The sequence below is a fragment of the Devosia sp. P3_B2 genome (assembly GCF_056402875.1).
On the sequence record NZ_JBFUGO010000002.1, the window covers coordinates 383,512 to 438,105 of the forward strand.

Sequence of the window (54,594 nt, forward strand, 5' to 3'; positions counted from 1 at the left end):
TTGGCTCCTCCTGGGTTCAGGAGGAGGAACAACGCGCGGCTGCTTACGCCGTTGCGAGAAGACGCTGTCGGGCTAGCGTCGCCAGAAGACCGCGCAGCGGCCGTTTTGCGCGGGCCACGAGAAGGATCGTCCGTTGCGGTTAGCGGATGCTTGCCGCGATGCCGGCGCTTTGCGCAGATCGACAGTCCTGACGGATCAGCCCTTCTTGAAGCTGATGGCCGAGGCGGTCGTTTGGCCCTTCTTGTCGACCAGCGTGAAGGCCAGCTTGATGCTGCTGCCGCTCAGCGTCATCACCGAGGAAGCAGTGCCGTAGCTGGTCTTGATGCCGGCGGAGGCGAAGACGATGGTGCTGCCGACCTTCTTGCCGACGGTCGTGGTCGAGGCGCCCTGGGCTGACGACGAGGCCTCGTAGCGCTTCTTGGCGTCGTTGTAGACCATGGTGCCGCGGAAGCTGGCAGCGCCGGAGCCGCCGAACGAGCAGCGGCCAGAATAGGTGAGCTTGCCGGCGGTCGACGCCTTGAAGGTCAGCCGACAGACAACGGTGCCGGGATCGGGGCCTACGACCTTGCCGGTGCCGCGCCAGTTGCCGTCATATTTGGCAAGCAGCGCGCTCTCGGCCGGGCCGGCGACGGCGGGCATCGCCACGGGAAGGGCGAGGACGGTTGCTAGAGCCAGGACCTTGAGGCTCGACGGCAAGCGCAACATGGGCATCTCCGGAATCGGGCGGGTTGGGTGGAGCAACGGTAGCGCGAGGGCCTTGGTTGCGGGAAGGGCTATAAGAGTTTCGCGAGAACTGGATGAAGGGGGGATGAACGGAGCGAAACGCCAGTATTCACGGCCGGTTCACAGCGGAAGTGGTTGTCTGCGTATCGTATGCGGGGAAATGCATTCCCTGCAGAGGAGAGGGATGAGGGAAATGAGCATCAATCGGCTCGTCATGACCGCCGCGCTGGTCGCGGCCGGCATGCTGATAAGTACCGCCGCCGCGTTTGCGGTGGAAGCCGCAGCCAAATCGGCAGTGAATGTGCGCACCGGACCCGGAAAGACATTCGGTATCGTCGACCAACTGACGGCCGGCGAGGTGGTGAACGTCACCGAGTGTGCGCCATCGAATTTCTGTTTCGTCGAGCATTCCGGCCCGGACGGTTGGGTGAGCGCCAACTACCTGACCACGGCCGGCGACGACGACGAGGAGGCAATCGAAGAAGGCTCCGGTTCCAATCCGGACTGCAGCTTCGGTTTCAGCATGACGCCGAGCGGCCCGACCATGTCGATCAACTGCGGCGACGGGCCGGCGCCCGGGCCCGGACCAGCGCCTGAGCCGGAAGAAGAGCCGAGCGCCTGCTTCTATGTCGGCAGCAATTTCAACGGCGACGACCTTTGCGTCGGGTTGGGGACGCGCAATGCGCTGAACGCCACGTTCAACAACAAGATCTCGTCGGTGCAGCTGTTCGGCGGTGCCAAGGCCAAGCTCTGCGAGGACACCAACCTTGGTGGCGTCTGCAAGATCGTGACCACCGACACCGGGCCGCTGGTGCCGCAGATCAACAACAAGGCGTCGTCGCTGACGGTCTATGTCGGTGCACCGCCGATGCCGGAACCGCCCGAGCCGCCGGAAGTGCCGGATACGTTCTCGACCGGTCCGATCGATCTGCAGCAGACCTACACGGCCAACCTCGACAACGGCAACGTGGGCGGTGGCGGGACCGACATCTGGTACCAGGCGGTGACCGCGGTGGAGAAGTACATCACGCCGCAGGCCGGTGCCGGCCTCGCACTCGGCGACGGCTCGAACCGTGGCTATGAAGGGTGCTCGGAAGAGAGCTTCTCGTCCGACAGCATCCCGCTCGCCGATGTCCCGCCGGGCACCTATGTGTGCGCCAAGACCAACCAGGGCCGCATCTCGCAGTTCCGCGTCAACGGCTTTGTCGGGACGACGATGAAGCTCGGGTACACCACCTGGGCGAACTGAGCGCCTGACCAGCTAATGCAAGGGGCCCGGAGCATTCTCCGGGCCCTTCGTTTTTTCCGAGATTTTTTCGGTGGAGCTGTCGATTCCAGCGCGCGTGCTTCGTCGTGAAGTCGAACAGGCAGTTCAAAGCAGAGGAAACCGACATGACAACGAAGCTCGATATCGCCCCCGAGAACGACAACCAGCTGGTGCTGGCCCGGATCATCGATGCGCCGGTGGAGCAGGTGTACCGCGGCTGGACCGACCCCAAACTGATGAAGCGGTGGTTCGCGCCGCGGCCGTGGACGACATCGGAGGCGAGCCTCGACCTGCGGCCCGGAGGCGGGAACGTCGTCACGATGGTCGATGAGAATGGCACCGAGTACCCCAATGCCGGCCAGTACCTGGAAGTGGTGCCGAACCGGAAGCTGGTGTTCACGGATGCCTATACCGGCGACTGGCAGGCGAGCGAGAAGCCGTTCATGACGGTGACGCTGACGTTCGAGGATATCGGCGGCAAGACGCGCTACATCGCGCGCTGCCAGCACTGGAACGCCGAGGACAAGGCGGCGCACGAGCAGATGGGCTTCCACGAAGGCTGGGGCATGGTCACCGACCAGCTCGAGGAAGTGCTGAAGGCCAACTGACCGCAGCTCGCCAGATCGAAAGCAAGGCCGGTGGCGACTGCCGCCGGCCTTGTTGGTTCAGCCCGCCTTGCCGTCGGTGGGCGGCTGTCGGTCAACCGGCGCTATTCTTCGGGTTCGGTGGTGAAAAGCAGTGGGTAGCCCTCGTTGCGCGCCATTTCGGTGGCGCGGTTCGCCTTGGTCTCGGCGATCTCCTGGGTGAACACCGCGACGACGCAGGACCCCTTGGTGTGAGCGGTGATCATGATGCGGTGGGCCTGGTCTTCAGTGATGCGGAACTCGGCCTTCAGCACGCGCACGACGAAGTCGCGCGGGGTGAAGTCGTCGTTGAGCAGGATCACCTTGTAGAGCGGCGGACGCGCCACTTTGGGCACGGTCTTGGTGCGCGGCTTGGTGTCGGTGTCGTTGGCCATGGTCGGGGTAATATAGTGCACGTTCGGGGGCGCCGCATCCCGTCGATGCGAGACGTATGCGTGGACTGGGGCCGCCGGCGATGCCATGAATGGCGCGCTTTTCATCAGGATCTACTGCATGCGCCTTATTGGTTCGCTACTCGTTGTTGTCGGTTTCGTGCTGGCCGGGACTGCAGCTTCGACTGCCGAGGATCAGCCGCCGGTGGTGCAGTACCGGCTCGACAACGGGCTGGAAGTCCTGCTGGCACCGGACCATAAGGTGCCCAAGGTGGGGCTGGCGCTGGTCTACGGGGTCGGCGGCATGAACGAGCCGACGGGCCGCTCGGGCTTCGCGCATCTGTTCGAGCACCTGATGTTCAGCGGCACCGAGGAGTACCCGCGGATCGACGACACCTACTCGGCACTCGGGGTGCAGAACAACGCCTTCACCGAGGAAGACCGGACGATCTATGTCGATGATGCGCTGGCCTCGACATTGCCGGTGCTGCTGTCGGTGGAAGCCGACCGGATGGCCAATCTCGGGCGCGCAGTCGATCAGCGAGAGCTCGACCTGCAGCGCGACGTGGTGAAGAACGAGATGCGGCAGACCGTGCTCGACAGCGCCGGCCAGCCGGGAATGGAAGCGCTGCGGGCGGCGCTGTTCCCCAAGCCGCACCCCTACGCGGAATCTGTGATTGGCTCGATCGCCGACGTCGATGCGGCCAAGCTCGAGGACGTGAAGGCATTCTTCGATGCGTATTACGTGCCCAACAATGCGGTGCTGTCGCTGGCTGGAGATTTCGACGTCGAGGCTGTGAAGGCGATGATCGCCGAGACGTTCGGGCTGGTGCCGCGAGGCGCCGACGTGGCGGTACCGACGGCGAGCGCGCCGAAGCCAGTGGCGTTGCGGCTGGATTTCACCGACAGGCTGCCATCGCCGATCGTCGTGCTGGCGGTAGCGGGGCCGGGGGTGGATGCACCGCAGAGCGTGGCGCTGACCGTAGCGACGGACCTGTTGGGCAATTACGAGTACGGCGTGCTGCGGCGCGAACTGGTGAACACTGGGATCGCGATTAATGCGAGTGCCGGCTGGGATCCCGGGCGCCTCGGCGGGCGGCTGCTGATTTCGGCAACGGCGGCGCCGGGCGTCGCGCCGGATGTGCTGGAGGCGGCGCTGCGCAAGTCCGTGGCCGGGTTTGCAGCCTCGACACTCGATGCGGCGGATATCGAGCGGGCGCGGCGGTCGCTGCGGCTTGGCCGGCAGCTCAGCGCAGAGTCGATGCTGGATCGGGCGCGGGCGCTGGCCACGCGCTTCGACCTTTATGGCGCGGATTCGCCTGGGCTGGGCGATGATCCGAAGCTGCTGACGCTGACGGCGGCGGAGGTGGAAGCAGCGTTTCGGGCGCTGGTGGTGCCGGAGGCGCTGAGCGTCTTGACCATCACGCCAGGTGCACGCAGCGATTATCCGGCAGTGCTGAAGGCGAGTTCGGGCACCGCTGAGCCGATTGCCGCGGCGCCGCGGCCCGTGGTCAATGTGCCGATGCTGGCGGCGGGTAAGCCTGGGCGGGCCGAACTGCCGCCGATCGAGACGGCGACGCTGTCGAACGGCATCCGGCTGGTGCACTACAAGACTGCCGGCTCGCCGCGCGTATTGGTCGCGGCATCGGTGACTGGCGGCAGCGGCAGCGACGAGCCGGGCACGGAAGGGCTGGTCGAACTGACTGCGATGATGATGTCGCGTGGGGCGGGCGAGCGCGGCTTCGAGGCGTTCAGCAAGGCGGCCAAGGATATCGGCGCTGACCTGTCGGGCCAGGCAGACATGCAGCAGACCGCGGTGGTGCTGGCGGTGCCGCCGGAGGATTTCGGGGCGGGCGTCGACCTGTTGGCAGATGCGGTGTTGCGGCCGCGGTTCGAGCCGAGCGAGTGGGGGGCGCTGCGCGCCGAGGTGCAGCAAGGGCTGGCCTATCGCAAGATGGATCCGGGCAGCCTTGCCTATTACGCGATGGAGGAACTGGCGTTCCCGATCCCGGAAGGGCGGGCGGCGCTGGAGACCACGCCGGCGACGGTGGATGCGCTTACGGTCGACGAAGCCCTGGCGATGCACCTCAGGCTCTTCACGCCCAAGACGATGACGATCTACAGCGTCGGCGCGATCGGGCTCGATGCGGTGAAGCCAGAGCTCGAGCGGGCGTTCGGCGCGTGGAGCAATGACAGTGCCGGGCTGAAGCCAGTGCCGCATCCGTCGGCGGCGTTCGCTGAGGGGCTCAAGGTCTATATCGCGCCGAGCGTCGGCGACAGCCAGGCGATCATCTACCTGGCGCGGCCGGCGCCAGCGTTCAACGATCCGGGACTGGTGGAGACCATTGCGGTGGCGCGGTTGCTGGGTGGGGATTTCACCAGCCGGCTGAACCAGGTGCTGCGCGAGACGCATGGCTATTCGTACGGCGTCGATGCGTCGGTGTGGTCGAACATCCCGACGGGCGGCATGCTGACGGTCTCGTCGGCGGTGCAGGCGGACAAGGTGGGGCCGGCGCTGGCTGATATCATCGCGGGATTCGGCAGCCTGGCGTCGGTGCCGGTGGCCGATGCGGAGTTGGCGCGGACGGTGATGGCGACGGCGGCAGGCACAGCCGGTTCGGTTGAGACGTCGGGCGGGCTGTTCGGGCTCGTGATGAGTGCCGCCGGCATGGGGCTGACGGCGGAGGAACTGAACGGCAAGCTCGATGAGATCGTGGCGCTGAAGCTGCCGGCGGTGCAGGCGGCAGCGCAGTCGATGGCGTCGCTGGAGCGTGCGGTGGTGGTCATCGCGGGCGATCCGCAGTCCATCCTGCCGCAGTTGGAGACGATCGGCATTACCGACGTGACGGTGATCCCGCCGGACGAGTGATCTGACGCTTGGCGCTCACGAGCTAGCTCTTCGGACCGATAGCTGAGGGGCGGGCTGAGACCCCACCGATTACGGCTCGCAGTCCTGCAAATGATATGCACTTGCAGCGCTCTGGCGTTCTGTTAGCATCGCAAATGCGAACCATTCGCAATTGGAGGCTGGCTTGGCGTCGGAATCATCCCTGCGGCGCAGAGATTTGTTGTGGGCAAGCCTTGCGGCGGCCGGCGGTACGGCTGTCGCGCTGAAGGGAGCGCTCGGGCAGGAGAGCCATACGGGGCACGCCGGCATGGCGACCCCCGATGTGGCGCCCGAGCCTAGCGACGCCGCCTATGGCGGGGCGCACTCGGCGCATGGCGACATGATGACGGTGGGCGACGTCGATGAAGCCGCCAATGGCTTTACCGCGACGCAACTGCTGACCGAGTGGGACACGGGCACGGTTTCGAGTCTCTCCGACGGGCGGACGCTGCGCAGCTTCGTGATCGAGGCGATCGACAGGGAGATCGAGATTGCGCCGGGCGTGAAGTTCCCGGCCTGGACCTATAACGGCCGTGTGCCGGGGCCGGCGATCCGGGCCAAGGAGGGGGATCGGCTTCAGATCACCTTCAAGAATTTCGGCTCGCACCCGCACTCGATGCATTTCCACGGCATCCATTCGGCGAGGATGGACGGGGTGCCCGGGGCTGGGCTGATCAATCCCGGCGAGACGTTCGTCTACGAGTTCGACGCCTTTCCATTTGGCTGCCACCTCTATCACTGTCACGCCTTGCCGCTGCGGCGGCACATGCACAAGGGCATGTACGGCGCGTTCGTCATCGACCCCGATCCGGCGGTGCATCCGGAGGCGGCCGAGGTGGCGAAGTCGCGTCTGCTGGGGACGCCGGAGAACGCACGCTGGCAGGAACTGGTGATGGTGATGAACGCCTTCGACACCAATTTCGATAGCGAGAACGAGTTCTACGCCGTCAACTCGATCGCCCATGCCTACGCCAAGGTGCCGATCCGGATCGAGAAGAGCCGGCCGGTGCGGATCTATCTGGTCAACGTGACCGAGTTCGACCCGATCAATTCGTTCCACCTGCACGCGAACTTCTTCGACTACTACGATACGGGCACGAACCTTTCGCCGACGCTCAGGACCGTGGACCTGATCACGCAGTGCCAGGCGCAGCGCGGCATTCTGGAGTTCAGCTATGCCAGGCACGAGCCCGGCCAATACATGTTCCACGCGCACCAGACCGAGTTCACGGAGCTCGGCTGGATGGGCATGTTCGACGTGGTGGAGGCCTGAGATGAGCGATGCTGCCCAGACCGTCGATGTTGTGCCGAAGCCGTCCGGCTGGACGCGGCTGCTGTGGGTGTTGCTGCCAATGCTGGCGCTGACGGCAGCGCTGGCCTGGGTGTTCGTTGCCGACCCACTGAGGAGCTTCGACAACGGCGCGCCGCCGGTCGAGGGGCTGACCGTGGAGCGGACGGTGCTGGACAGCAGCGGGGTCAAGCTGCAGGTGCGGGCCGGCGGCTCGACTGACATGCGGATCGCGCAGGTGCAGGTGGACGACGCCTATTGGGTATTCGCGCAGGACCCGCCCGGACCGCTGCCGCGCGGCACCACCGCCTGGGTATCGCTCGCCTATCCGTGGGTGCTGGGCGAGGCGCACGCAGTGCGGTTCGTCACCGATACCGGGGCGACGTTCGATCATGAGATCGCGGTGGCGGTGCCGACGCCGCAGCCTACTGCTACGGCACTGGGCGCACAGGCGATCATCGGTCTCATCGTCGGGCTGCTGCCGGTAAGTGTGGGGCTGATGTTCTATCCCGCCCTGCGCGGCATCGGCCGTGAGGGCATGAACTTCCTCCTGGCGCTGACGGTTGGGTTGCTGGGGTTCCTGCTGGTCGACATGAGCAGTGAGGCGCTCGAGGTGGCCGGCGAGGCCGCCGCGATGTTCCAGGGGCCGGCGCTGGTGGTGCTGGCCGGAGCAGCGAGCTTCCTGGTGCTGATGGCCGCAGGGCGCTGGCGCGGGGCACCGAGCGGGGTGCAACTGGCGTTCTTCATCGCGCTCGGCATCGGGCTGCACAACTTTGGCGAAGGCCTTGCAATCGGGGCGGCATTCGCGTCCGGCGCGGCCGGGCTGGGCCTGTTCCTGATCGCCGGGTTCACCTTGCACAACGTCACAGAAGGCATCGGCATCGCAGCGCCGATCCTGAAGGAGAAGGTGCCGCTGTGGTCGTTCGCGGCGCTGGCGGTGCTGGCGGGCGGGCCTGCGGTGGTCGGCCTCTGGATCGGCAGCCTGGCCACGGCGCCGCAATGGACGGCACTGGCGCTTGGTGTGGGAGCGGGCGCGATCCTGCAGGTGATCATCGAGGTCGGCGCATACCTGGTGCGCAGCAATGCGGGCAAGGCGGGGACCTGGTTCACCCCGGCGGTGATTGGCGGCCTGATCGCCGGCGGCGCCGTGATGTATGTCACCGGGGCGTTGGTGAAGATCTAGGGGAGCGGCAGGCCAAGGCGGGCGAGCAGGGCGGCAAAACGTGGCTCGTTGCGCAGGCTGCGGAATTCCGGCTCGACCAGCAGGCCAATAGTTTCGCCGCGCTCGACAGAGGTCTCGAGGTAGCTGAGTGCCTCGTCCTTGTCGCCGAGCAGCGCGGCTGTGGCGGCGACCTTGTAGGCCTGCTCGCGCTCGGCCTGGAACTGGCGCTTCTGCTCGACGAGCATCGCGGTGAGCATGGCTTCGCGGCCGGACGGCAGGGCCTGGCGCGCGGTTTTGGCGATCAACTGCCGGGCGGCACTGCCTTCGACCTGGGCAGCGATCTCGTAGTTGTCGAGGAACTCCGCGTAGCGATGCTGGTCGAGATAGATGGTCGCGAGATAGGCGGGCACTGCGAGGTAGTCGGGATTGGCCTGGCGCAGTTGCTCGAGCATGGCGATCGCCGCCTGGGTGTCGCCGGCGTAGTAGTGGATCAGCGCGGCATTGGCGCGGACGGAGCGCGAGTCCGGCTGCAGGGCAAGGGCGCGGTCGATCAGTTCGCGCGGGCGCTCGAACTTGCCCATGTGCATCGAGGTCAGCGCGTACCAGTGCAGCGCCTGGGCGTTGTCCGGCATGAGCGCAAGCGACTTTTCGAACAGTTCGGCAGAACGGGCGAATTGGTGCTCACCGTAAAAGGCGTTGAAGCCGAGGGCGGCATAGGCCTCGGCCAAAGCGGGATCGAGCGCGATGGCACGCTCGGCGGCGGCCTTGGCCTTGGCGTAGGCCTCCGGCGCGGGCGCCGAGGTGTACTGACTGATGAGGTTGTAAACGTTGGCGAGGCCGACCTCGGCGCGGGCATAGCCGGGTGCGATCGCCAACGCTGCATCGAACTTCTCAATGGCGATGGCAAAGCCGGAAGCGGTGCGGCTGGTCCAGGCGATGACGCCCTCGTCATAGAGGGCGCGAGCCTCGGCCGGGATGGGCGGCGCTGCATCAGGCCGGGATGGGGTGGTGGCGACCAAGCCGATAATGATGAGGCCGAGGATCGCCATCACTGCGGCGATGGGCAGGAACAACCGCCGGCGGGTTGGCGCCGACGTCGCCTCGATGGGACCTGCCACGATGGCCATCGGACGCGGGGCGCTCAGCCAGGCCTCGAGTTCGTTCACATAGGCAAAGACCGAGGTTCTGGTGCCGCCAGGCACTCGGCGCACCGGCAGGCCGCGGATGGTTTCCCAGCGCTTCACCGTGCGCTCGTCCTTGCCGAAGAAGGCGGCGATCTCCTTCCAGCTGTTCAGGCGCTGGCCTAACCCCTCCGAGCCGGGTTGGTCAGACGTGTGCAAGCTCCGAATTCCGTCGTCCATCACGGTTGCCCTCGTGAGCAATTAACCGTTGAAGGCGGGCGGGGAGTCAACTGCGATACAGCGCATTTGATCGAACGGGCGAAACGACCCGTTCTTAGCTTTCCGGAAGCACCGGCAGATGACGCTGGAGGCGATATCGTCTATGAACGATGAAGGCGTCTGCTCGGGCTTGGATCCGCGGCGCCTGAACCTTTCCCCACCGGCGGCATTGTACCGCCGCACACCAGACATCGCCGTCCGCCCTAAGCGTCACGTCCTGCGGCCGGCTTGTCTCATCGATAATACTCGGAGGCAGTAAATGGCATCGGTTCCATCCATCAAACTTCGCGACGGCAATTCCATCCCGCAACTGGGGCTGGGTGTGTGGCAGGTCGATCCGGCGATCACCGCGCGCGTCGTCACGGACGCTATCGATGCCGGCTACCGGTCCATCGACACGGCCGAGGGCTACAACAACGAAGAGGGCGTGGGCGAGGCGATCAAGCGCTCCAGCGTGCCTCGCGATCAGCTGTTCATCACCTCGAAGCTCCGCAATGGCGGGCATGCGCGCGACCTGGCGCTGAAGAGCTTCGATGCCACCATGAAGGCGCTGGGGATCGACCAGCTCGACCTGTTCCTGATCCACTGGCCGGTGCCCAGCCAGGACAAGTATGTCGAGGCGTGGAAGACGCTGGTGGAGCTGAAGACGCAGGGGCGGATCCGCTCGATCGGCGTGTCGAACTTCAACCAGGATCACCTCGAGCGCATCATCGCCGAAACCGGCGAGACCCCTGTGGTCAACCAGATTGAGCTGCATCCGCGGTTCCAGCAGCGCGACAAGCGCGACTTTCACAAGGCCAACAACATCATCATCGAGAGCTGGAGCCCGCTGGGCTCGGGCCGCATGCTCGACGATGCGACGGTGGGCACGATCGCCAAGAAGCACGGCAAGTCGATCGCGCAGACGATCATCCGCTGGCACCTGCAGGAGGGGCTGATCGTCATCCCGAAGTCGACGCACAAGGAGCGCATCGCCGAGAATTTCGACGTGTTCGGCTTCGAGCTCGATGCCGACGACATGGCGAAGATCAATGGCCTGAACAAGGGCAGCGGCCGCGTCGGGTCGGACCCGGCGACGGCGGCGTTCCTGTTCTGAAGTCTGCGCTGGTGTGAAGCATGAAGGCCGGGAGCGATCCCGGCCTTTTCTATTCGGCAACCGCGATGCGGCGGCGGAACAGCAGGTCCTTGGCGGCGAGGACGGCGCCAGCGGTGATCAGCAAGCAGGCGATCAGGATCATGTGGCTGTAGGTCGCGTAGCCAGTGAGGATCAGGATCAGGGTGGAGAGCAGGGGCGCGGAGTAGGAGGCGGCGCCGAGCACCTGGATGTCGCCGCGCTTCACCCCGATGTCCCAGACATAGAAGGCGAGCCCGACCGGGCCGAGGCCGAGCCCGATCAGCGCAGCCCATTGCCAGAGGTCGGTGGGCCAGATGGTCTGCTCGAGGAGCAGGTGGCAGACGGCGGCGAGGACGGCAGTGACGAGGCAGAAGCCGGCGATGGCATCGCTGCTGACGGCGGCGAAGCGGCGCGACAGCACCGAATAGGCCGACCAGATGAGGGCGGCGCAGAGCGCAGCGGCATAGCCGACGGCATATTGCGGATCGAAGCCAAAGCCCTGGCCGCGGGTGACGACGAGGACCGCGCCGCTGAGCGCCAGGGCGCAGCCGGCGACGTGCTGCCACTTCAGCCGTTCACCGGGGAGGAGGGCGGAGAACACCACGATCAGCAGCGGCCAGAGGTAGTTGATCAGCCCGGCCTCGACCGGCGGCGCGTTCCTGAGCGCGAAGAAATAGCAGAAGTGGTAGCCGAAGAGGCCGACCACCCCGAGCAGCCAGACCGGCAGCGGCTGGCGCATCGCTTTGATGGCGCCGGGGCGCAGCACCAGCAGCGACAGCCCGCCGATAGCGAAGGTGACCGCAGTGAGTTGGAAGGCCGGCATGGCGCCGCTGGCGGCGGTGAAAAAGGCCAGCAGCGACCAGAGCATGACGGCGGCGAAGCCGATGAAGGTGGCGGTGGAGCGCGAGAGATGGCTGGTCATCCGTTGCTTCTAGCGTGGCCGAACGGGTTTGGGGAAGGGCGGGGGTTGCAGCCGCCGGTCGCGTTTCCTAGCTTTGCGGGATGAGCCTCAGCGCAGCCGATCTTCTTGAACTCCGCCAACGCCTTACCAGCGGATTTGGTCCAATCGAGAGCGAGGTGTTGGCCGAGAAGGCATCGTCGCTGGGCCACTATGGGCGGCAGGTGGAGAAGGCCATGGCGGCGCTGAGGGCGTTCGACGCCGCTCCCGGCACTGCGGATGAGCGCATGGTTCTGGTCAAGGCCGCGGCGCGAGACGTGTGGAAGTTCTTCGTGCAGCGCGAAGCCTGCGGCATGCGCGACCAAAGGGACGCCATCCGTCACTACGGCATCCCGCAAGAGGTGCTGGTTCGGCTCGGCGCGGTGGAGAAATGAACCGGATTGATCCGGCACTTCGATCTCACTAGAATCTATGAGATCGATTACATGCCAAGCCGGCGCGGGACGTTAAGTACGGATTGGATCACGTGGATCGAGTTGTCTTGATACGGCCCGGGAACGCCGATGCTCGGCGATAAGGTACGCAAGTCCCTCAGGGACATGGATACGCCATCCGCAGCCTTGCGTCCGGCTGCCGACATCGTCCCGCCCTTCCACAAGCTTGCCGTCGACGTGATCTGGGCGGGGTTCCGGATCGATCCGGAGGCGCTGCGGCCGTTCCTGCCCGAAGGGCTGGTGCTATCGCCGGCCAGTATCGGCGTGCTCGGCATCTACCAGGCGCCGTCCGGCTATGGCATCGCGCCGTACACGCGCGGGCTGGTGGGCGTGTCGGTCGAGGGGCTGGCCGGCTCCGACGTGGGCGAGGGCATGTTCGTGATGGGCAACATCATGGATGAGCCGGGCGCCGCGACGATGCGGCGGTTCTATTCGGGCGCGACGGTGGAGGGCACTGCGCACACCTGGCGGGAGGGTGACCTGCTGCACGGCGTCGCCTCGGTCGGCGGTGTCGACTGGCTGCGGGCGACGATCCGGCCAGGTGAGATTCGCGCGGGGCTGTCGGGTGTCGACAACTTCCTAGGCATCACGCAGGCCGGCTTGATCAAGCATGCCGACTCGACCGTGGCGGATCTGGCGGATGCCGAGATCGTGACACTGGAGATCACCGATGCGGCGCCCGACTACATGCGGGCGCTGCGGCCGGTTGAGTACGTGTTCGCGCTGGATGCATCGCGGGTGAACTCGATCTGGAGCGAGCCGCGGGTGGTGGGGCTCACGACCTCGGGCAACGCGGCATCGGTGTTCCTGGGGTTGATCGAGGATACCGGCCGCGCCGCCGCAGTGGTGCGGCAGGATGGGACGCTGATCGAGGCCAATGCCAGCGGACGGGCCCTGCTCGGACCGGATGGTTCGCGGCCGGGTGAGCCGCTGCTCAGTGGTCTGGCAGCGGAGCGGCAGGCACTGGGCCATGCGTTGAAGATGAGCTGTGCGCGCAAAGGGCCGCGGGTGTCGGAGCCGATCGCGCTGACGAGGGCTGGGGGCGGACGCCTGCTGGCCTATGTGTTGCCGCTCGAGCATGGTGAGCACGGCAAGGATTGTGCGCTGGTGCTATTGGCCGACACGCGTGAACCGGAGCGGCGCGATGCGGTGCAGATGCTGCAATTGTTTGGCCTGACCGGCGCCGAGGCCAAGCTTGCCGCTTTGGTAGGCGTCGGCCACCCGCCGCGTGGCGCTGCCGCTGAACTGAGCATCTCCGAGCACACGGCGCGGTCGACACTCAAAACCGTCTACGACAAGCTCGGAATCAGGAAGCAGTCGGAGCTCGGCCACCTCGTGGCGCGCCTGCAGTATCTGTAGAAGCAATGCTGTCCATAGATGGCTGCCCCCCGCATTTGTGGGGTGCGGCGGGTCGCGCGTGATGTGCATCCTTTGCCTGGATGCTGCGAAATGGATGGTTGCCGTGCTCGACCTGTTGGAAAAACGCGCCAAACCCAAAGCGCCGCAGCTCACGGGACTGACTGTCGGCGACGTCATCGCCATGCTGGAGACGTTCGACCCTTCGGCGCCGGTGATGGTACATGGCGAGAGCGGTGGCTTTGAGGAAGTACTGGGCTTCCGCACCACCGGCGTGGCGCTGAACGTCAATTCGGCCGAGGGCTTCGGACCGCACGACGTGCCTGATGACGGGGCGCAGCCCGACCTCGTCGCCGTTGTGCTGCGGTCGACCGAGCGCTAAAGCGCTAGCTTGAAACCTTCGTGGCTCTTGGAAAAACCCAGCCGCTCGTAGAAGCGGTGGGCATCGAGCCGCTTCTTGTTCGAGGTGAGCTGGACGAGACCGCAACCGCGAGCCCGCGCCTGTTCGATGGCCCAACCGATCATCTCGCCACCCAGCCCCAGGTTGCGATGTGTCGGGGCGATGTGCACGGCCTCGATGAGGCTGCGGAGCTCGCCGAGGCGGTTGATGCCAGGGATGTAGGTCAGCTGCATGGTGCCGACTACTTGTCCCTCGAACTCGGCGATCACCAACTGCTGGTTGGGGTCGGTTGCGATGGCATCGAACGCGGCGATGTAGCGTGGGTGGTGTGGCTGGTCGGGTAGGTCAGCACTGGGCGCGACATTGTCGTCGACAATCAGCCGGACGATGAAGCCGAGATCGTCAGGGGTCGCGTCGCGAAAGCTCAGCCGGCTCATTCGGTTCGTCCTCGAATCCATCGATGTGCAGATCACGGGTACTGGTGATGATCGAGTCGAGGAAGCCGGGGAAGCGCGCGTCGAGATCAGTGCGGCGCAGGGTGACGCGGCGGCGCGTACCCTCGGGGGTGACATTGACCACTCCGGCCTCGCGCAGCTTGCCTACGTGGTAGGTAATCGACGTCTTGCTGGCGAGATCGGTAAACTGACCGCAGGTCATGCCGATGCCTTCGCAGCGCGACAAATGGCCGATGATGGCGAGCCGCGTCTCATCGCCCAGTGCGGTGAGCACGTTGGGAAGGGTGATCTGATCGGCATCGGGATGCGGCAAAGTCGGCTGTGTGCTCATGCCGTTTAACTATGCCATTTCCTGTCAAAGTTCAATGATCGTTGAACTAGGGGTTGACGTGGGGCCGGCCGAGGTTCATTTGTTCAACAATCATTGAACTAAGGGAAGTCACATGGACACGCGGCTTATCTGGCTCGCGCTCGGCACCTTTGCCGTCGGCGTCGAGGGTTTCGTCATCGCTACGCTCCTGCCGGCCATCGCAGCCGATAGCGGCGTGACGATCACGCAAGCGGGTTATCTGGTCTTCGCCTATGCCATTGCCTACGCGGTGGGAGCGCCGGTGCTTTCGGCGTTCACCGGCAAGTTCGACCGGCGGCCGCTGCTCGCTGTGGTGGCGCTGGTGTTCGCGACAGGCGCGCTGCTGGCGGCGATCTCGCAGGGCTATGCGATGCTGTTGATCGCGCGATTGATCATCGCGGCATCGGCCGGCCTTTATGCCGCTACGGCTCAAGCAGCGGCGGTGACACTGGCTCCGCCCGAGCGGCGGGCGCGGGCGGTGGCGACGGTGGTTGCGGGCACGACGATGGCGGTGGCGCTGGGCGCGCCGATCGGAGCGTTCCTCTCAGGCTTTGCCGGCTGGCGCGGCACCTATTTCGCCATTGCCGGTGTGGGTGTGCTGACTGCGGCAGCGATCTGGATGATGTTGCCCAAGGGCATACAGGGCGACCGGCGCGGGCTTGGCGAGCGGCTGGGGGTGCTCAGCGTGCCCGGCCTGCTGCCTGCGCTGCTGACGATCCTGCTCTACATGGCCGGCCCGTTTGCCGCATTCATCTACCTCGGGCCGGTGACCACCAAGCTGATGGGGCTCGACGCCGGGCTGCTGCCCTTCGTGATGCTGGCCTATGGCCTCGGCGCGGCGCTCGGCAACCCACTGGGCGGGCAGTTGTCTGACCGGATCGGGGCGCAGGCGACGGTGACCATCGCCGCGGTGCTGAACATCGTGTTCCTGGTGCTGCTCGGCGCCATTCCGCTGTTGCCGCAGCCGGTGGTCATGCCGGCCTACTTCGCCTTCATGGTGGCCTGGGGCATCGCTGGCTGGATGTTCGTTCCGGGACAGGTGAGCCGAGTGGTTGCCCTGTCGCCGACATCGGCGCCGCTGGCGCTGTCGCTCAATGCATCGTTCCTCTATCTCGGGACCGCGCTGGGTGCGCTGGTTGGCGGCGTGGTGCTCGAGCACCTGCCGATCGGCGACCTGGGGTTGGTAGCGGCGATCTTCCCGGCCCTTGCGTTGGGCATCCTGGTCGCGAGCCGTCCACGCGTCGTACCGATGCCCCGGCTCGGCTGAAGCCGATGGCCCGGCTCGGCTGAAAGGCTTAGCCCCCGCGCCTTGACCGGTGCCGGGGGCTCTCCTAACCATCGTCGGGCGAGGGGCTTCGGCGATGGACGTGCGACTGCTGTGGTTGGCGCTGGGCGCATTCGCCGGCAGCGTCGAGAGTTCGCTCATCGTCAGCGTGTTGCCGGCCATCGCGTCCGAGACGGGCGTCAGCCTCTCGCAAGCCGGCTATCTAATCTTCGGCTATTCCATCGCCTACGGCATCGGCACGCCGGTGCTCTCGACAGTGTTCGGGCATGTCGACCGGCGGTCGGTGGTGGCCGGCGCGGAGTTGCTGTTCGGGCTGATGGCGCTGTTGCTCGGGGTACTGCCGGGGTTCCTGCTGCTGGTGCTGGCGCGTACGCTCCTGGCGCTCGGGGCGGGGCTGTTCACTTCCACGGCGCAAGCTACGGCCGTGGCGCTGGCAGCGCCGGGCAAGCGTGGCACGGCGATATCCACGGTGGTGATGGGCGGCTCGATCGCGGTGGCAATCGGCGCTCCGGCCTCGGCGCTGGTGGCGCAGTTCCTGGGCTGGCGAGCTGCCTATATCGGGCTCGGGATGCTCGCGATCATCGCCTCGGCGACGATGTGGCTGAAGCTGCCGGACGACATTCACGGTGACCGGCGGACCATCCGCGAGCGGCTGAGCGTGCTGAAGGTGCCGGGGGTGCCGCTGACGCTGCTCACCTCAGGCGTAACGGTGCTGGCGAGCTTCACCTTCTTCAACTACCTGGCGCCGGTGACCACCGACTTGCTTGGCCTCGACCGGGTGCTGCTGCCCTTGGTGATGTTCGCGTTCGGGATCGGCGCGATGCTCGGCAACTACTTCGGCGGGCGCATGGCTGACCGGATCGGCGGCAAGCAGACGACGCTGGTGATCCTCGGCCTGATGATCGTGCTGTTGGCTGCGCTTCCGGTGCTGGCAACGCTGCCACGGGCGATGGTGTTGCCGGCGTTCTTCGCCCACATGGTGCTCTATGGCGTCGTCTCGTGGGGGTTCTTCCCGCCGCAGCTGCACCGGCTCGCCACTCTGGCACCGGCGGCGGTGCCGCTTTCGGCGTCGCTGAACCTCACGGCAATGAATGTCGGCGGGGCGCTGTCGGCACTTGTCGGCGGGCTGGTGCTCGAGGGCTTCGGCATCGCCTATCTCGGGCCGATCGGTGCTGTCGCCGCGGTGGTGGCGCTGGTGATTGCCTACCTGGCGCCGGACCATCGCGAAGCGATCTAGACCACCCGCTTACCCTTGGGGCTGAGGCCCCAGGCGGCGAACAGCACGATGACGGCAAGCCCGGCCGGCAGAATAGCCAGCAGCTGGTTGCCCGCCGCGAGGACGGCGGCGCCGGCCCACATGATTGAGCTCAATGCCTCGGAGATGGTGGCGGTGCGCGAGGCGACCTGGCGCCGGCGGAACATGGCGCGGCGCATCGGCACGCGGAACCACAGCTGGATGGCGGTGGCGGAACCGGCCGAGATGGCAACGAAGATCGCAGTGATCCAGGCGAGCTCCAGCGAGGCGATGCAGACCAGCAGCAGGATGGGCGCAAAGACCACGGCGATGGAGCAGAGCACCGCCTCGATCTTGGCGACGAGCACGGCGCGCGGATGGATCGGTGCCGTGACGACGAGGTCGTGCGCGTCCTCGCCGGAGATGGCGAGCCAGGAGAGGCCGCCCGCGAGCTGGCCGGCGGCCATCACGATCACCGGGATGACGACGACATAGGTGCCGGCGCTCTGGCCGTAGGAGACCCAGAGGAACAGTGCCGGCGGGAACAGATAGAGGATCTGCATCAGCGTCTGGCTGAGCAGCCACGGATCGCGCAGCAGCAGGCGCCACTCCTTGACACGCAGGGCGTGGCGTTGCGAGGCCTTGCGGAATGGTCGCGTGGAGGCGGTCTGCTGCACGCGGGTAGCGGAGACACCAGCGGCGGCGATGGCGTGCTGGGCGAAGCCACCGGAGGTCATGCGGATGACCAGGGCGAGGACGCCTAGGCCGAGCAGCAACACCAGCAGCATGGCGCCGAGATCGCCCATCGCCGCTTTGGCGGGGAGCCAGACGAGGTTGGACGGCTCCGGCGTGCCGGCGACGAACTCGGGCGATTGCAGCACCGAGAAGCGGTTCATGTTGCCGAAGCTGAGGATGGCGACCGCCTGGATGCCGATGACGAAGCCGGCGCCGACGATACCGGCAATGATCTGCGCGATCAGCCGGGTGCGGGCGGGGCCGATGCTGCGGAACAGGCCCACGGTGACCAGCACCGAGATGGCGGCCGAGATCGCGCCGAAGCCGGCCAGTACGCCATAGGCGGCGAGCCACTTCGGACCGCCGTAGATGACCAGCACGTTGATGATCGGGCTGGCGAGCAGGCACGCCAGCAGCACGGTGCCGAAGGCGGTGGCGCCGGTGCGGACGGCGAAGACGCGGGCCGAGGATGCGGGGGAGCTGAGGATCAGGTCGAGATCGGAGCGCGAGTAATAGGCGCGGGTCACCGATTCCAGCGCCTGGCTCAGCATCACGGTCCAGAACAGGAAGCCGCTGCCGGTGACCAGCACCAGCGTCGATTTGTCGACGACGATGCCCTTGGCGATCCAGGGGGCGAGCAGCGCATAGGCGAGCCAGTGCAGGCCGAGGTAGAACATGGCGAGCGTGACGAACAGCACGACGCCGCGGACTTTGCGGCCTCCGGTGGTCATGGCGAGCCAGTCGCGCCAGGCGAGGCGGAACTCGTGGGCGGCGAACCAGGAAAGCGTGGCCGGTGTGCTCATCAGGCGGCGACATCCGCCATGTCGGCTTCCTTCTGGGCGACCAGATCGAGGAAGATTTCTTCGAGCGTGGTCTCACGGCCGATGCGGGCGCGCAGTTCTGCGAGCGTGCCTTCGGCGACGAGGCGGCCGTGATTGATGACGCCGATCCGCTCGGCCATGCGCTCGGCGACTTCGAGGATGTGAGTGGTCATGATGACGGTTACGCCGGACGCCACCTTCTGCTTCAGCACGTCCTTGACCTGCCGGGCGGAGCCGGCGTCGAGGCCGGTGAGCGGCTCGTCGAGGATGATCAGGCGCGGGTCGTGGACCAGTGCGCCGGCGAGGGCGACCTTCTGCAGCATGCCCTTGCTGAAGCCGCCGCAGCGCTCATTGGCGTGCGGGCGAAGGCCGAGCCAGTCGATCAACGCGTTGGAATGACGCTCGGCCTCGCGGGCATCGATGCGCCAGAGGCCAGCGACGAACTCGAGATATTCGAGCGGGGTGAGGCGGTCGTACACCATCGGCTCGTCGGAGACCCAGGCGACGATCGATTTGGCGGCGATCGGGTCCTTGGCAGCGTCGATGCCATAGACCGAGATGGAGCCTGCTTCCGGCTTCAGTAGCCCGGCGACCATGCGGAGGATGGTGGTCTTGCCGGCACCGTTGGGGCCGAGCAGGGCGTAGAACTCGCCGGCCTTCACCTTGAGCTCCAGGTCGATGACGACCGGCCGGTCAAAGCTCTTCTTGAGCCCGGAAATGTCGAGGGCAAGGTCGGCTGGCATGCGTGAGGCTCCGGTCGTGATGCCGGAACCTTAGTGCGGCCGCCTTGCGGCGAGGTGAACTGATTCGGTTAAGAACAATTGATCGGAGCGCGGAAGATATGGCGGTCCCACGAAGAGGATGGGCAGCGCTGAGGCCGCCCACCTCCGTCAGAGTCCGGCGCGATCGATGATGACGCCGGGGCAGTTGCCGGCGCCTTGCGACGCACCGTCGTGAATGAGGCTCCCGAGGTCGCTGTCGGGAGTGATCACGCCGGCAAGTGAGATCTGCAGTTCGGTGAGCACCATGCGGTTGCCCGCCTGCTCCTTCTTGCAGTTGATCTCGACACGGTCGCCAGCACCGGGCCCGAAGGCGGCATCCACCGCAGCCCGGATCTGCGCCGGGGTAACCGAATTGTCGATGTTGTCGACCATGAAGCCGACGAGCGAAGATGCGTTGAGATCTTCCATCAGCGCCAGGGTTTCGGCGAAATAGCTCTCCATCGGCTCCTTGTAGCAGGTGCCGTGGACCAGCCACTCGTGGCGTTCGAGGAAGGACGCCGTGCCCGGCATGACGACCTTCAGCCGATCCATCAGTTCGGCCGGGATCACCACGGCCGGCAGGAGGCGCCAGGTTGCCGGCTTGTCGTTGGCCTTCATCTCCGGGGTGACACCGACGCAATATTCGCGGCCTTGCGGCTGCGGCCAGAGGCCGTGCAGCGCGAAATGGCTCGCGTCGAACCGATCCTCACCCTGGTTGAGGCATTCGACCTTGTCGGGCTGCGTCTCGCAGAAGCCCGGCTGCCAGCTGGCGGCCAGCATGTAGATGTCCGAACCGGCCGGCAGACCGGCGTCGCCGACGTCGACATTGCCGTCATCGTCTGGGGTCGGGGTCGGTTGGTCCGGCGCTTCGACGGTCCTGACGCCACAGCCAACGGCAACCCAGCGTTCCTGCGGCGCGACGCCCGGAATGATCATTCGATAGTGGGACGGACCATCCGGCCGGTTGATCTCGATGAGTTCATAGGCACGGCCCGGTTCGACGAGAATGCCGCCAGGATTGGTCTGGTTGCGGAATGACTGAAAGGCCGGGCAGGCCTGTTGTGCGATAAAAAAACCATCGATCGGTACTGCCACGGCCGGAGATGAAACCGCCGCGACAGCCAAGGCGGAAAGTATCGATACGAACTTCATCTTCACCCTCCCAGCGAAATATGAAGCCGGGAGAGTAACGATTGAGTAAGTCACGTCAATGACAGTGTGTCAGCGCTGCGTCACATAGCCGTCCGGAACACCGCGCGTCGACAATACGAACTGCCAGACCTGCAGCACCTTGGCGCGGAAGCCGCCGGCGCAGCAGAGCAGGTAGTACTTCCACAAGCGGTAGAAGCGTTCCTCCTCGGGGTTACGGTCCTTCTTCCAGTTGCGGTCGAAGTTCTCGTACCAGGCGACCAGCGTCTTGTCGTAGTGCGGGCCGATATTGTGGAGATCGATGACGCTGAACAGCCCGTCAATGGCCTTGCCGATTTGGGCCATCGAGGGGATGACGCCGCCGGGGAAGATGTACTTCTCGAGCCACGCCTCGATGGTTTCGGTCGACCATTGCGAGCCGATAGTGTGCATCATGAACAGGCCATCGTCCTTGATGACGCTGTGCGCCTTCTCGAAGTAGGTCCGGTAGTTCTTGTGCCCCACATGCTCGAACATGCCCATCGAGACGACATGGTCGGTCTTGCCCTCGAACAGCCGGTAATCCTTGACCTGGAACTCGACGGGGAGGTGCTTGTAGCGCTCGCGGCCATAGGCGGCTTGATCGGGGGAAACGGTGACGCCGACGCAGTTGGCGCCGTATTTCTCGGCGGCAAAGCCCATGAAGGCGCCCCAGCCGCAGCCGATGTCCCAGACGGTCTGGCCCGGTTGCAAGCCAATCTTGCGGCAGACCATGTCGAGCTTGGCTTCCTGCGCCTGATCCACATTGGTGACGCCTTCCGGCCAGTAACCGCAGGAGCCGGTCATGCGCTTGTCGAGCGAGGCTTTGTACGCCTCGGTTTCGCTGTAGTGCATCGCGGCAACGCGCTTCGAGCGCGCGACGTTCTGCATGTTCATGATGCGCGCCTGCACCACCTGCCAGACGAGGTTGGTGGTGACGCGCACGCCGTCGGGGACTCGCGAGCGGAGCACGCGGTTGAAGAACTCCGCCATGTCGGCGACGTCCCAGATGCCGTCCATGTAGGCCTCGCCGAGGCCGAGGGTGCCCTGGCCGTAAAGTCGTCTCCAGAATTCGTCTGAGTGGATCTGAGGGTCCCACGGATTGGGCCCGTTCAGGGTGATATCTGCCTCCTTGAGGAGGACTTCCATTTGTGGGGTGGCTCCCATCGAATCCCTGCTCGTTCAAATAGACAAAACGCGGGAAGCCAATGCCCGTCGGACGGGCGAGTCAAGGGCGGCAGCCTAGCTGCCGCCCTTGGGTCGATCAGAGCGTGATGCGGTAGATGCCGAAGCCGGCATCGCTGGTCTTGCCCGTCGCCTCGATCTTCACCGCGGTGACGTCGGCGAGGTGTTCGGCTGCCTTTGGCCCGGTTTCGAACAGCACGGTGCCGCCGATCGGGGCGAGGGCCCAGTTGCTGTCGGCCTTGGGCTCGATGGTCTTCTGCTCGATGATGTAGCGCACGATGATGTCGCGGTTGGTGTCGGGACCCTTGAAAACGATCTTGTCGGGCCCGATGCCCGGGAAGGTGCCGCCGCCGCCGGCGCGGTAGTTATTGGTGGCGACGACGAACCTCTGCGCCGGATCGATCGGCTTGCCGTCGAATTGCAGGTCGACGATACGGCTCTCGGTATTGCCGAGGTCCTCGCCCTTGGGACCGTATTTCGAGGGCTTGGTGACGTCGATCTTGTAGGTGACGCCGTCGATCACGTCGAAGTTGTAGGCCGGGAAATCGAGGTTGATCAGCGGCTGGTCGGCGCCGCCGGCAGCGACCTGGTTGAAGATGCCGGCCGAGCGGTCGAGCCAGTTCTGCACGTCCTGGCCGGTGATCACCACTGCCTGGATGGTGTTGGGGTAGAGGTAGAGATCGGCGACGTTCTTGATCGCCACCGGACCCACCGGCACGTCCGTGTAGTAGTCCGGGCCGCCGCGGCCACCAGCCTTGAACGGTGCGGCGGCGGAGAGGATCGGCAGGGCCTCGTTCTCGGTGCCCTTCATCATCTGCTCGAGGTACCACTTCTGGGCAATGTTGACGATCTGGACGGACGGATCGTCGGCAACGAGAGCGAAGTAGGAGTGGAGCGGTGCAGCGGTCTCGCCGACCGGGCGGCGGATGTAGGCGAGGGTCTCGTCGTGGTCATCCTGAGCGGCAGCGAGAATGGACGCGACGCTCTCGACCAGCGCCTTCGGTTTGCCTTCGACGCGCTCGAAGATCGGACGGGCTTCGGCAGTGTGGGAGACGACGCTCCACTTGCCGTCGGCGGCCTTCTCCAGCAGCAGGTCGATGAGGCCCATGTGCGAGCCCCAGAAACCGGCCATAACGGCGGGCTTGCCGGCGAGCGTGCCGGCGGTCAGGTCGGCGCCTTCGAGGCCCTCGAAGTCCTTGGAGTTCGGAAACACCAGGTGCTGGTGGCCGGTGACGATGACGTCGAGGCCTTCAACGGCCGCGAGTTGCAGCGCGGCGTTCTCGGCCTTGGGCTGGCCGGTGTCGGCAGCGATGCCGGTGTGGGCCAGCGCGACGACGAGGTCGGCACCCTCGGCGCGCATCTTGGGGATGTAGGCTTTGGCGGTCTCGACGATGTCGCGGGTATCCACCTTACCGGCGAGGTGGGTGTTGTCCCAGGTCATGATCTGCGGCGGCAGGAAGCCGATGAAGCCGATCTTGATGGCCTGCTTGGCGCCGGCGCCGTCGGTCAGTTCCTTTTCGACGATCTTGTAGGGCGCGACATAGGTCGTGTCCGACAGCGGATCGGCGCCCAGTTCACCCTTCGCCAGATTGGCCGAGACGATTGGGAAATTGGCGGCGGCGATGGCGGCGTCGAGGAACTCGAGGCCATAGTTGAACTCGTGGTTGCCGAGCGTGCCGACTTCGTAGCCGAGGGTGTTCATGGCCGCGATGATCGGGTGCGGCTCGTTGGTCAGGCCCTTCTCATAGGCGATGTAGTCGCCCATCGGGTTGCCCTGGATGACGTCGCCATTGTCGATGAGGATCGAGTTGCCGGCTTCGGCGCGGATCGAATCGATGATCGCGGCAGTGCGGGCGAGGCCCAGCGTGTCGTTCGGCGCGTCGGCGTAATAATCGTAGGGGAACACCGCGACATGCAGGTCGGTGGTTTCCATAAGGCGAAGATGGGCCTGGCCGGCGGCTGCCTGCACCGCGAAGGGGTGCAGCACCACGGCGGCGCCGAGCGTCGCCGAGCCGGCGAGGAAGGCGCGACGGGAAATCGAGTAATTGTAGTTCATGGACGTCTCCCACAACATTTGAAGAATGCGTGACCCGGCGGAACGTCGGCTCTGCTGGCCGGTTATCCCGCATGGCGATGATGGCCTCAGATGCCGCCGCTACGTGACGCTGCAATGACGGCGGCGATTGTGACAGTGACCTTTCTGGACCATCTGGTCAAATTTGCTGTCGCGCCGTGATTGGCAGTACTATTGTGAGCCGGTCCCAGGGAGAAAACGGATGAAGTGGCAAGGACGTGAGCGCAGTTCGAACATCGAGGACCGGCGCGGCCAGGGCGGCGGCGGTCTCGGCGGATCGGGCGGCGGTTTCGGGCCGCTCGGCGGCTCCCGCATCCCGATGGGGCGAGCTGGTGGCGGCGGGCTGGGGCTCATCGGTATCATTGTCGTGCTGGGCATCATCTGGTTCGCCACGGGGCAGAACCCGATCGACATCCTGACGGGCGGTGGCGCCGGTACGACGACGTCATCGAGCCAATGGTCACCGCCGGCGTCGACCGCCGGGCAGGACGAGCTGGCCGATTTCGTCGGCGTGGTGGTCAAGGACACCGAGAACCTCTGGGGCGAGGTGTTCCAGCAGAACAACATGACCTATCAGCCACCCAAGGTGGTGCTGTTCAGCGACGCGACGCAATCGGCATGCGGCGTGGCGCAGTCGGCATCGGGGCCGTTCTACTGTCCGAACGACAAGAAGGTTTATATCGACCTGGCGTTCTACGATCAGCTGCGCCGGCAGTTCGGCGCGCCGGGCGATTTCGCCCAGGCCTACGTGATCGCCCATGAAATCGGCCACGCGGTGCAGGACCAGACGGGCGTGCTGCCCGAGTTCAACCAGCGGCGCGGTGCGATGAGCCAGGAAGAGCAGAACGCCTATTCGGTGCGGGTCGAGCTGCAGGCCGACTGCTATGCCGGCGTTTGGGCGAACTACGCAAACCGGCAAAACTACCTGGAGCAGGGCGATGTCGAGGAGGCGATCAACGCCGCCAACGCCATCGGTGACGACACGCTGACCCGCGGCCAGGTGTCGGAGCGCAACTTCACGCATGGCACTTCGGCGCAGCGCATGGCCTCGCTGAAGAAGGGCATGGATACCGGCGATGTCAGCCAATGCAAGCTATGATGCCGCGCTAACGCGGGGGAACGGCCGATGGGTGTGATACCCGCCAGTATGATGCCGCATGTGAAGCGGTTCGGCTGGTCGGGCGCGCTGGCGTTGGGTGTGGTGATCGCCATGCTGGCGGGAATCAACCCGATCACGCTGATCACCGGCAAGGTTTCACCACCGCCGCCGCCGACTTCGATCACTGGGGTGCCGGCCAGCTCGGCGACGCTCGAGCAGATAGCCGCCTATCCGCCGGTGGTCGCCGGCGAGGCGGAGCTGATGTGGAGGCGGTTCTTTCATCAGACGGCCATCCGCTATCCGCGGATCGCGCTCAGCGTGGTCGAGAGTTCGAGTTCGTTCGGCTGCGGCATGGCGGGCAAGGACCTGACGGTGCTGTATTGCCCGGCGAACCGCGTGGTCTATGTCGACACCAGCGCGTACGAGCGGCTGCGCGCGAAGTTCCCGCTGGGGGCCGACTACGCCATTGCCTACCTCGTCGCCGAGGCCTACGGGCATCACGTGCAGTGGGCACTTGGGTTGTTCACTGACCTGGTAACGCGGCAGACGCAGAAGGATACCGAGGCGGCCGCGGCGCTGGAGCGTCACATCGACCTGCAGGCCGCTTGCTACGCAGCGATGTGGACGATCACCGCGGGGATCGATGAGCTCGACAGGAACGCGGCGGTGATGGCCGCTGTCGACGCCGTCGAGGAAAACCGCCACCGCGCGATCATCAACCTGCCGCTGGGCATGGTGGTGCCAGAGGTGCTGGCCACGGCCGGCAAAGAGGCGCGGGCGACCTGGTACGACCGGGGCTACGCCATCCCGGCGCCAGGTAGCTGCAAGCTCGAGAAGATCATCAAGGAAGGGCAGGTGTGACCATGCGCGGACGTCTCGACGGATTGCGAGTAGAGCGGTTCTTCGATGATGGCACGTACCCCAACAGCCGCCTACCGCTGTTGTTCTACGAAGAGGCCCTGCCGCGCGGCGACGCCGATCCCGAGGCCATGGAGGCGCTTTTCGCCGCCAATGGCTGGCCGCCGGCCTGGCGGGCCCCGGTGTTCACCTACCACCACTACCACTCGACGGCGCACGAGACGCTCGGGGTCGCGCGCGGTTCGGCCCGGCTGTTGCTCGGCGGGCCGGAGGGACGCGAGTTCGATGCCGAGCCGGGCGATGTGATCGTGATCCCGGCGGGAGTGGCGCACCGGCGGCTCGACTCGAGCAGCGATTTCCTGGTGGTCGGTTGCTATCCGCCGGGGCAGGACTGGGATCTGCTCAGGGGCGAATCGGGCGATCGGCCGAAGGCGGATCAGAACATCCTGCGGGTGCCGAAGCCGGCTTCCGACCCCGTCGCTGGTGTCGCCGGACCTCTGATAACGCACTGGATGTAGCTGGCAAAACACCGGGTAACGCCGCTGCGGGACAATCGGTTCCACGTTCCGTGGTTGTTCCAAACTGCCCTAGAAATGACCAGCAAATGATCGCCAGCAAGCCGTGATCCGGCCGGTTTGCGATCACATTCGGGCTTAGTCTTTGTCCTCGCCGACAGCGTTGAGGCTGTTGGCCGGACCCGGGCCACCGGTGCCGCTTTAAACCTCACATGGAAGGACAAAACTCCATGAAGAAGCTCCTGATCACCATCGCAGCCATCGGCCTTTCCTCGGCGGCTTTCGCCCAGGCCGCGGCAGTCACCTTTACGTCCGTCGACGCGGACACCAGCGGTGGGGTGAGCATTGCCGAGGCACAGGTTGCCTGGCCCGATCTGACCCAGGAGGCGTTCGACGCCGCCGATGCGAACAAGGATGGTTCGCTCGACCAGGCTGAGTTTGACGCTTATGCGGCTACGCTGCCGGCTCCCGCCGCGCAGTAACTTTCGGCCAGCCATGGCTGAGAGGGGTCGCCTGGCCACCGGCGGCCCCTTTTCTTTGGGCGAGACTTACTCGCCGGCCTTCACCTGCTCGGCCTCCAGCGCCATGCCCTTCTGGGCACGCACCAGGTTCAGGAACCGGGTGAACAGGTAGTGGCTGTCGTGCGGGCCGGGGCTGGCTTCGGGATGGTACTGCACCGAGAAGATCGGCTTGCCCTCGACCTCGAGCCCGGCATTGGAGCCATCAAACAGTGAGATGTGGGTCTGCTTGACGTTGCCGGGGAGGCTCTCTGTGTCCACCGCGAAGCCGTGGTTCATCGAGGTGATCTCGACCTTGCCGGTGGTCAGGTCCTTGACCGGGTGATTGGCGCCGTGGTGGCCCTGATGCATCTTCTGGGTCTTGCCGCCGACCGCGAGGCCGAGCAGCTGGTGGCCGAGGCAGATGCCGAACATCGGCTTGCCGGTTTCCATCAGCGTCTTGATCGTCGGCACAGCGTACTTGCCGGTCGCCGCCGGATCGCCCGGGCCATTCGAGAGGAAGATCGCGTCGGGGTTGTGCGACATCACATCCTTGGCGGTGGCGGTGGCCGGCACGACGGTTACCCGTGCGCCCTGGTCGGCGAGCTGGCGCAGGATGTTGCGCTTCGCACCGTAGTCGATGGCGACGACGTGGAACTCGGGATTGTCCAGCCGACCGTAGCCCTCCGTCCGGGTCCAGGAGGTCTGGTCCCAGTGGTAGGTCTGCGCCGTGGTGACCTCGCGAGCGAGGTCGAGGCCTTCGAGGCCGGGGAAGTTCTTGAGCTCAGCCTGCATCGAGGGCTCGTGGAAGTAGCCGTCGGGGGCGTGGGCGATCACGCCGTTCGGCATGCCGTTCTCACGGATGCGGGCGGTCAGCGCCCGGGTGTCGACGCCAGCGATGCCAATGATGTTGCGCTTCTTCAGCCAGGCATCGAGCTTTTCGACGGCCCGGTAGTTCGACGGATTGGTGATGTCGGCGCGCAGCACGCAGCCCCGGATGCCCGAGAGCGCGGCCATGTTAACCGTCTCGATATCCTCGTCGTTGGTGCCGACATTGCCGATGTGCGGGAAGGTGAAGGTGATGATCTGCCCGGCATAGGAGGGATCGGTGAGGATCTCCTGGTAGCCGGTCATCGCGGTGTTGAAGCAGACCTCGCCGGCGGCATGCCCGATGGCGCCGATGCCGTGACCTTCGAGTCGCGTTCCGTCCTCGAGCAGCAGGAGGGCGGTCGCAGGTTTTTGCTGCCAGCCGGTCATGGCGGGGCTCCAAGGGTTCGGGTCGGTGTCGGTTGAGGGCTCTCCTTAGAAGGGGCCCGGCCCAAGCGCAAGTGGCGCACGGGGATTATTGCGCTATATGGGACCGGCAAATCGGGGGAACAAGCGACGATGGCGAGCGCGATTGGCCGCGAGATCGGGACGGTTTTCGTGCCCGTGCGCGATATCGAAGCAGCGCGGGACTGGTACCGCGAGCTGCTCGGGCTTGCACCGGGCAGTGAGATTCTGTTCGGGCACCTTCACGTCGTACCGATGCAGGCCGGCAGCGGCCTGGTGCTCGACAGCAAGGGCTTTGCCGGTCCGCATGACAAGAAGCCGGCCTTCCATTTCAATACCAGCGACATACATGCCGCACATGCCGAAGCGGTGGCGTCTGGCGCGCCTGAGGTCGGTCCGGTGACGGACGGGGTGTCCTTCACCTTCAAGGACCCCGACGGAAATCTGTTGATGGTGGCCGACGTGCCGCCTGCACCAAGGAGCTAGCAAATGCGTGATGCAATCAGCGAAGGCTACAAGACGGCGCTCAAGGCCGGCGACAAGCGGCGTACGGCGACGCTGCGCGCGGTCAATGCCGCGATAAAGGACAAGGACATCGAGGCGCGTGGGCAGGGCAAGGGTCCGCTCGGCGAGCAGGAAGTCATCGTGCTGCTGCAGAAGATGGTGAAGCAGCGCGAGGAATCGCTCGGCATCTACGAGAAGGCCGGGCGCGACGACCTAGCCGTGGTGGAGCGCGAGGAGATCGCGATCCTCAACGAGTTCCTGCCGCAGGGGTTGAGCGAGGCCGAGATCGAGGCCGCGATCATCGACGCGATCAAGAAGACCGGCGCCGAGGGCGGCAAGGACATGGGCAAGGTGATCGCCTCGCTGAAAGCCGACTACCCTGGCCGGATCGACTTCGGCAAGGCTTCGGCCAAGATCAAGACGGCGCTGGCCAGCTAGGCGGCAACCTCAACGCTGCGCCGCCGCTCCAGCCACCAGGAGAGGCCGGCGGTGCCCGCTGCCAGCAGGCTGGTGACGACGCCGACAGCCGGGATGTCGGCATAGCTGACACCGGCGCTGAGCAGCATGGCGCCGATAAAGGCGCCGCCGGCGATGCCGATGTTGAAGGCGGTAGAAATCAGCGACGAGGCGAGGTTGGGCGCCGAGTGCGCGGCGGCGAGGACACGGGCCTGCAGCGGCGTCGAGAAGGCGAAGCCGAGGATCGAGGTGGCGAGCAGGTTTACCGTCATCCACACCTTGTCGTGCATGGCCAACAGCATGGTGAAGTAGAGCAGAGCCTGCAGCAGCAGCACAGTGAGTAGCGTCGGCATCGGCTTCCAGTCGGTGCCGCGACCGCCCAGAAAGATGCCCAGCACCGAGCCGAGGCCGCCGATCAGCAGGTAGATCGGGACGATGTCGGGGTGGAGGCCGGTGACGTTGAGCATGATCGGCACCTGGAAGGTGCCGAAGGCAAGAGCCCCGATCATCACGAGCGCGATGGTGAGGTAGGAGAGCCAGACCTCCTGGTGGCGCAGTTCGCGCAGCTGCTCGCGGAACGTCGCGTGCCGTTCCCCGGCTTGCCGCGTATCGGGCAACTTCAGGAACAGCACGATCGCCGCGATGGCGCCGAGCGCGGCGACAGCGAGGAACGGCACGCGCCAGCCGAAATGCAGGCCGATGGCGCTGCCGCCGGGCAGCCCCAGCAGGTTGGCGACGGTGATGCCGCTAATGAACAGCGAGAAGGCCGCGCCCCGGCGCTCCGGCGGCACCAGCGCGGTGACCACCACGTTGCCGGCGCCGAAGAACACGCCATGGGCGCAGGCGGAGAGCAGCCGGGCCACCAACAGCAGCCCGTAATCGGGTGCCATGGCGCAGAGCAGCTGGGCGATCGAGAAGACGATCATCAGGCAGATCAACACGTTGCGCTGCGAGAAGCGCGAGGTGAAGACGGTGATCGCCGGCCCACCGATGGCGACGCCGATGGCGTAGGCGCTGACTAGCAGGCCGGCGACGGGGATCGTCACCGCCAGGTCTTCGGCCAGCGGCGGCAAGATGCCCGAGATCACGAACTCGGCCGAGCCGACTGCGAACGCAGCCAGCGCCAAGGCGTAGATGGCGATCGGCATGGCAATCCTCAAAATATCCGCTGGGTTCAGACCACGCCGGGTGACCGGACGCAAGCTTTGGATGAGCATCCGGTGCCAAAGCCCGACTGAGCACTTGGCGAAGGCGCAAAAACAGCTAACCTCCAATTTGGCAACAACATTGGAGGCGGACCGATGGCCGTATCAAGTGACACCAAGAAGAGATGGGCGTGGATCACCGGGCTACGCGCCCTGCTGATGTTGCTAGCGGGGCTCTATGCGGTGTTTTTCCCAGGGCCCGCCCTGCAGGTACTTGTGATTGCCGGCGGTGCACTATTGCTCATCGACGGGGTGCTGGGGCTGTGGAGCCTGACCTTCGGAGGCGCCAAGACCGGCAACTTCTGGTTCGACGTGGTGCGCAACGTGCTGGCCATCATCACTGGTGTGCTGATCCTGCTGTCGCCGTTCCTTGCGACGCTGCTGACGGCAACGTTCCTGGTCTATCTCGTCGCTTTCCAGTCGATCTTCGTCGGCGTCATGGAGATTTGGGTAATCATCCGCGAGCGCGAGCAATATGCGCGCATCTGGCCGGTGCTACTGTCCGGAGCGCTGTACGTGCTGTTCGGCATCGCGCTGCTGTTCTGGCCGGTGTTCAGCGCGCTGGTATTCGTGACGCTGGCGGGCATCCTCGCCATCATCTTCGCCTTCGGCCTGTTCGGTCTGGCATGGCGGATGAACAAATCGGCGAATGCGACCAAGAGCAACCCTGTGTGATCTCGAGGAGGACAGAATGGCAGCCGAAAGCACCTTACCCTGGCCGAGCATTTTCGCAGGCGTCCGCGGCGTCCTGATGCTGGCAGGCGGACTGTTCGCATTGTTCTCGCCGCAACTGGCGCTCGCGACGCTGGTGTGGGTGGGCGGCGTCATCGTCATCATCGACGGGGTGCTCGGCATCTGGGGCCTGCTGTTCGGCGGCCGCACCAGCACGCGCCTCGGCGTGGCGATCGCGCGGCACATCCTCGCGATCCTCGCCGGCATCCTGATCGTGGCGTTCCCGGTGATCGCCTCGGCGATCGGCATCTCGACCCTGGTGATCCTGGTGGGGATCATGATCATCCTTGTCGGAGCGTTCGCTCTCTATGTGACGGTCGCCGGGCGCGAGCTGCTGCGGCAAGGCACGTTCTGGCCGGAAGTGCTGAGCGCCTGCGCCTACCTGCTGTTCGGCGTGCTGCTCCTGGCCATGCCGCTTACCAGTGCGCTGGTGCTGGTCAGTATCGTCGGGGTGCTGATGATCCTTTACGGGCTGTTCCAGCTCTACATCGCCTGGCAGCTGCGGGGCATCGACGCCAAGATCGCCTGACGGGATCAGCGAGGGGGATACGGCGTTCCCGTGTCCCGTTCGGTCGCCGCGCGCTCGATCTCGGAGTTGAAGGCAGCTCCGAGGACGAGGATCTGGGCCGAGTTGTAAAGCCAGAGCAGCAGCACGACCGCGGCGGAGACCGAGCCGAAGGTGGCTTCGTAGTGGCCCCAGTTTTCGACGTAGATCGAGAAGATGGCCCCCGCCAGCAGCCACAGCAGCGAAGCAAGGATGGCGCCGGGCCAGATATGGCGGAACTTGCGTGGATGGCGGTCGGGGCCCCACCGGTAGAGCACCGCGAGGACGAGCACGCTGAGCACGAGCAGGACGGGCCAGCGCAGTGCGAGGGCCACTACTTCCTCGCCTGAGGGCCACGGGATCAGAGCAGGAAGGCCGGCGACCGCCAGCAGGGCGAGGACCACGAAGACGGCGCCGCCGATACTGAGGCCGATGGCGTAGAGCAGCGACTTGAAGAAGCCGCGCCTGGGCTCCTCGTTGCGGATGCGCGACATCGCATAGAGCAGGGAATCGACCCCGCGTGAGCCGCTCCACAAGGCGAAGGGCACGGTGATCAGCAGCCCGAGGCCGAGAGTAACCGGCGGCTGACTCGCGAGCATCGTCAGTTGCTCTGCAATGATCCCCTGCGCCATCTGCGGGACGACATCGCCGACGGTCTCGATGGTGTCGGCCACCATCTGGCGGTTGGCGACAATGCCGTAAATGAGCGCGACGGTGGCAATCGCCGGGAAGAACGACAGGAAGCCAAAGAAGGCGACCGCGGCACAGCGCGGGGCATTGTCTCGCTCGAGGAAGAACGAATGGAAGGTTGCGACGGCGATCGCTATCCAGCGATGGAGGAGGCTATCGGAACGGCTCGGAGCGGGGATGTCCATGTACGTGTCCGGCAGGTGACTGTCGAGGAAACGAGCGTCGAAGCTGCGGGTTGCTTTGAGGGCCTGTGCAAAACGACATTGCCGCTGACATTGAGGGAAGCAGCGCTTACTTATCGGCCATGCGCTTTTCCGACGGCTTCCTCGATGAGATCCGGCAGCGCCTGCCGATCTCGCAGGTGGTGGGCGAGCACGTCATCTGGGACAAGCGCAAGAGCCAGCCACAGCGCGGCGATATGTGGGCCTGCTGCCCGTTCCATGGCGAAAAAAGCCCGAGCTTTCATGCCGACGACCGGCGCGGCATCTATCACTGTTTCGGCTGCGGGGTGTCGGGGGATCACTTCCGGTTCCTGACCGAGAAGGCCGGGATGAGCTTTCCCGAGGCGGTGGAAAAGCTCGCCGGGATGGCCGGGGTGCCGATGCCGGCCCGCGACGAGCGCGACGAGGCGCGGCAGGAAAGCCGGCGGACGCTCTACGATGTGATGGAGATCGCCACCCAGTATTTCGAGGCAGCCCTGAGCCACAATATCGGGGCGCGGGCCCGCGGCTATCTCAACGAGCGAGGGGTGAGCGCGGCGGCGCAGACGAGGTTCCGGCTCGGCTATTCGCCCGACAGCGCCAACGGGCTGAAGGAGCACCTCGCGGCCAACGGGGTGTCGGCGCAGGAGATGGTGGATGCGGGGCTCGTGGTGGTGCGCGAGGAGTCGCCGCTACCCTACGACCGGTTCCGCAACCGGGTGATGTTCCCGATCACCGATTTCCGCGGCAAGGTCATCGCCTTTGGCGGCCGGGCGATGTCGTCGGATGTGCCGGCCAAGTACCTCAACTCGCCCGAGACCGAACTCTTCAAGAAGCGGATGACGCTCTACAACGGCCAGACGGCTCGGGAGGCGGCGCGGGCTGGCAAGTCGGTAATCGTGGTCGAGGGCTATCTCGACGTGATCGCGGCGGTGACAGCGGGCTTCGAGGGCACGGTGGCGCCGCTCGGTACGGCGCTAACCGAGGAGCATCTGCAGCTGCTGTGGCGGATGAGCGACGAGCCAGTGCTGTGCTTCGACGGCGATGGAGCAGGGCAACGGGCGGCGGCGCGGGCGACCGAGATCGTCTTGCCGCATCTGCAGCCGGGGCGGACGGTGCGGATCGCTACTTTGCCGGAGGGGCAGGATCCGGACGACCTGATCAAGGCCGAGGGACGCGGCGCGTTCGCCGACGTGATCGAACGGGCGCGTTCGCTGTCGGACGTCATCTGGAGCATCGAGACCGGCGGGATCGTGCCTGAGACGCCGGAGGCGCGAGCGGCGCTCGAAGCGCGGCTCAAGGCGCGGGCCAACGCCATCGGCGAGGCGTCGGTGAAGCGGCACTACATGCAGGCGTTGGACGAGAAGCTACAGGCGTTCTTCGCCCCGGTGCGCAACCAGCGCTGGGAGCGGCGGGACAATAACGGCCAGCGCGGTGGTTATGAGCGGCGCAATCCGCGAGCCGGCGGCAACCAGTATGCGGGGCGCGGTAGCCCGCGAGTGGTGGTGTCGGATACGCTGAGGAACTCGCGGCTGCTGAAGCCGGGCAGGGGGCTCGACGCGACGCCGCGCGAGGCGGCAATCCTGCTCACGCTGGTCAACCATCCGGCGCTGGCGGACAGCCGGCTCGAATCACTTGCGTCGCTGGAGCTGTCCTCGCCGCTGTCGCGGAACCTGTTGGGGGCGATGCTCGACCTCGTTACCCGCGATCACGAAATCAGTGCCGAGGCGCTAAATGCTGCTTTGGGGGTGCGCGGGTTCGGCGATGCGATCGAGAAAATGCGGGATTTACTGGCCCGTCAGGGGGTATGGCAGACCGCGGTTGAGATCGCCGATCCGGACGCCGAGATCGGATTAGCTCATGCCCTGGCCTTGCATTACAAATCCGTTGAGCTAAATAAGGCCCTGAAGGCAGCCGAATTGGCGCTGGGCGACGACCCGAGCGAGGAAACATTCGAACGGCTGCGGGACATCCAGAACCAGATCACCACCGTCGATGGCACAGAGGCATTGATCGAAGGGTTTGGTTCGTTATCGGGGCGCGCGACACGGAGCTTTTAGAAAAGCTGCGAGTACGCGCGATTTCGCTTATGGGCGAATCAGTTACCGGTGACGAACAAGTGACGGCATATCGGAAACCGTCGCGCCAGCCGTTCCCTTTACGATGTCTCAAGCCGTGACCACTTAACGACTATCGGCGCCCTCCCGATCGGGCCCCCGGAGCAGCAAGCTAGATGGCCACCAAGGCAGCAACCCAGACCAAACCCAAAGACGCAGAAAAGCCGGAAGTTGCCGGTGCAGCCGGTGGCGAGGCGCCAGATAGCCCGCTGCTCGACCTATCCGATGCCGCCGTAAAGAAGCTGATCAAGACCGCCAAGAAGCGCGGCTACGTCACCTATGAAGAGCTGAACGCCGTTCTGCCCTCGGAGGAGGTCAACTCCGAGCAGATCGAGGACATCATGGCGATGTTCTCGGACATGGGCATTAACGTCGTCGACGAAGACGAGGTCGAAGAGGCCGAGCCCGATACCCCGGAAGAGGAATCGACCGAGCTCGCCGAACGCACCGGCACGGCCGTCGCATCGAAGTCCAACACCCGCGAAGGCAGCGACCGCACCGATGATCCGGTGCGCATGTACCTGCGCGAAATGGGCTCGGTGGAACTGCTCAGCCGCGAGGGCGAAATCGCCATCGCCAAGCGCATCGAAGCCGGCCGCGAGACGATGATCGAGGGCCTCTGCGAGAGCCCGCTGACCTTCCAGGCCATCATTATCTGGCGCGACCAGCTGGCCAACGCCGAAATCCTGCTGCGCGACATCATCGACCTCGAAGCCACCTACGCCGGCCCCGACGCCAAGCAGGCGGCCCCAGTGATGCCGTCGGAGATCGAGCGTCCGTCGTCGGTCAGGGAAGAGCCGAAGCCGGCTGCCAAGCCCGCTCCGCGCGCCCGTTCAGGCGGCGACGACGAGGACGACTACGTTCCCGAGGAGCCGCAGGCGCCGCAGGATCCGGTCGAGGACGAGGACGACGACTTCGAGAACTCGCTGTCGCTTTCGGCGATGGAAGCCGAGCTGAAGCCGCAGGTGGTCGAGACCTTCGATCGCATCGCCGATGCCTATGGCAAGATGCGCAAGATGCAGGACCGGCACACCGAAGATCGCATGGCCGGCAACGCGCCGGCGACCGCCGCCGACCTCAAGAAGCTCGAGGGCCTGCGCTCGGAAGTGATCACCGACGTGAAGTCGCTGTCGCTGAACCAGAGCCGTATCGAGAGCCTCGTCGAGCAGCTTTACGACATCAACAAGCGCCTGGTGCGTCTCGAGGGCCGCTTGCTGCGCCTCGCCGAGAGCTATGGCGTGAAGCGCGAGAGCTTCCTCGAGGCCTATTATGGCAGCGAGCTCGACCAGAACTGGGTGACCACGGTTTCGACGCTGTCGGGCAAGGGCTGGGCGGAATTCGCCAAGCGCGAAGTCGACACGGCGAACGAGTTGCGCGGCGACATCCAGACGCTGGCGACGGAAACCGGCCTCGATATCGCCGAGTACCGCCGGATCGTCCACAAGGTGCAGAAGGGCGAACGCGAAGCCGCCATCGCCAAGAAGGAAATGGTGGAAGCCAACCTTCGCCTAGTGATCTCGATCGCCAAGAAGTACACGAACCGCGGCCTGCAGTTCCTTGATCTTATTCAGGAAGGCAATATCGGCCTGATGAAGGCGGTCGACAAGTTCGAGTACCGTCGCGGCTACAAGTTCTCGACCTATGCCACGTGGTGGATCCGGCAGGCGATCACCCGCTCGATCGCCGACCAGGCCCGCACCATCCGTATTCCGGTGCACATGATCGAGACGATCAACAAGATCGTCCGCACGTCGCGCCAGATGCTGCACGAGATCGGCCGCGAGCCGACCCCCGAGGAACTCAGCGAAAAGCTGCAGATGCCTTTGGACAAGGTTCGCAAGGTCCTGAAGATCGCCAAGGAACCCATCAGCCTCGAGACGCCGATCGGCGACGAGGAGGATTCGAACCTCGGGGATTTCATCCCGGATTCGAACGCCATCCAGCCGATCGACGCAGCCATCCAGAGTAATCTGCGTGAGACCACGACCCGCGTGCTGGCGTCGCTGACGCCGCGCGAGGAACGCGTGCTGCGCATGCGCTTCGGCATCGGCATGAACACCGACCATACGCTCGAAGAAGTGGGCCAGCAGTTTAGCGTGACGCGCGAACGCATCCGCCAGATCGAGGCCAAGGCGCTGCGCAAGCTCAAGCACCCGAGCCGCAGCCGGAAGCTCCGCAGCTTCCTCGACAACTAGGAGAGGTCAGCCAAATGTCGTTCTGGAAGAACCTCTTCGGTGGTGGCGGCGGTGGATCGGCGGCGAAGTCGATCGAGCCGGCAGTGGTGGCGGAGGAGGCCTACAAGGGCTTCACCGTGAAGTCGCTGATCATGCCGGTAGGCAGCGAGTATCAGCTCGCCGGGCTGATCGAAAAGGAAGTCGACGGCGAGCTGAAGAGCTACAAGTTCGTGCGCGCCGACCGCTTCTCGTCCAAGGAGGACGTGGTCAGCTTCGCGCTCGCCAAGGGCCGCCAGATTATCGACGAGCAGGGCGAAGGCATCTACCGCCCATAGCCGTGCGAGGCCCGCCTCACGCGACAGAAACCAGCTGACGGCGCCCATTCGGGCGCCGAAGCGTTATCCCCGCGACATCGTCGCGTGCGCAGATTTGCGCAGCCGGCAATGCCGCTTACCAGGAGTTCCAGAAATGGCCAAGAAACCCACCGCCCGGACCGAGTTCGTATTCTTCGACGTGGTCTACGAAGACGGCAGCCAGCGCTCGAACCGCAAGGTAGACGCAAGCCTGCTCGGCGGCCTCGATGGCGACGAAGCGGCGCGCGGCGCCATCATGGAACAGGACCGCCTGATCGCCGAAAAATCCGGCCTGCCCCCCCTGCCGATCAAGACACTGAAGCGCAGCGGGAAGTAAGGCGGCGCTTACGCATCGCCGTCGAAGGGGATGGCTCGGCGCTTCTGCCGGCGAGCTTCGGGGTCGGGCAGGATGTGAGCGGCTAGGCGCAGCGTATAGGACGCCCGGGCGAGAAAATCGCGCCAGCGATAGCCAAGCGTGAGGGGAACGTTGGCCCGATGTCGATCACGATCTGGCTTGAGATCGCTCCTCTCGGCGCTGCCGGGTTTGCCGCCTCGGAAGTGCTCGAGCTGCACGGTCGGCGCGGGGATCACCTGGTACAGGCCCTGTGACGGGATCACCGGACCGCCGCGCGAGAACAGGTAGCGATCCACCGACATCAGCTGTAGCGCAGAATCAGTGAGGCTGCGGCGCACCATCTCTGCGGACAAAACGTAAGCGGCTGCGCCCATGTGAGAAGCAAGCAGCTTGCCCACGGCAAAGCGCCCGGCGACGACACGTACGGTGCGCCCCACCCGTACACTCTCATAAGTTGTCTCAAGCTTCAGGACGTCAGCCCCCAGATTGGCGTTGAACGCCGGGTCGAGGAAGCTCTTGAGGCCCTCGGTCATTACAACGTCGTCCTCGAGGAACAGCGCGTGCGCGTCGCCGGTGTCTACGATCCGCCGCCAGGCCCGCTCGTGGCTCATCACGCAAGCGACCTCGACGCGTGCCATTGCCCAGGGATTGTGGGGGTCACCGTGCGGGGCCATTCGTGCCTCCCCGACCTCGGCCGGCGTCACGGCGTCCACCCGCTCGGCGACTATGCCCAGGCGCTCGAACTGCTCTTCCATGAACTGCCGACGGTCTGGGCGGCTGGCAAGGTTGATGTAGTAGACGGGGATTTGCCCGGCGGGAAAGGTGGTCATTGGATGTCCCTGACACTCGTTGACGGCGGCGGCCGCGCGATCCGTTGCTAGAGCAGCGGCTGGAGATCCTGGGCGACCGGGAGGCGCAGGTGACGCGCTCCCCATAGATCACCGCTCGCGCCGAACGTGGTGAGGATGCGAAGGTGGTGCCCCCAATGCTTGGCCGAGCGCTTCAAGCGAAGGCGGAACGGCATCGGCCCGGTGGGCCGGTGCGGTGGCCGCTGGCCCGTCAGATCGCTTTGAGCGACGCTCCGCTTGCCTTCCGCCGTCTGGTCGAGCTGAATGGCAAGGGCCGGAACGACCTGGAAGATGCGGGCCTCATAGAATAGTCCGCCGGGCCGTCCGAACAGCAGACTATCGACGGACATCGTGTCCAGATCGTCCCGCGCCAGTAGACGTTGCGCTAGCCGGCTGGTGATGACGTAGGCAGCCGTGCCGAGACTGGATGACATCAGTCGGTTCTGCGTCACCCCTGGCACTGCGGTGGCAACCGCACGGCCGACGAGCGCCGCCGTAGCGTGGGTTTCAAGCTGGATGGCGTCTGGAGCATGGTCGAACAGATGAGGATCGCTGAGCACCGTCTTCAGGCCGGCAGACAGCAGCACGTCATCCTCCAGGATGAGGGCTGCTGGAATGTCCCGCTCGACCATCATGCGCCATATCTTTCGGTGGCTGAGGCTGCAGGCGATCTCGCCAGCGTTGAGGGTGACCACCCCTGCACGGCGGCGCTGTTCCAGTTCCGCAGGAAAATCAGCGGGCGTGACGGCTTCGATGCGCGTGGCGGTAATGCCGCAGGAACTCAACTGGTGTTCCACATGCTGCAGCCGATCCGGCCGAGACGCCATGTTGACGAAGAAAGCTGGAAGCATCTCGTACCTTTCCATTGCTATGGGCGGTCAGGTTCCGCCAACGGCGACAAATCAATCAGCGGCGAACGGGCGCCGGCGAACTGCTGGTGCCGTCGCCTACGAACGGAACCTTGATACGACCGCCAAACGCGGCGCCCGGATCGCGAAGTGCCAACCGCAGCAGTCGCGCCGCGTGGTCAAAGTGCACCAGCAAGCGGGCGGCCATGTCTTGCGGGTACCATCGCCTGACGGACGCTGCCCTCGTCAAGTGGATGTCGCTCGCCCCAACATCTGCAGCCGGATCGATGCGGTTCAGCTGGATGCAGGGGCTCGGCCATGCCTGAAGGATGCGGCTGCGCAGCAGATGGGGACCGCCCCGACCAAACAGAAGCCGATCGACGCTGAGTTCGCGGAGCAAAGGGGTGTTGAGCGACGTCAGCACCGCATCGCGGCTGATCAGGTAAGCAGCTGCGCCCATTTGTGAGGAGCAGAGCTCGCGCAGGGTCGTGTTCCCAACCTGCGTGCTCGCGGATCCGAGCTGCACGTTCTTTCGGAACGTTTCCAGCTTGATGATGTCGGCCCCGAGTTGTCCAAGCAGTCCCAGCGGAAGGAAGTCGAGGATCGGCGGGGTCAGGACGGCGTCGTCCTCAAAGATCACCGCCTCGCTGTGGCCGGCTTCAATTATGTGGGTCCATGCTCGTTCATGACTGAGGCCACATGCAAGATCGCCGGGGTTGCTCCTCCACAGGCACCTGGGGCTCGCATGAAAGGCCAGCAGATCAGCGGGGACCTCGTCTCTCCGAACGGCCTCGATGCGCTCGGCCTTGATGCCCAGCCGATCGAACTGCTCCTCCATGAACGCCCGGCGGTCCGGGCGAGAGGCCAGGTTGATGTAAAATACCGGGGTTTGCGGCGAGGTCAGCATCGGCGTGACATGCCTCAAGGTGCCAACGCGTGTCCACACATTCCGCACGACTGCGGCAGCGCTATTTGCCTGCCTCAGCGTTCCAGGGCCTGCAGGCGAGTGAGGTCACTGCTCCAACGCCTTGTTCACCGCCGGCTTCACCACCGTGCCGAACAGCTCGATCGCCTTCATCACCTTGGCATGGGGCAGGGTGCCGACGCTCAGTTGGAGGCCGAAGCGGTCGTGCTGGAACCACTCGTGCTGCATCAGGATCTTGTCGATGACCTGCTGCGGGGAGCCCATGAAGTAAGCGCCCGATGGGCTGGCGCCGGCCTCGAACTGGGCGCGGGTGGTCGGGGGCCAGCCGCGTTCGCGGCCGATACGGCTCATGGCCTCGTGGTGAGCGGGGAAAGCCGTGTCGAGGGCATCCTGCGAGTTTTCGGCGATGAAGCCGTGCGAGGAGATGCCGATCGGGAGCTTCTTGACGTCGTGACCAACCTTTTCGGCGGTGCGGCGGTAGAGTTCGGTGAACTGGCGGAACGCCTCTGGGTTGCCGCCAATGATGGCGAGCATCAGCGGCAGGCCGTAATACGCGGCGCGGGCGACCGAGTTGGGAGTGCCGCCGACGGCCACCCAGAGCGGCAGGGGCTCCTGGATCGGCTTGGGATAGATGGCGATGCCGGGGATCGGCTTGGTGTGCTCCGAGCCCTCCCACTGCACCTTGCCGCCCTCGCGGATTTTGATCAGCTCGGCGAGCTTCTCTTCGAACAGCGTGTCGTAGTCGTCGAGCTCGTAGCCGAAGAGCGGGAAGCTCTCGATGAACGAACCCCGGCCGGCCATGATCTCGGCGCGGCCGTTGGACAGAAGGTCCAAGGTGGCGAATTGCTGCCAGACGCGGATCGGATCGTCGGAGCTGAGCACCGTGACGGCGGTTGAGAGCCGGATGCGCTTGGTGATGGCCGCTGCCGCCGCGAGGATGGTGACCGGAGCCGAGGCAACGAAGTCTGGGCGGTGGTGCTCGCCGAGGCCGTAGAAATCGAGGCCAACTTCGTCGGCGAGCTTGATCTCCTCGAGCAGGTCCTTGAGGCGATCGGCCGGTGATTGCAGATGGCCGCCGTTCAAGGGGTCCGGCGTGTTCTCGGCGAAGGAGTAGAGTCCGATTTCCATGGCGCGATCCTCAGGATGAGCGCCCTAGATGGCCGTGCGCGCTCGCGGGCGCAAGAACGCACAGCCTTGTAACTCAGACGCTGCTGCTGGGCACGTAGGAGGCGGAACTCGCAGCCGCTGGGGCAGCGGGCGGCGTGTGGCCGGCCTGGCGATGGATTTCGGCAACCAGCCCGGGCGGGAGCTTCAGCTTGAAGGCCAGAGCTTCAAGGTAGGTTCGCTCGCTGGCGGTGTCAGGCTGCATGGCGACGAGTGAGGCCGCGTAGATCTCGGAGGCATGCTCGGGGGTGTCGGCGCGGGCAACCACGGCTTCGATATCGAGCGGGCTCGCCAGTTCGTCGAAGACGAAGGCCTTTTCCTCCGCTGACAGCGGCATGGTTTCGAGCCGCTTGAAGATGCGCTCTTTCTCGTCGGAATCGATCTGGCCGTCGGCCTTGGCGGCGGCGATCATGGCGCGCACCAGGGTCTTGCCCAATTCCTCGTTCTGGTAGGCGGCCTGCGGCGGCGGCACGAACGCGTCCTGCGAGGGGGCAGGGGCGCCATCGGCGGGGGCGCCGGCCTGCTGCTGGTTCTTCTGGTATTGCTGCCAGGCGGTATATGCGAGACCGCCCACGGCCGCGACGGCGCCAAGCTTGGCGGCGTTGCCGACCAACTTACCGAGCCCGCCGCCCGACAACAGCATGCCGGCCGCGAGCCCAGCAGCGCCCGTCATCGCCGAGCGCTGCGTGTTGGGATCTGTCTGCAGGGCCTTGATGATACCGTCGATGTTGAACATGGCTCTCTCCCGGCTTTTTCTGGTTCCCCATGCAGTTAGGTACCGCCTTCCGGCTGCGCAAGGATGACAAGTTCACGCAGGGCGGAAGGTTGCCTTTCTCGCCTCGGTGGTTAGGTTGTGCCGGGCTACGAGGGAGGTCTGGAGGCGATGGCGACTGGTCTCGACGAAATCGATCACAAGCTGCTGGGCCTGCTGCAGGACGATGACCGGGTGCCGGTCGCCGAACTGGGCAAGACGCTGGGCGTCGCACCCTCGACGCTGAACGACCGCATCAGGCGGCTGATCAAGCTGGGGGTGATCAGCGGCTTTCACGCGCGCGTCGACCCCGAGAAGGTGGGGCTCGATCTCCTCGCCTTTGTGTTTGTCGGCTGGAGCGATCCGGCGACGGAGAAGCGCTTCCTTGCGGCGATCGCCAAGGTGCCGGAGGTGCAGGAGGCGCACCACGTCACCGGGTCGTGGAACTACCTGATGAAGGTGCGGCTGAAGACGACCCGCGACCTCGAGGGTTTCTTCGCCCAGGTGCTGAAGGAAGTGCCGGGCGTGCAGCGGACCGAGACGCTGATCGTATTGTCGTCGCCAAAGGAAACGAACCGGGTCGAGGCACCGCAGACACCGGTGTGACATGGAAAACTCGACCTGAAGAAGCAGCACAAGGCGCTGTATAGCGCGCGCCAGGGCAAGTTCGAGATCATCGACGTGCCGCCGCTGCAATATGTCCAGCTCGACGGCGAGGGCGATCCGAACACTGCGGAGGCATACCAAACGGGCGTCGCATGGCTCTTCTCGGTGAGCTACGCGATGAAGTTCGCCGCCAAGGCGGAACTGGCCAGGGATTATGTGGTCGGGCCGCTGGAGGCGCTGTGGTGGGCCGACGACATGTCCACCTTCATCACGCGCACCAAGGCCGATTGGCGCTGGACGATCATGATCCTGCCGCCGGATTTCGTTGCTGCGCCGCAGTTCGACAAAGCGGTCGAGAAGGCCGGCAAGAAGCTTGGCTCGCCGCCGCCGGGCCTGCGGCTCGACAGCTATCATGAGGGCCTCTCGGTGCAGACCCTGCACATCGGCAGCTACGATGACGAAGGGCCCACCCTCGCGCGGCTGCACCAAGAGTTCCTGCCGGCGAACCGGCTGAAGGAAACCGGCCACCATCACGAGATCTACCTGTCCGATCCGCGCCGGGTGCCGCCAGAGAAGCTCAAGACCATCCTCAGACAGCCGGTCAAGCGGATCTGACCGGCGCGTTCTGCCCGCTCGAGGCCAAGAAGATCGGCGCCACGCAGTTCGGCTGGCGTGCCAGGAACTTCGAGACCGACCGCGACATGCGGGTGCTCTACAACAATGAAATAACCCCGGCAGGGGGGCTGCCGGGGTTTAAGGCAGCTTCGGGGGAGGACCGAAGCTGAATGACGTCTATTGAGTCTTCGTAGTTATTGGGCCGCGGGAGCGGCCGGTGCCTCAGTCGCCGGAGCCGGTGCCTCAGTCGCCGGGGCGGTTTCAGCCGGCGCGGCCGGAGCTGGTTCGGTGGCCGGAGCCATCGGAGTGGTTTCGGTACCTGTGGCCGGAGCCTCGGTCATCGGAGCGGGCGCCGGAGTGGCGGGCGCTTCAACCGCTGGCGTATTGTTCACGGTCGTCGATGTCGTCGACGGGCCGCTATTGGCCGAGAAGACCAGGTAGCCGATGGCGAGCAACGCCAGCGCTACGATGATGCCCACGAACCAGCCAGTGGCGCTGGATTCACGAGTGTACGTCGTGCGAGTGGTGTCGTCGCTCGAATAAACGGTATCGCGTTCGGGTGCAGCCATGATCAAGCTCCTTTGTTTGAGTACCGTATAGGCCCAAGAACGCAGGAGCCGCGGGAAATGTTCCCGCAAACCTTGGCAATTGCCGAAATGAATCAGCCAGGGCCCCCAAACGGCTGGGAGATATGGCGATTTCAGCGCACGAGGAATGAAGAAAGGCTGTCGTCGGCCGGTCAGGTTTCAGACGATTTTGCAGCGTTTTCGTCGAATGCGCGGCTCGCCTTGCCAATGGTCTTGGTCTGCGCCGAGACCCGATCAATGAAGGCGAGGAACAGCGCCGAGGCGACGAAGGCCAGGTGGATGAGGGTGAACCACATCAACTGCTCGGTGGCGTAGCTGGAGACGTTGAGGAACACCTGCAGCAGGTGGATCGACGAAATGGCGACGATGGTCGAAGCCACCTTGATCTTGAGCGAACCGGCGTCGATCTCGCCCAGCCAGTGCACGGCTCCGTCGTCGTCGAAGCGCGAGACGTAGTTCTCGTAGCCCGAGATGATCACCATGACGACGAGGCTGGCGACCAGGGCGGCGTCGATCAAGCCGAGCATCTTCAGGATCGCATCGGACTCCTCGATGGTGAAGACGTGGCTGACGAAGTCGAACAGCTTCACCCCGAAGGTCGCGGCATAGACCGCCAGCGCCACCGCCAGCCCGAGATAGAACAGCACCAGCAGCCAGCGCGAGGCGAGGATCACCGCTTCGATGATGAGTTCGAGACGCTTGGGCATGGTGGGCTCCGTCAGGTGGGCAGGTGAGGGATAGCGGATTCTGAGGGTGAGGCAAGGGGTTGGGGTGACGCAGTGGGGGGTGGTTGGGGGCGCCGTGGGTGGGGGCATTCTTCCCGCGCCGGCCTCTCGATAGAGGTAGCACCCAAACCAAACAGGCCGGGGATTGCTCCCCGGCCCGTCGATCGGTTCAGGCGGTTGCCTCAGTTCTTGTCGGCAACCGTGATCAGCGAGGTGATGCGCTTGATCGAGACGCGACGGTTCAGCTTTTCAGCCTTCTCCGTCTTCACTTTCAGGTAGCGCTCGCCATAGCCCTGGGTGACCAGGTTCTCGGGCGGCACGTCGTAGAAGTCCGTCAGGATGCGGGCGACGGTGGACGCACGCTGGTCCGAAAGGATCAGGTTGGCCTGGTCGCCGCCCACGGCGTCAGTGTGGCCTTCGATCAGGAAGGTCTCGCCCGGGTTGTCCTCGAGCAGCGCCAGCATGGCGTTGGCCACCTTGCTGAGCGCCCCGACCTGGCTGCGGGCGATGGTCGCCGCACCCGAGTCGAAGGTCAGGCCGCCGACTTCGACGCGACGCACCGAGTCACGGATACGAGCCGAACGCTTCACGTCCTCGACGGTGTAGATCTTGCGGACCTGCTCCACCGGCGGCTCGCGGAAGAAGAGTTCGACCTCTTCCTCATCGGCATCGTCGGCATCGAGAATGTAGTCGCGGATCGGGATCGTCAGGCGCAGCGGGGGCAGGTCGTCGCCCGGGTCACGCCAGTTGGTGAAGTAGTCCTCATCCTCGTCGTAATCGTCCTCGTCATAGTAGGCGAGGATGTACTCGCGGCCGTCAGGCATGATGCGCGAACGCTTCAGCACGTTGCCCCACTTGTCGCGGATGGTGACGATCTGCACGCCGTTCGGGCGCTCGATGGTCTCCTTCACGCGGCCGCCGGGCAGGCGCTGATAGTAGACCTCGTCCTCATCGCTGTCGCGGATGCGGTCGAAATCCTGGGCCGGGTTCGAAATCACCAGATTGACGCCGATCTGGAAGATGAAGCCCGAGTTGGTGAAGTTGTTGCCGGGCTTGCCGCCGCCGCCGGTGTTATTGTTGATCACCGTATTGTTGTTGGTGACGTTCGTCGTGTTGTTCGTGATGTTGGTGGTGTTCGTCACGTTGGTGATGTTGTTGATGATGGTGACGTTCTGCGGCACCTCCATCTGCGGCAAAGCGTCGACGGCGATCTTCTCGCCTTCCATCTTGGCCAGCGACTGCACCTCGATCGGCGCAATGTCGGACTGAGCGGCCTTGTCGTCGGTCGGCGGCGGAGCGGCGGGCTCTTCCGGAGCTGCCGGCTGTTCGGCCGGGGCCTGGCCATCGACCACTTGGGTGGCGAAGTCCTTGGCGCTGTCGAGCACCGGGGCCGCTTCTTCAGGGGCAACGGTCTCGGGCAGCACTTCGACGGCCTGCGGGGTCACGGCTTCCTGCGAGCCGGGCAGTTCGGCGATCGGCGGGGTCGCCGGCTCGGCCGGGGCCGCCACTTCGGGCACCGGAGGCAAGGTGATGCCGTACTGCGTCAGGCACTGGGCAACGTCGGTGACGCCCAGGGCAGCGCAGATGTCGGCGAACTGCTTGTTGGCAGCCTCGATGGTCGACTGGCCGGATGCGTCGCCGGCTTCGAGCTGGCCGATACCGACATTGTAGAGTTCGACGGCGGTACCAAGCTGGTCCTGTGCCGCGGCAACCGGGTCGACTGCGTTGGCGTCGGCCGGCTGATCGGTCGGACCGGCTTCGGCGGGCTGCTCGGCGGCTGGCTGTTCTGCCGCAGGCTGCTCAGCGGGTTGCTCCGCCGGCGGCTCGGCAGCAGGCTGCTCAGCCGGCTGTTCTGCAGCGGGTTGCTCGGCAGGCTGCTCGGCGGCAGGTTCGGCAGGTTGCTCGGCCGCGGGTGCTTCGGCGGGCTGCTCGGCCGGGGGCTCGGGCAGCGGCGGCAGGTCCTGGCCGATGCAGGACTTGATGTCCGCATAGCCGTTGGCGGTGCAGAGTTCCTGGATCTTGGCCGCAGCGGCGTCGGCAGCGGGCTTGGCGCCTGCGTAGTCGCCGGCGGCGGCCTGGTTCAGGGCTGCCTGATACTGGTCCAGCGCGGCCTGCAGGTCGGCGACGAACTGCGCCTGTGCATCCTCTGCAGCCTTCGCGTCTTCAGCAGCCTTGGCATCTTCAGCAGCCTTGGCATCTTCAGCGGCTTTGGCATCAGCCTCGGCTTGAGCCGCTGCGGCGGCTGCTTCTTCGGCGGCCTTCGCCTCTTCAGCGGCCTTTGCGTCAGCCGCGGCCTGAGCCTCTGCTGCGGCCGCGTCTTCGGCAGCCTTGGCTTCCTCGGCGGCTTTGGCGTCAGCCTCGGCCTGAGCCGCTGCTGCGGCCGCTTCTTCAGCGGCCTTGGCTTCCTCGGCGGCCTTTGCGTCAGCTTCGGCCTGGGCCGCTGCCGCCGCTGCTTCTTCAGCAGCCTTGGCTTCCTCAGCGGCCTTCGCCTCTTCAGCGGCCTGAGCGTCGGCATCGGACGGCGCCTGGGCGGCCGGCTGGCCGCCGCCGGTGATCGCGGCGATGCATTCTTCGACGCTGGAATAGCCGTTCACAATGCAGGTGTCCGTAAGAGCCTGCTGTGCGGTGCTGATCGCGTCAGCATCACCGGACGCCTGCGCGTCGAGCAGCGCCTGGTACTCGGCCTGCTGCGCATATGCGGCGCTCGGCACCAATGCGAGAACGGCGAGACTGGTGCCGGTTAGGAGCCAGTTTCGAAAGCGCATGGGTTTTATCCTTGTTTTGGAGTCAGTTGTACGAGAAGTGACGCAGTCCTGCTGAACCGAACCTGAACGTCCGGTGGACCTTCTGCAGTGATGAATTGCCCCATCGGTGACCGAACGCTGCAAGCCACGTGCGGTTCCGTACGCGCGACAGGACCGGGCAATCGTGGCACCAGTTGGGCCGCCGTTGCGCTTGATGCAATGGACGGATTCGGCCGGGACGGCCTAGGGTGATCAGCCCAATTCGTGCGATCCGGTGGGGGTTCATCAATTGGAGTGAGACGTGGGCGACCTTCTGAGCTACTGGCCATTCGTGCTTGGCCTGCTGGCCACCGGCGTGATTTCCGGCGTCGCCGCGGGCCTGCTGGGAATCGGCGGCGGCGCCATCATCGTGCCGGCGCTGGCCTCGGCCCTGGCGCTGCTCGGCTACGATAGCGACGTGGTGCAGCACGTGGCGGTGGGCACTTCGCTTGCCATCATTATCCCCACCGGCATCGCCAGCGCCCGGGCGCATGACAAGCGCGGCGCGGTCGATCATCGCATCCTCAAACTCTGGGCTCCGGTGGTTGTGGTCGCGACCTTCGTCGGCGGGCTGATGGCGGGAATCTACACCGGCGACGTGCTGCGCATCGTGTTCGGCGTAGTGGCGTTGTTCATCGCCGCCAATATCGTGCTGCCGTTCCAGGAGCGGCTCATGGGGCACCTCCGCGATTCGGCGCTGACCCACCGCATCTCGGCGGCCGTGGTCGGCTACATCTCGGCGCTGATGGGAGTAGGGGGCGGCTCGCTGAGCGTACCGACGATCCACGCCTTCGGCGCGTCGATGCACAAGGCGGTGGGCACCGGCGCGGCGATTGGCGTGTTCATCGCGCTCTCGGGAACGCTGGGCTTCATCATTTCGGGCTGGAGCGTCGAGGGACGCCCGCCGCTGAGCCTTGGCTATATCAACCTCGTCGCGCTGGTGCTGATCGGCGTCACCGCTGCACTCTGCGCCCCGCTAGGCGCGGCGCTGGCCCATAAGCTGCAGCAGCGCACGCTGAAGATTGCCTTCGCGGTGTTCCTGACGCTCGTCGGGCTGAACATGATCTGGAAGGCGATTGCGGGGTAGGTGGATGGGCGCACCGGGCGCACCCATCCGAAGCGCTGCTTAGTTCGCGAAGTCCCACGTCACCTGGACGTTGATCGAGTAGCTGAGTTCGCCGCCCTCGATCGGCACGGAGGCGCCGGCTGAATCAGCAACAGCCTTCATCATGTAGGGCTGCGGCGGCTGGCTCATGCCCTGGCTCTCGTTGATGTTGCGGATGCTGCCGAGCTCTTCGCCGGCGGCCCCGGCATAGAGCTCTGCCTTGGCCTTGGCGTCGGCGAAGGCGGCCTTGCGGGCCTCGTCATAGAGCTTGGAGGGATCTGCGACCGAGAAGGTGACGCCGTTGATGGTGTTGGCGCCGACGGTCACGGCCTTGTCGAGCACCGAGCCGAGCTTGGCCAGTTCGCGGACGCGGACGTTGACGTTGTTGAACACCTGGTAGCCGTTGATCTTAGGGGGCAACTGGTAGCCGTTGGCGTCGCGGGCGTCGGAGTAGACGTAGTTCGGGTTCACCGAAAAGCCCGAGGTCTGGATGTCGCGCGCCTCGATGCCGGCGGCTTTCAGCGTCTCGATCAGTTCGCCCATCGCCTTGGTGTTGGCGTCGAGCGCCTCGCGGGCAGTGGCGCCCTGGCTGGTGACGCCGGAGTTGACGAAGGCTGTGTCAGGGGAAGCGGTGACTTCGCCGATGCCGCCGATCGAAATGGTGCCGCTCACGGATGTCTCCTGGGCCAGCGCCGGGGCGGCGCTCAGTGCGGTTGCGAAGAGCAGGGGAATGAACAAGGCAGTAAACGGACGCATGCGTCTCTCCTATGTGGCCTTTGACGGGGAAAAATGTCCCAGCCAACCCGGGTGTTAGTGCGGCGTTCCTGAATGGACTTTGAACGCCGCTTCCGAGAGATAAGACGCCGCGGCGCGAACGATCCTTGGGTGCCGGTCGACGAAAGTTTGAGCTACGTGCCTCGCCCGTCGCTGGACAGGGTTTGGGGCGGCGGGTTAGGTAGCCCGGCAAAAACCGGGGGACTGCCGTGGCCAATCCGATCGTACCAAGCGAAGGCGTGCTGCTCGGACGCGCGAGACTCCCGGGATACGAGCACCCGCGGCTGATCACGGTGCGTGGCCAGGATATCGTCGATATCACGTCGAAGACCGCGCCGACCTCCCGTGACGTCGCAGAGCGCGACGATCCGGCGGCCTATGTCGCGGCGGCCAAGGGACCGGTGGTCGGCAACCTCCACCAGATTCTCGCCAATTCGTGGTCGGGCAAGACCGACCTCAAGGCGCCCTCGCTGCTGTCCCCGATCGACCTGCAGGCGGTGAAGGCCGCCGGCGTGACGTTCGTGGTGTCGCTGCTCGAGCGCGTCATCGAGGAGCAGGCGCGCGGCGACAAGGCCAAGGCCGACGAGCTGCGCAAGGATATCCTGGGCCTCGTGGGCACCGATCTCAGCCAGCTCGAGCCGGGTTCGCCCGCTGCGATGGAGGTCAAGAAGACACTGATCGCGCGCGGCGTGTGGAGCCAGTATCTCGAAGTCGGCATCGGGCCGGACGCCGAGATCTTCACCAAGTGCCAGCCGATGGCCTCGGTGGGTTTTGGCGCCGACGTCGGCATCCTGCCGATCTCGGAGTGGAACAACCCCGAGCCGGAACTCGTGATGGTCGTTGCGTCCACCGGCAAGATCGTCGGCGCGACGCTCGGCAACGACGTGAACCTGCGCGACGTGGAGGGCCGTTCGGCACTGCTGCTCGGCAAGGCCAAGGACAACAATGCTTCCGCGTCGCTCGGGCCGTTCATCCGGCTGTTCGACGGCAAGTTCACCATCGAGACGGTGAAGCAGGCCGATATCGCGCTGAGCGTCACTGGCGATGATGGGTTCGAGCTCACCGGTGTCTCCAACCTCAGCCAGATCTCGCGCTCGCCGGAGTCGCTGGTTGCGGCCTCGATCGGGCGGCATCACCAGTATCCCGATGGCTTCGTGCTCTACACCGGCACGATGTTCGCGCCGGTGAAGGATCGCGGCGGCGCCGGCAAGGGCTTCACCCACAAGCTCGGCGACGTCGTTTCGATCTCGACACCGTCGCTCGGCACCCTATCTAACACCGTGCGCCTCGCCACCGAGGCCGCGCCCTGGACCTATGGCACGAGCCACCTGCTGCGCGATCTCGCCAAGGCCGACCTCCTCTAAGTAAGGAACTTCCCATGACCGAACTGCACCAGAATCTCATCAACGGCGAATGGGTCGGCGGCGACGGGGTAGACAACATCAACCCCTCCAACACCAACGAAGTCGTTGGTGTCTATGCCCGCGCCACGGTGGACGACACGCTGGCCGCCATCGCAGCAGCCAAGGCGGCGTTCCCGGCCTGGTCGCGTTCCGGCATCATGGACCGCTGGGCGGTGCTGTCGAAGACCGCACACGAGATTTTCGCCCGCAAGGCCGAACTCGGTGAGCTCTTGAGCCGCGAAGAGGGCAAGACCCTCGCCGAAGGCATCGGTGAGGTTACCCGCGCCGGGCAGATCTTCGAGTTCTTCGCCGGCGAAGTGCTGCGCCTCACCGGTGAGAGCGTGCCGTCGGTGCGTCCGGGCGTCGGCGTCGAGATGACGCGCGAGCCGATGGGCGTCGTCGGCATCATCACGCCGTGGAACTTCCCGATCGCCATCCCAGCCTGGAAGATCGCCCCGGCGCTGGCATACGGCAACACGGTGGTGTTCAAGCCGGCCGACCTGGTGCCGGGCTGCTCGTGGGCGATCGTCGAGATGCTCAACCGCAACGGGCTGCCCAAGGGCGTGCTCAACCTGGTGATGGGCAAGGGCTCGGTGGTCGGCCAGACCATGCTCGACAGCAGGGACATCGTGGCGCAGACCTTCACCGGCTCGGTCGGCACCGGCCGCCGCGTGGCGGAAGCCAGCGTCAAGGTGATGCGCAAGTTCCAGCTCGAAATGGGCGGCAAGAACCCGACCATCGTGCTCGATGACGCTGACCTCGCCGTTGCCGTCGAAACGACCGCCCAGAGCGCGTTCTACTCGACCGGCCAGCGCTGCACGGCTTCGTCGCGCCTGATCGTCACCGAGGGCATCCACGACAAGTTCGTCGCGGCGCTCACCGAGCGCATCCGCAACCTCAAGGTCGGCGATGCGATCGCCAAGGACACGCAGATCGGGCCGGTGGTCGATCCGGGTCAGCTCAAGCAGGACACCGACTATATCGAGATCGGCAAGAACGAAGGCGCCAAGCTCGCCGTCGGCGGCGAGTTGGTGAAGGGTGACAACCCGGGCTACTTCCTGCAGCCGGCGTTGTTCACCGAGGCGACCAACCAGATGCGCATCTCCCGCGAAGAGATCTTCGGGCCGGTGGCCGCGGTGATCCGCGTCAAGGACTACGAGGAAGCGCTGGCCACTGCCAATGACACCGAGTTCGGTCTCTCCGCGGGCATCGTCACCACCTCGCTCAAGTATGCGACGCACTTCAAGCGCAACGCCGAAGCCGGCATGGTGATGGTGAACGTCCCCACCGCCGGTGTCGACTTCCACGTGCCGTTCGGCGGCCGCAAGGGCTCGAGCTACGGCCCCAAGGAGCAGGGCAAGTACGCCGCCGAGTTCTTCACCCAGGTGAAGACGGCCTACACGGCGGCTGGCTAATCGCAAGGGACACGGGGCGGCAGTGACCACTGAGATCGCCGCCCCCGTCACCCCGCTGAAGCTCTCGCAGCATCCGGCGTTCCTCAGGTTCCTCTCCTCACGCGTCCTCTCGTCGATGGCGTTCCAGGGGACCGCCATTGCCATCGGCTGGCTGGTCTATGATCGGACGCACAACGCGTTCGATCTCGGCTTGATCGGGCTGTTCCAGTTCCTGCCGATGCTGGTGCTGACCTTTGTGGTGGGGCATGTCGCCGATCAGTTCGACCGGCGGCGGATCGGCCTCGTTTGCCAGGTCGTCGAGGCGGCGGTCGTCGGGTTCATCGCGCTGGGCGTCTGGCAGGGCTGGCTGAGCACGCCGGGGATTTTCGTCGCCGTGGCCGCGCTGGGCGCGGCGCAGGCGTTCGAGCGGCCGACCATGGCGGCGTTGCTGCCCGGGCTGGTGCCGGCGACCATGCTGCAGCAGGCGATCGCGATTTCGACCTCCTTCATGCAGACGGCGCTGATCATTGGTCCGGCGCTCGGCGGCTTGCTCTACGGCGTGCACCCGGTGGCGCCGTTTCTCGTCGCGGCGGCGATGTTCCTCGTGGCAAGCATCAATGTGGTTAGCATCCCCAGGAGCGATCGGGTTCCGATACGCTCCAAGCCGACGCTGAGTTCGGTGTTTGCCGGCATCGCTTTCATCCGCAGCAAGCCGGTGATGCTGGGCACCATCTCGCTCGATCTGTTCGCGGTGCTGCTGGGCGGCGCCACGGCGCTGCTGCCGATGTTCGCGCAGGACATCCTGCATGCCGGTCCATGGGCACTGGGGGTTCTCAGGGCGGCCCCGGCCGCTGGCGCCGTGGCAATGTCACTGGTCCTGGCGCGCTGGCCGTTGCGGCGCGGGGTCGGCAACAAGATGCTGCTGGCGGTGGGCATATTCGGCGTGGCGACGCTGGTGTTCGCGCTGTCGACCAACATCCTGCTCTCGATCGCGGCAATGCTGGTGCTCGGGGCGGCCGATACTGTGAGCGTGGTGATCCGTTCGTCGCTGGTGCAGTTGCTGACGCCCGATGAGATGCGCGGCCGGGTGAATGCGGTGAACTCGCTGTTTATCGGCACCTCGAACCAACTCGGCGAGTTCGAATCCGGCATGGTCGCGGGCCTGATTGGGCCGGTCGCCGCCTGCGTGTTCGGCGGCCTCGGCACCATTGCCATCGTGCTGCTCTGGGCCAGGCTGTTCCCCGGCCTCAGGAAAGTCGACACGCTGGCGGGCTGAGGATGGGCCCGCACTGACACGGCGCGGGCCCGGTCGGTCAGGCGGGGCGGAGCCCGTAGGTGGACACCACGTTGCCCTTGCTGGTGGTGGTGGATTTCTTGAGTTCGAGCCGAGTCACGGGGTCGTTTGCCTCGAACATGCGCTTGCCGGCCCCGGCGACCACCGGATGGGTGATGAGCGTCAGTTCCTCGAGCAGCCCCGCAAAGAACAGCTGGCGGGCCAGCGAGATGCCGCCCATCACGGCGATCTCGCCGCCATCCCTGGCCTTGAGTTGTTTTGCGAACTCGATGAGGTCGCCCTCGATCAGGGTCGAGTTCTGCCAGGTCAGCTGGTCCTGCTTCAGCGTGCGCGAGGCGACGAGCTTGGGCGTGCTGTTGATGAAGTCCGCGAAGTCCCCATCGGCGCTGGCGGTCGGCCAATAGCCGGCCCACTCCTGGTACCCGACCCGGCCGAGCAGGACAGTATCGACTTTGGGCATGATCTCGCCGAGCAGGGCGCCCAGCTCATCGTCGAAGGCATCGAACTGCCAGAGGTTGGGCGACTCGACGACGCCGTCGACCGAGTGAAAGAAGCCTGCCGTGATCTTGCGCATGTTGTTTCTCCTGGTTTCCAGCCCGCCAATGGGCCGTTCACCAACACGACGAACGGCTTCCAACGCGATCGACACAAGCGTGCAGAAAAATCGTGACGAGAGGGAGAATGGTGGGCGAAGGCAGCGCTTTGCCCCCAACCCGCTTTGCTTCGATGCCGCCGCTTGCTAAGGAGGCGGCGCTCCGTTCGGGGCAGGGGCCCATAGCTCAATGGTTAGAGCCGACCGCTCATAACGGTCTGGTTCCAGGTTCGAGTCCTGGTGGGCCCACCAACTTCCTTATTCCGCCCGCACCACCTCGAACAGGTTGCCCTCGATCGTCGTGATGTAGAGCTCGCCTTCGCCGTCTACGCCGAACGAGGTAATGGAGCCGATGCCGCCGAGTTGCTCGGTCCAGTCGGTGATGTCGCCGGCCCGGCCGTTGGTGTAGGCGAAGGAGTGCACGCGGCTGTCGCAGAAGTCGGCGAAGAAATACTGGCCGGTAATCTCGGGGATCGCCTTGCCGCGGTAGACGTAGCCGCCGGTGATCGAGCAGCCGCCGGTATCGTGGGAGTAGCTGT

The 54,594-nt window shown here is 65.3% G+C and carries 55 protein-coding genes and 1 tRNA gene (2 of these 56 cut by a window edge); 30 read left to right on the forward strand and 26 right to left on the reverse strand.

Going from position 1 to position 54,594, the window contains the following annotated elements; all coding sequences use genetic code 11:
• On the reverse strand, position 1 holds a 1-nt sliver of the coding sequence (locus tag AC1DV8_RS04715; RefSeq protein WP_477156653.1) for an NADPH-dependent FMN reductase. The gene continues 578 nt to the left of window position 1, outside the view; just 1 of its 579 coding nucleotides falls inside the window; its start codon straddles the left edge of the window (only 1 of its three bases is visible, at position 1); the stop codon falls past the left edge of the window.
• A 194-nt stretch (positions 2–195) separates the two neighbouring features.
• On the reverse strand, positions 196–705 hold the full coding sequence (locus AC1DV8_RS04720) for a hypothetical protein (protein WP_477148896.1): 510 nt from the start codon (positions 703–705) through the stop codon (positions 196–198).
• 211 nt (positions 706–916) lie between these two features.
• On the opposite strand from AC1DV8_RS04720, the gene AC1DV8_RS04725 reads away from it, so the two are divergent.
• Both AC1DV8_RS04725 and AC1DV8_RS04730 read left to right on the forward strand, forming a co-directional pair.
• Entirely contained in the window at positions 917–1,972 is a 1,056-nt protein-coding gene (locus AC1DV8_RS04725; protein WP_477156654.1) for an SH3 domain-containing protein, read from the forward strand.
• A 143-nt stretch (positions 1,973–2,115) separates the two neighbouring features.
• Positions 2,116–2,598 (forward strand): SRPBCC family protein, encoded by a 483-nt coding sequence (locus AC1DV8_RS04730; protein ID WP_477156655.1) that lies wholly within the window; start codon positions 2,116–2,118, stop codon positions 2,596–2,598.
• A gap of 101 nt (positions 2,599–2,699) precedes the next feature.
• Here AC1DV8_RS04730 and clpS read toward each other — a convergent pair whose 3' ends face one another.
• A complete protein-coding gene (gene clpS, locus AC1DV8_RS04735; RefSeq protein ID WP_477149066.1) occupies positions 2,700–3,008 on the reverse strand; it encodes an ATP-dependent Clp protease adapter ClpS in 309 nt (102 codons plus the stop codon).
• A gap of 118 nt (positions 3,009–3,126) precedes the next feature.
• Between clpS and AC1DV8_RS04740 the strand changes: the two genes are divergently transcribed.
• The 3 genes from AC1DV8_RS04740 (at position 3,127) to AC1DV8_RS04750 (ending at position 8,363) form a co-directional block, all read left to right on the forward strand.
• Positions 3,127–5,874 carry a M16 family metallopeptidase gene (locus AC1DV8_RS04740; protein WP_477156656.1) on the forward strand — a complete coding sequence of 916 codons (2,748 nt, stop codon included), beginning with the start codon at positions 3,127–3,129 and terminating at the stop codon, positions 5,872–5,874.
• Positions 5,875–6,073: 199 nt separating this feature from the next.
• Positions 6,074–7,165: a multicopper oxidase domain-containing protein gene (locus tag AC1DV8_RS04745; RefSeq protein ID WP_477156657.1), complete on the forward strand. Its 1,092-nt coding sequence runs from the start codon at positions 6,074–6,076 to the stop codon at positions 7,163–7,165.
• Between the two features lies 1 nt (position 7,166).
• On the forward strand, positions 7,167–8,363 hold the full coding sequence (locus AC1DV8_RS04750) for a ZIP family metal transporter (RefSeq protein WP_477156658.1): 1,197 nt from the start codon (positions 7,167–7,169) through the stop codon (positions 8,361–8,363).
• Here AC1DV8_RS04750 and AC1DV8_RS04755 read toward each other — a convergent pair.
• Positions 8,360–9,682, reverse strand: a complete 1,323-nt coding sequence (locus AC1DV8_RS04755) for a tetratricopeptide repeat protein (RefSeq protein ID WP_477156659.1) — start codon at positions 9,680–9,682, stop codon at positions 8,360–8,362. The two genes, AC1DV8_RS04750 and AC1DV8_RS04755, sit on opposite strands and share 4 nt — an antisense overlap.
• Positions 9,683–10,001: 319 nt before the next feature.
• Between AC1DV8_RS04755 and AC1DV8_RS04760 the strand changes: the two genes are divergently transcribed.
• A complete protein-coding gene (locus AC1DV8_RS04760) occupies positions 10,002–10,838 on the forward strand; it encodes an aldo/keto reductase (RefSeq protein ID WP_477156660.1) in 837 nt (278 codons plus the stop codon).
• 49 nt (positions 10,839–10,887) lie between these two features.
• Here the strand turns inward: AC1DV8_RS04760 and yddG are convergent, their stop codons facing one another.
• Positions 10,888–11,778, reverse strand: coding sequence for an aromatic amino acid exporter YddG (gene yddG / locus AC1DV8_RS04765; RefSeq protein ID WP_477148904.1), 891 nt, complete (start codon positions 11,776–11,778; stop codon positions 10,888–10,890).
• Between the two features lie 80 nt (positions 11,779–11,858).
• Between yddG and AC1DV8_RS04770 the strand changes: the two genes are divergently transcribed.
• The 3 genes from AC1DV8_RS04770 to AC1DV8_RS04780 all read left to right on the forward strand — a co-directional run bounded on the left by AC1DV8_RS04770 (position 11,859) and on the right by AC1DV8_RS04780 (position 13,986).
• The gene (locus tag AC1DV8_RS04770; RefSeq protein WP_477148905.1) at positions 11,859–12,188 is read left to right on the forward strand and encodes a DUF6665 family protein; all 330 of its coding nucleotides are present in this window, start codon (positions 11,859–11,861) and stop codon (positions 12,186–12,188) included.
• A gap of 129 nt (positions 12,189–12,317) precedes the next feature.
• Complete coding sequence (locus tag AC1DV8_RS04775) at positions 12,318–13,607, forward strand: acetoacetate decarboxylase family protein (protein ID WP_477156661.1); 1,290 nt, start codon at positions 12,318–12,320, stop codon at positions 13,605–13,607.
• 103 nt (positions 13,608–13,710) lie between these two features.
• Positions 13,711–13,986: a hypothetical protein gene (locus tag AC1DV8_RS04780; protein ID WP_477156662.1), complete on the forward strand. Its 276-nt coding sequence runs from the start codon at positions 13,711–13,713 to the stop codon at positions 13,984–13,986.
• On the opposite strand, the gene AC1DV8_RS04785 is transcribed toward AC1DV8_RS04780, so the two are convergent.
• Positions 13,983–14,441 carry a GNAT family N-acetyltransferase gene (locus tag AC1DV8_RS04785; protein ID WP_477156663.1) on the reverse strand — a complete coding sequence of 153 codons (459 nt, stop codon included), beginning with the start codon at positions 14,439–14,441 and terminating at the stop codon, positions 13,983–13,985. The two genes, AC1DV8_RS04780 and AC1DV8_RS04785, sit on opposite strands and share 4 nt — an antisense overlap.
• Positions 14,407–14,790 (reverse strand): ArsR/SmtB family transcription factor, encoded by a 384-nt coding sequence (locus tag AC1DV8_RS04790; RefSeq protein WP_477148909.1) that lies wholly within the window; start codon positions 14,788–14,790, stop codon positions 14,407–14,409. Before AC1DV8_RS04790 ends, AC1DV8_RS04785 begins: the two co-directional genes overlap by 35 nt.
• Before the next feature lie 112 nt (positions 14,791–14,902).
• Here AC1DV8_RS04790 and AC1DV8_RS04795 point away from each other — a divergent pair, with 112 nt between their 5' ends.
• Both AC1DV8_RS04795 and AC1DV8_RS04800 read left to right on the forward strand, forming a co-directional pair.
• Positions 14,903–16,075 carry an MFS transporter gene (locus AC1DV8_RS04795; protein ID WP_477156664.1) on the forward strand — a complete coding sequence of 391 codons (1,173 nt, stop codon included), beginning with the start codon at positions 14,903–14,905 and terminating at the stop codon, positions 16,073–16,075.
• 94 nt (positions 16,076–16,169) lie between these two features.
• Positions 16,170–17,330: an MFS transporter gene (locus AC1DV8_RS04800; RefSeq protein ID WP_477156665.1), complete on the forward strand. Its 1,161-nt coding sequence runs from the start codon at positions 16,170–16,172 to the stop codon at positions 17,328–17,330.
• Here AC1DV8_RS04800 and AC1DV8_RS04805 read toward each other — a convergent pair.
• The 5 genes from AC1DV8_RS04805 to AC1DV8_RS04825 all read right to left on the reverse strand — a co-directional run bounded on the left by AC1DV8_RS04805 (position 17,327) and on the right by AC1DV8_RS04825 (position 24,052).
• Positions 17,327–18,865, reverse strand: coding sequence for a permease (locus AC1DV8_RS04805; protein WP_477156666.1), 1,539 nt, complete (start codon positions 18,863–18,865; stop codon positions 17,327–17,329). The genes AC1DV8_RS04800 and AC1DV8_RS04805 overlap by 4 nt on opposite strands.
• Positions 18,865–19,626: an ABC transporter ATP-binding protein gene (locus tag AC1DV8_RS04810; protein WP_477156667.1), complete on the reverse strand. Its 762-nt coding sequence runs from the start codon at positions 19,624–19,626 to the stop codon at positions 18,865–18,867. Before AC1DV8_RS04810 ends, AC1DV8_RS04805 begins: the two co-directional genes overlap by 1 nt.
• A 147-nt stretch (positions 19,627–19,773) precedes the next feature.
• A complete protein-coding gene (locus tag AC1DV8_RS04815) occupies positions 19,774–20,796 on the reverse strand; it encodes a ribonuclease T2 family protein (protein WP_477156668.1) in 1,023 nt (340 codons plus the stop codon).
• Positions 20,797–20,865: 69 nt separating this feature from the next.
• Positions 20,866–21,960, reverse strand: a complete 1,095-nt coding sequence (gene cfa / locus AC1DV8_RS04820; RefSeq protein ID WP_477148915.1) for a cyclopropane fatty acyl phospholipid synthase — start codon at positions 21,958–21,960, stop codon at positions 20,866–20,868.
• A gap of 115 nt (positions 21,961–22,075) precedes the next feature.
• On the reverse strand, positions 22,076–24,052 hold the full coding sequence (locus tag AC1DV8_RS04825) for a bifunctional 2',3'-cyclic-nucleotide 2'-phosphodiesterase/3'-nucleotidase (RefSeq protein WP_477156669.1): 1,977 nt from the start codon (positions 24,050–24,052) through the stop codon (positions 22,076–22,078).
• Between the two features lie 220 nt (positions 24,053–24,272).
• Here AC1DV8_RS04825 and ypfJ point away from each other — a divergent pair, with 220 nt between their 5' ends.
• From ypfJ to AC1DV8_RS04845, 4 genes are all read left to right on the forward strand, one after another.
• Positions 24,273–25,169 carry a KPN_02809 family neutral zinc metallopeptidase gene (gene ypfJ, locus AC1DV8_RS04830; RefSeq protein WP_477156670.1) on the forward strand — a complete coding sequence of 299 codons (897 nt, stop codon included), beginning with the start codon at positions 24,273–24,275 and terminating at the stop codon, positions 25,167–25,169.
• A 27-nt stretch (positions 25,170–25,196) separates the two neighbouring features.
• Positions 25,197–26,030 (forward strand): neutral zinc metallopeptidase, encoded by an 834-nt coding sequence (locus AC1DV8_RS04835; protein ID WP_477156671.1) that lies wholly within the window; start codon positions 25,197–25,199, stop codon positions 26,028–26,030.
• Between the two features lie 2 nt (positions 26,031–26,032).
• Positions 26,033–26,545, forward strand: a complete 513-nt coding sequence (locus AC1DV8_RS04840) for a cupin domain-containing protein (protein WP_477156672.1) — start codon at positions 26,033–26,035, stop codon at positions 26,543–26,545.
• A 227-nt stretch (positions 26,546–26,772) separates the two neighbouring features.
• On the forward strand, positions 26,773–27,024 hold the full coding sequence (locus AC1DV8_RS04845) for an EF-hand domain-containing protein (protein ID WP_477148920.1): 252 nt from the start codon (positions 26,773–26,775) through the stop codon (positions 27,022–27,024).
• Positions 27,025–27,090: 66 nt separating this feature from the next.
• Here the strand turns inward: AC1DV8_RS04845 and carA are convergent, their stop codons facing one another.
• Positions 27,091–28,296 (reverse strand): glutamine-hydrolyzing carbamoyl-phosphate synthase small subunit, encoded by a 1,206-nt coding sequence (gene carA, locus AC1DV8_RS04850; RefSeq protein WP_477148921.1) that lies wholly within the window; start codon positions 28,294–28,296, stop codon positions 27,091–27,093.
• A 129-nt stretch (positions 28,297–28,425) separates the two neighbouring features.
• Here carA and AC1DV8_RS04855 point away from each other — a divergent pair, with 129 nt between their 5' ends.
• Both AC1DV8_RS04855 and AC1DV8_RS04860 read left to right on the forward strand, forming a co-directional pair.
• Positions 28,426–28,797 (forward strand): VOC family protein, encoded by a 372-nt coding sequence (locus tag AC1DV8_RS04855; RefSeq protein ID WP_477156673.1) that lies wholly within the window; start codon positions 28,426–28,428, stop codon positions 28,795–28,797.
• Positions 28,798–28,800: 3 nt separating this feature from the next.
• Positions 28,801–29,253 carry a GatB/YqeY domain-containing protein gene (locus AC1DV8_RS04860; RefSeq protein WP_477156674.1) on the forward strand — a complete coding sequence of 151 codons (453 nt, stop codon included), beginning with the start codon at positions 28,801–28,803 and terminating at the stop codon, positions 29,251–29,253.
• Here the strand turns inward: AC1DV8_RS04860 and AC1DV8_RS04865 are convergent.
• A complete protein-coding gene (locus AC1DV8_RS04865) occupies positions 29,250–30,419 on the reverse strand; it encodes an MFS transporter (protein ID WP_477156675.1) in 1,170 nt (389 codons plus the stop codon). The genes AC1DV8_RS04860 and AC1DV8_RS04865 overlap by 4 nt on opposite strands.
• A gap of 153 nt (positions 30,420–30,572) precedes the next feature.
• Here AC1DV8_RS04865 and AC1DV8_RS04870 point away from each other — a divergent pair, with 153 nt between their 5' ends.
• Both AC1DV8_RS04870 and AC1DV8_RS04875 read left to right on the forward strand, forming a co-directional pair.
• Complete coding sequence (locus AC1DV8_RS04870) at positions 30,573–31,151, forward strand: HdeD family acid-resistance protein (RefSeq protein ID WP_477156676.1); 579 nt, start codon at positions 30,573–30,575, stop codon at positions 31,149–31,151.
• Between the two features lie 16 nt (positions 31,152–31,167).
• Positions 31,168–31,737, forward strand: coding sequence for an HdeD family acid-resistance protein (locus AC1DV8_RS04875; RefSeq protein WP_477156677.1), 570 nt, complete (start codon positions 31,168–31,170; stop codon positions 31,735–31,737).
• Between the two features lie 5 nt (positions 31,738–31,742).
• Here AC1DV8_RS04875 and AC1DV8_RS04880 read toward each other — a convergent pair whose 3' ends face one another.
• Complete coding sequence (locus tag AC1DV8_RS04880) at positions 31,743–32,627, reverse strand: YihY/virulence factor BrkB family protein (protein ID WP_477156678.1); 885 nt, start codon at positions 32,625–32,627, stop codon at positions 31,743–31,745.
• 119 nt (positions 32,628–32,746) lie between these two features.
• Between AC1DV8_RS04880 and dnaG the strand changes: the two genes are divergently transcribed.
• The 4 genes from dnaG to AC1DV8_RS04900 all read left to right on the forward strand — a co-directional run bounded on the left by dnaG (position 32,747) and on the right by AC1DV8_RS04900 (position 37,623).
• Positions 32,747–34,702: a DNA primase gene (gene dnaG / locus AC1DV8_RS04885; RefSeq protein ID WP_477156679.1), complete on the forward strand. Its 1,956-nt coding sequence runs from the start codon at positions 32,747–32,749 to the stop codon at positions 34,700–34,702.
• A gap of 173 nt (positions 34,703–34,875) precedes the next feature.
• The gene (gene rpoD / locus AC1DV8_RS04890; RefSeq protein ID WP_477156680.1) at positions 34,876–36,954 is read left to right on the forward strand and encodes an RNA polymerase sigma factor RpoD; all 2,079 of its coding nucleotides are present in this window, start codon (positions 34,876–34,878) and stop codon (positions 36,952–36,954) included.
• A 14-nt stretch (positions 36,955–36,968) separates the two neighbouring features.
• Positions 36,969–37,268 carry an HlyU family transcriptional regulator gene (locus tag AC1DV8_RS04895; RefSeq protein WP_477156681.1) on the forward strand — a complete coding sequence of 100 codons (300 nt, stop codon included), beginning with the start codon at positions 36,969–36,971 and terminating at the stop codon, positions 37,266–37,268.
• Between the two features lie 133 nt (positions 37,269–37,401).
• Positions 37,402–37,623 (forward strand): hypothetical protein, encoded by a 222-nt coding sequence (locus tag AC1DV8_RS04900; RefSeq protein ID WP_477148931.1) that lies wholly within the window; start codon positions 37,402–37,404, stop codon positions 37,621–37,623.
• An 8-nt stretch (positions 37,624–37,631) separates the two neighbouring features.
• On the opposite strand, the gene AC1DV8_RS04905 is transcribed toward AC1DV8_RS04900, so the two are convergent.
• From AC1DV8_RS04905 to AC1DV8_RS04925, 5 genes are all read right to left on the reverse strand, one after another.
• Positions 37,632–38,471: a glycosyltransferase family 25 protein gene (locus tag AC1DV8_RS04905; RefSeq protein WP_477156682.1), complete on the reverse strand. Its 840-nt coding sequence runs from the start codon at positions 38,469–38,471 to the stop codon at positions 37,632–37,634.
• Positions 38,472–38,518: 47 nt separating this feature from the next.
• Positions 38,519–39,340: a glycosyltransferase family 25 protein gene (locus AC1DV8_RS04910; RefSeq protein WP_477156683.1), complete on the reverse strand. Its 822-nt coding sequence runs from the start codon at positions 39,338–39,340 to the stop codon at positions 38,519–38,521.
• A 55-nt stretch (positions 39,341–39,395) separates the two neighbouring features.
• A complete protein-coding gene (locus AC1DV8_RS04915) occupies positions 39,396–40,244 on the reverse strand; it encodes a glycosyltransferase family 25 protein (RefSeq protein ID WP_477156684.1) in 849 nt (282 codons plus the stop codon).
• 105 nt (positions 40,245–40,349) lie between these two features.
• Entirely contained in the window at positions 40,350–41,390 is a 1,041-nt protein-coding gene (locus AC1DV8_RS04920) for an LLM class flavin-dependent oxidoreductase (RefSeq protein ID WP_477156685.1), read from the reverse strand.
• A 73-nt stretch (positions 41,391–41,463) separates the two neighbouring features.
• The gene (locus AC1DV8_RS04925) at positions 41,464–42,162 is read right to left on the reverse strand and encodes a tellurite resistance TerB family protein (RefSeq protein ID WP_477156686.1); all 699 of its coding nucleotides are present in this window, start codon (positions 42,160–42,162) and stop codon (positions 41,464–41,466) included.
• A gap of 147 nt (positions 42,163–42,309) precedes the next feature.
• Between AC1DV8_RS04925 and AC1DV8_RS04930 the strand changes: the two genes are divergently transcribed.
• Both AC1DV8_RS04930 and AC1DV8_RS04935 read left to right on the forward strand, forming a co-directional pair.
• Entirely contained in the window at positions 42,310–42,783 is a 474-nt protein-coding gene (locus tag AC1DV8_RS04930) for an Lrp/AsnC family transcriptional regulator (protein WP_477148937.1), read from the forward strand.
• Between the two features lie 36 nt (positions 42,784–42,819).
• On the forward strand, positions 42,820–43,398 hold the full coding sequence (locus AC1DV8_RS04935; RefSeq protein ID WP_477156759.1) for a GyrI-like domain-containing protein: 579 nt from the start codon (positions 42,820–42,822) through the stop codon (positions 43,396–43,398).
• A gap of 194 nt (positions 43,399–43,592) precedes the next feature.
• On the opposite strand, the gene AC1DV8_RS04940 is transcribed toward AC1DV8_RS04935, so the two are convergent.
• The 3 genes from AC1DV8_RS04940 to AC1DV8_RS04950 all read right to left on the reverse strand — a co-directional run bounded on the left by AC1DV8_RS04940 (position 43,593) and on the right by AC1DV8_RS04950 (position 47,475).
• Positions 43,593–43,967 carry a hypothetical protein gene (locus AC1DV8_RS04940; RefSeq protein ID WP_477156687.1) on the reverse strand — a complete coding sequence of 125 codons (375 nt, stop codon included), beginning with the start codon at positions 43,965–43,967 and terminating at the stop codon, positions 43,593–43,595.
• A 170-nt stretch (positions 43,968–44,137) separates the two neighbouring features.
• Entirely contained in the window at positions 44,138–44,692 is a 555-nt protein-coding gene (locus tag AC1DV8_RS04945) for a TIGR00645 family protein (protein ID WP_477148940.1), read from the reverse strand.
• Positions 44,693–44,892: 200 nt separating this feature from the next.
• Complete coding sequence (locus AC1DV8_RS04950) at positions 44,893–47,475, reverse strand: OmpA family protein (RefSeq protein WP_477156688.1); 2,583 nt, start codon at positions 47,473–47,475, stop codon at positions 44,893–44,895.
• A 280-nt stretch (positions 47,476–47,755) separates the two neighbouring features.
• Between AC1DV8_RS04950 and AC1DV8_RS04955 the strand changes: the two genes are divergently transcribed.
• On the forward strand, positions 47,756–48,580 hold the full coding sequence (locus AC1DV8_RS04955; protein WP_477148942.1) for a sulfite exporter TauE/SafE family protein: 825 nt from the start codon (positions 47,756–47,758) through the stop codon (positions 48,578–48,580).
• A gap of 39 nt (positions 48,581–48,619) precedes the next feature.
• Here the strand turns inward: AC1DV8_RS04955 and AC1DV8_RS04960 are convergent, their stop codons facing one another.
• A complete protein-coding gene (locus tag AC1DV8_RS04960; protein ID WP_477148943.1) occupies positions 48,620–49,354 on the reverse strand; it encodes an SIMPL domain-containing protein in 735 nt (244 codons plus the stop codon).
• Positions 49,355–49,581: 227 nt separating this feature from the next.
• Here AC1DV8_RS04960 and AC1DV8_RS04965 point away from each other — a divergent pair, with 227 nt between their 5' ends.
• Genes AC1DV8_RS04965 through AC1DV8_RS04975 form a run of 3 tightly spaced genes read left to right on the forward strand, consistent with a single transcriptional unit; the run spans position 49,582 to position 53,445 of the window.
• Complete coding sequence (locus AC1DV8_RS04965; protein ID WP_477156689.1) at positions 49,582–50,736, forward strand: fumarylacetoacetate hydrolase family protein; 1,155 nt, start codon at positions 49,582–49,584, stop codon at positions 50,734–50,736.
• 14 nt (positions 50,737–50,750) lie between these two features.
• Complete coding sequence (locus tag AC1DV8_RS04970; RefSeq protein ID WP_477148945.1) at positions 50,751–52,190, forward strand: aldehyde dehydrogenase family protein; 1,440 nt, start codon at positions 50,751–50,753, stop codon at positions 52,188–52,190.
• A gap of 34 nt (positions 52,191–52,224) precedes the next feature.
• Positions 52,225–53,445, forward strand: coding sequence for an MFS transporter (locus AC1DV8_RS04975; protein ID WP_477156760.1), 1,221 nt, complete (start codon positions 52,225–52,227; stop codon positions 53,443–53,445).
• A gap of 37 nt (positions 53,446–53,482) precedes the next feature.
• Here the strand turns inward: AC1DV8_RS04975 and AC1DV8_RS04980 are convergent, their stop codons facing one another.
• Positions 53,483–54,037: a dihydrofolate reductase family protein gene (locus AC1DV8_RS04980; protein WP_477148946.1), complete on the reverse strand. Its 555-nt coding sequence runs from the start codon at positions 54,035–54,037 to the stop codon at positions 53,483–53,485.
• Positions 54,038–54,231: 194 nt separating this feature from the next.
• On the opposite strand from AC1DV8_RS04980, the gene AC1DV8_RS04985 reads away from it, so the two are divergent.
• Positions 54,232–54,307: transfer RNA gene (locus tag AC1DV8_RS04985), tRNA-Ile, on the forward strand.
• Between the two features lie 6 nt (positions 54,308–54,313).
• Here the strand turns inward: AC1DV8_RS04985 and AC1DV8_RS04990 are convergent.
• On the reverse strand, positions 54,314–54,594 hold the end of the coding sequence (locus AC1DV8_RS04990) for a PQQ-dependent sugar dehydrogenase (RefSeq protein WP_477156690.1). It continues 835 nt past the right edge of the window; 281 of the gene's 1,116 nt are visible here — the last part of the coding sequence; the start codon falls outside the window, past its right edge; its stop codon occupies positions 54,314–54,316.

Excerpts from the sequence above, each read along its gene's own strand:
- AC1DV8_RS04790 (WP_477148909.1), bottom strand. The coding sequence starts at position 14,790 with ATGAGCACACAGCCGACTTTGCCGCATCCCGATGCCGATCAGATCACC.
- AC1DV8_RS04945 (WP_477148940.1), bottom strand. The coding sequence starts at position 44,692 with ATGCCCAAGCGTCTCGAACTCATCATCGAAGCGGTGATCCTCGCCTCG.
- AC1DV8_RS04785 (WP_477156663.1), bottom strand. The coding sequence starts at position 14,441 with ATGAGCCGGCTGAGCTTTCGCGACGCGACCCCTGACGATCTCGGCTTC.
- AC1DV8_RS04950 (WP_477156688.1), bottom strand. The coding sequence starts at position 47,475 with ATGCGCTTTCGAAACTGGCTCCTAACCGGCACCAGTCTCGCCGTTCTC.
- AC1DV8_RS04845 (WP_477148920.1), top strand. The coding sequence starts at position 26,773 with ATGAAGAAGCTCCTGATCACCATCGCAGCCATCGGCCTTTCCTCGGCG.
- cfa (WP_477148915.1), bottom strand. The coding sequence starts at position 21,960 with ATGGAAGTCCTCCTCAAGGAGGCAGATATCACCCTGAACGGGCCCAAT.
- AC1DV8_RS04875 (WP_477156677.1), top strand. The coding sequence starts at position 31,168 with ATGGCAGCCGAAAGCACCTTACCCTGGCCGAGCATTTTCGCAGGCGTC.
- AC1DV8_RS04915 (WP_477156684.1), bottom strand. The coding sequence starts at position 40,244 with ATGCTGACCTCGCCGCAAACCCCGGTATTTTACATCAACCTGGCCTCT.
- AC1DV8_RS04905 (WP_477156682.1), bottom strand. The coding sequence starts at position 38,471 with ATGACCACCTTTCCCGCCGGGCAAATCCCCGTCTACTACATCAACCTT.
- clpS (WP_477149066.1), bottom strand. The coding sequence starts at position 3,008 with ATGGCCAACGACACCGACACCAAGCCGCGCACCAAGACCGTGCCCAAA.
- AC1DV8_RS04960 (WP_477148943.1), bottom strand. The coding sequence starts at position 49,354 with ATGCGTCCGTTTACTGCCTTGTTCATTCCCCTGCTCTTCGCAACCGCA.
- AC1DV8_RS04910 (WP_477156683.1), bottom strand. The coding sequence starts at position 39,340 with ATGCTTCCAGCTTTCTTCGTCAACATGGCGTCTCGGCCGGATCGGCTG.
- AC1DV8_RS04930 (WP_477148937.1), top strand. The coding sequence starts at position 42,310 with ATGGCGACTGGTCTCGACGAAATCGATCACAAGCTGCTGGGCCTGCTG.
- AC1DV8_RS04835 (WP_477156671.1), top strand. The coding sequence starts at position 25,197 with ATGGGTGTGATACCCGCCAGTATGATGCCGCATGTGAAGCGGTTCGGC.
- carA (WP_477148921.1), bottom strand. The coding sequence starts at position 28,296 with ATGACCGGCTGGCAGCAAAAACCTGCGACCGCCCTCCTGCTGCTCGAG.
- AC1DV8_RS04730 (WP_477156655.1), top strand. The coding sequence starts at position 2,116 with ATGACAACGAAGCTCGATATCGCCCCCGAGAACGACAACCAGCTGGTG.
- AC1DV8_RS04770 (WP_477148905.1), top strand. The coding sequence starts at position 11,859 with ATGAGCCTCAGCGCAGCCGATCTTCTTGAACTCCGCCAACGCCTTACC.
- ypfJ (WP_477156670.1), top strand. The coding sequence starts at position 24,273 with ATGAAGTGGCAAGGACGTGAGCGCAGTTCGAACATCGAGGACCGGCGC.
- AC1DV8_RS04870 (WP_477156676.1), top strand. The coding sequence starts at position 30,573 with ATGGCCGTATCAAGTGACACCAAGAAGAGATGGGCGTGGATCACCGGG.
- AC1DV8_RS04880 (WP_477156678.1), bottom strand. The coding sequence starts at position 32,627 with ATGGACATCCCCGCTCCGAGCCGTTCCGATAGCCTCCTCCATCGCTGG.
- AC1DV8_RS04740 (WP_477156656.1), top strand. The coding sequence starts at position 3,127 with ATGCGCCTTATTGGTTCGCTACTCGTTGTTGTCGGTTTCGTGCTGGCC.
- rpoD (WP_477156680.1), top strand. The coding sequence starts at position 34,876 with ATGGCCACCAAGGCAGCAACCCAGACCAAACCCAAAGACGCAGAAAAG.
- AC1DV8_RS04970 (WP_477148945.1), top strand. The coding sequence starts at position 50,751 with ATGACCGAACTGCACCAGAATCTCATCAACGGCGAATGGGTCGGCGGC.
- AC1DV8_RS04805 (WP_477156666.1), bottom strand. The coding sequence starts at position 18,865 with ATGAGCACACCGGCCACGCTTTCCTGGTTCGCCGCCCACGAGTTCCGC.
- AC1DV8_RS04865 (WP_477156675.1), bottom strand. The coding sequence starts at position 30,419 with ATGCCGATCGCCATCTACGCCTTGGCGCTGGCTGCGTTCGCAGTCGGC.
- AC1DV8_RS04760 (WP_477156660.1), top strand. The coding sequence starts at position 10,002 with ATGGCATCGGTTCCATCCATCAAACTTCGCGACGGCAATTCCATCCCG.
- AC1DV8_RS04795 (WP_477156664.1), top strand. The coding sequence starts at position 14,903 with ATGGACACGCGGCTTATCTGGCTCGCGCTCGGCACCTTTGCCGTCGGC.
- AC1DV8_RS04895 (WP_477156681.1), top strand. The coding sequence starts at position 36,969 with ATGTCGTTCTGGAAGAACCTCTTCGGTGGTGGCGGCGGTGGATCGGCG.
- AC1DV8_RS04920 (WP_477156685.1), bottom strand. The coding sequence starts at position 41,390 with ATGGAAATCGGACTCTACTCCTTCGCCGAGAACACGCCGGACCCCTTG.
- AC1DV8_RS04725 (WP_477156654.1), top strand. The coding sequence starts at position 917 with ATGAGCATCAATCGGCTCGTCATGACCGCCGCGCTGGTCGCGGCCGGC.
- AC1DV8_RS04860 (WP_477156674.1), top strand. The coding sequence starts at position 28,801 with ATGCGTGATGCAATCAGCGAAGGCTACAAGACGGCGCTCAAGGCCGGC.
- AC1DV8_RS04810 (WP_477156667.1), bottom strand. The coding sequence starts at position 19,626 with ATGCCAGCCGACCTTGCCCTCGACATTTCCGGGCTCAAGAAGAGCTTT.
- AC1DV8_RS04815 (WP_477156668.1), bottom strand. The coding sequence starts at position 20,796 with ATGAAGTTCGTATCGATACTTTCCGCCTTGGCTGTCGCGGCGGTTTCA.
- AC1DV8_RS04840 (WP_477156672.1), top strand. The coding sequence starts at position 26,033 with ATGCGCGGACGTCTCGACGGATTGCGAGTAGAGCGGTTCTTCGATGAT.
- AC1DV8_RS04825 (WP_477156669.1), bottom strand. The coding sequence starts at position 24,052 with ATGAACTACAATTACTCGATTTCCCGTCGCGCCTTCCTCGCCGGCTCG.
- AC1DV8_RS04750 (WP_477156658.1), top strand. The coding sequence starts at position 7,167 with ATGAGCGATGCTGCCCAGACCGTCGATGTTGTGCCGAAGCCGTCCGGC.
- AC1DV8_RS04775 (WP_477156661.1), top strand. The coding sequence starts at position 12,318 with ATGCTCGGCGATAAGGTACGCAAGTCCCTCAGGGACATGGATACGCCA.
- AC1DV8_RS04720 (WP_477148896.1), bottom strand. The coding sequence starts at position 705 with ATGTTGCGCTTGCCGTCGAGCCTCAAGGTCCTGGCTCTAGCAACCGTC.
- AC1DV8_RS04900 (WP_477148931.1), top strand. The coding sequence starts at position 37,402 with ATGGCCAAGAAACCCACCGCCCGGACCGAGTTCGTATTCTTCGACGTG.
- AC1DV8_RS04940 (WP_477156687.1), bottom strand. The coding sequence starts at position 43,967 with ATGGCTGCACCCGAACGCGATACCGTTTATTCGAGCGACGACACCACT.
- AC1DV8_RS04980 (WP_477148946.1), bottom strand. The coding sequence starts at position 54,037 with ATGCGCAAGATCACGGCAGGCTTCTTTCACTCGGTCGACGGCGTCGTC.
- AC1DV8_RS04800 (WP_477156665.1), top strand. The coding sequence starts at position 16,170 with ATGGACGTGCGACTGCTGTGGTTGGCGCTGGGCGCATTCGCCGGCAGC.
- AC1DV8_RS04925 (WP_477156686.1), bottom strand. The coding sequence starts at position 42,162 with ATGTTCAACATCGACGGTATCATCAAGGCCCTGCAGACAGATCCCAAC.
- dnaG (WP_477156679.1), top strand. The coding sequence starts at position 32,747 with ATGCGCTTTTCCGACGGCTTCCTCGATGAGATCCGGCAGCGCCTGCCG.
- yddG (WP_477148904.1), bottom strand. The coding sequence starts at position 11,778 with ATGACCAGCCATCTCTCGCGCTCCACCGCCACCTTCATCGGCTTCGCC.
- AC1DV8_RS04855 (WP_477156673.1), top strand. The coding sequence starts at position 28,426 with ATGGCGAGCGCGATTGGCCGCGAGATCGGGACGGTTTTCGTGCCCGTG.